This is a genomic window from Gordonia lacunae (genome assembly GCF_002149015.1).
Classification (GTDB): domain Bacteria; phylum Actinomycetota; class Actinomycetes; order Mycobacteriales; family Mycobacteriaceae; genus Gordonia; species Gordonia lacunae.
This window is the reverse complement of the sequence record NZ_NGFO01000006.1, coordinates 114,653-170,825: the sequence shown is the minus strand read 5'-3', so window position 1 is coordinate 170,825 and position 56,173 is coordinate 114,653. Positions and strand designations below refer to the sequence as shown.

General features: G+C 68.2%; 56 protein-coding genes (1 of these 56 only partly in view). 35 read left to right on the top strand and 21 right to left on the bottom strand.

All coding sequences use genetic code 11. From position 1 onward, the window contains the following. Together CA982_RS07245 and CA982_RS07240 are read right to left on the bottom strand one after the other, a co-directional pair. A protein-coding gene (locus tag CA982_RS07245; RefSeq protein ID WP_086534644.1) for a PHP domain-containing protein crosses the window boundary here: on the bottom strand, positions 1-293 show its beginning. It extends 754 nt beyond the left edge of the window; the window shows 293 of its 1,047 coding nt (coding positions 1-293); it begins with the start codon at positions 291-293; its stop codon lies beyond the left edge, outside the window. A 90-nt stretch (positions 294-383) separates the two neighbouring features. Continuing rightward, positions 384-728 (bottom strand): histone-like nucleoid-structuring protein Lsr2, encoded by a 345-nt coding sequence (locus CA982_RS07240; RefSeq protein ID WP_086534643.1) that lies wholly within the window; start codon positions 726-728, stop codon positions 384-386. Positions 729-1,817: 1,089 nt separating this feature from the next. Here CA982_RS07240 and trhO point away from each other — a divergent pair. The 6 genes from trhO (at position 1,818) to CA982_RS07205 (ending at position 7,377) form a co-directional block, all read left to right on the top strand. Next, positions 1,818-2,678, top strand: coding sequence for an oxygen-dependent tRNA uridine(34) hydroxylase TrhO (gene trhO / locus CA982_RS07230; RefSeq protein ID WP_086534641.1), 861 nt, complete (start codon positions 1,818-1,820; stop codon positions 2,676-2,678). Then, positions 2,675-3,736, top strand: coding sequence for a CobW family GTP-binding protein (locus tag CA982_RS07225; RefSeq protein WP_086534640.1), 1,062 nt, complete (start codon positions 2,675-2,677; stop codon positions 3,734-3,736). Before trhO ends, CA982_RS07225 begins: the two co-directional genes overlap by 4 nt. 210 nt (positions 3,737-3,946) lie before the next feature. Further along, positions 3,947-4,969 (top strand): N-acetylmuramoyl-L-alanine amidase, encoded by a 1,023-nt coding sequence (locus CA982_RS07220; protein ID WP_086534639.1) that lies wholly within the window; start codon positions 3,947-3,949, stop codon positions 4,967-4,969. An 89-nt stretch (positions 4,970-5,058) separates the two neighbouring features. After that, the gene (locus CA982_RS07215; RefSeq protein ID WP_086534638.1) at positions 5,059-5,982 is read left to right on the top strand and encodes an SDR family oxidoreductase; all 924 of its coding nucleotides are present in this window, start codon (positions 5,059-5,061) and stop codon (positions 5,980-5,982) included. Beyond that, positions 5,979-6,776, top strand: coding sequence for a fructosamine kinase family protein (locus CA982_RS07210; RefSeq protein ID WP_086534637.1), 798 nt, complete (start codon positions 5,979-5,981; stop codon positions 6,774-6,776). Before CA982_RS07215 ends, CA982_RS07210 begins: the two co-directional genes overlap by 4 nt. A 31-nt stretch (positions 6,777-6,807) precedes the next feature. Beyond that, positions 6,808-7,377 (top strand): nucleosidase, encoded by a 570-nt coding sequence (locus tag CA982_RS07205; protein ID WP_086534636.1) that lies wholly within the window; start codon positions 6,808-6,810, stop codon positions 7,375-7,377. Between the two features lie 4 nt (positions 7,378-7,381). Here CA982_RS07205 and CA982_RS07200 read toward each other — a convergent pair whose 3' ends face one another. The 4 genes from CA982_RS07200 to CA982_RS07185 all read right to left on the bottom strand — a co-directional run bounded on the left by CA982_RS07200 (position 7,382) and on the right by CA982_RS07185 (position 11,917). After that, positions 7,382-8,362 carry a DUF6542 domain-containing protein gene (locus CA982_RS07200; RefSeq protein WP_086534635.1) on the bottom strand — a complete coding sequence of 327 codons (981 nt, stop codon included), beginning with the start codon at positions 8,360-8,362 and terminating at the stop codon, positions 7,382-7,384. Between the two features lie 4 nt (positions 8,363-8,366). Beyond that, complete coding sequence (locus tag CA982_RS07195) at positions 8,367-9,611, bottom strand: DNA recombination protein RmuC (RefSeq protein ID WP_086534724.1); 1,245 nt, start codon at positions 9,609-9,611, stop codon at positions 8,367-8,369. A gap of 58 nt (positions 9,612-9,669) precedes the next feature. Continuing rightward, entirely contained in the window at positions 9,670-10,191 is a 522-nt protein-coding gene (locus tag CA982_RS07190) for a methylated-DNA--[protein]-cysteine S-methyltransferase (RefSeq protein ID WP_167383340.1), read from the bottom strand. A 169-nt stretch (positions 10,192-10,360) separates the two neighbouring features. Next, positions 10,361-11,917: a DNA-3-methyladenine glycosylase 2 family protein gene (locus CA982_RS07185; protein ID WP_086534633.1), complete on the bottom strand. Its 1,557-nt coding sequence runs from the start codon at positions 11,915-11,917 to the stop codon at positions 10,361-10,363. Positions 11,918-12,036: 119 nt separating this feature from the next. Between CA982_RS07185 and CA982_RS07180 the strand changes: the two genes are divergently transcribed. From CA982_RS07180 to CA982_RS07155, 6 genes are all read left to right on the top strand, one after another. Then, the gene (locus CA982_RS07180) at positions 12,037-12,381 is read left to right on the top strand and encodes a hypothetical protein (protein ID WP_208617905.1); all 345 of its coding nucleotides are present in this window, start codon (positions 12,037-12,039) and stop codon (positions 12,379-12,381) included. 111 nt (positions 12,382-12,492) lie between these two features. Then, positions 12,493-13,791, top strand: coding sequence for an AI-2E family transporter (locus tag CA982_RS07175; protein WP_086534632.1), 1,299 nt, complete (start codon positions 12,493-12,495; stop codon positions 13,789-13,791). A gap of 57 nt (positions 13,792-13,848) precedes the next feature. Beyond that, a complete protein-coding gene (ychF, locus tag CA982_RS07170) occupies positions 13,849-14,928 on the top strand; it encodes a redox-regulated ATPase YchF (protein WP_086534631.1) in 1,080 nt (359 codons plus the stop codon). Between the two features lie 16 nt (positions 14,929-14,944). After that, the gene (locus tag CA982_RS07165) at positions 14,945-15,772 is read left to right on the top strand and encodes a hypothetical protein (protein ID WP_086534630.1); all 828 of its coding nucleotides are present in this window, start codon (positions 14,945-14,947) and stop codon (positions 15,770-15,772) included. Between the two features lie 7 nt (positions 15,773-15,779). Then, positions 15,780-16,271, top strand: coding sequence for a peptide-methionine (S)-S-oxide reductase (locus tag CA982_RS07160; RefSeq protein WP_086534629.1), 492 nt, complete (start codon positions 15,780-15,782; stop codon positions 16,269-16,271). Between the two features lie 113 nt (positions 16,272-16,384). Continuing rightward, a complete protein-coding gene (locus tag CA982_RS07155; protein ID WP_086534722.1) occupies positions 16,385-16,822 on the top strand; it encodes a VOC family protein in 438 nt (145 codons plus the stop codon). A gap of 35 nt (positions 16,823-16,857) precedes the next feature. Here the strand turns inward: CA982_RS07155 and CA982_RS07150 are convergent, their stop codons facing one another. Beyond that, positions 16,858-18,210: a S1C family serine protease gene (locus CA982_RS07150; protein WP_086534628.1), complete on the bottom strand. Its 1,353-nt coding sequence runs from the start codon at positions 18,208-18,210 to the stop codon at positions 16,858-16,860. 334 nt (positions 18,211-18,544) lie between these two features. On the opposite strand from CA982_RS07150, the gene CA982_RS07145 reads away from it, so the two are divergent. The 4 genes from CA982_RS07145 (at position 18,545) to CA982_RS07130 (ending at position 21,986) form a co-directional block, all read left to right on the top strand. Continuing rightward, positions 18,545-18,997 (top strand): GNAT family N-acetyltransferase, encoded by a 453-nt coding sequence (locus CA982_RS07145; RefSeq protein ID WP_086534627.1) that lies wholly within the window; start codon positions 18,545-18,547, stop codon positions 18,995-18,997. 22 nt (positions 18,998-19,019) lie between these two features. Further along, positions 19,020-19,568, top strand: a complete 549-nt coding sequence (locus CA982_RS07140) for a putative immunity protein (RefSeq protein ID WP_086534626.1) — start codon at positions 19,020-19,022, stop codon at positions 19,566-19,568. A 394-nt stretch (positions 19,569-19,962) separates the two neighbouring features. Next, positions 19,963-20,949, top strand: coding sequence for a glycoside hydrolase family protein (locus tag CA982_RS07135; protein WP_208617904.1), 987 nt, complete (start codon positions 19,963-19,965; stop codon positions 20,947-20,949). 155 nt (positions 20,950-21,104) lie between these two features. Further along, positions 21,105-21,986: a sulfurtransferase gene (locus tag CA982_RS07130; RefSeq protein WP_086534624.1), complete on the top strand. Its 882-nt coding sequence runs from the start codon at positions 21,105-21,107 to the stop codon at positions 21,984-21,986. Positions 21,987-22,268: 282 nt separating this feature from the next. Here the strand turns inward: CA982_RS07130 and CA982_RS07125 are convergent, their stop codons facing one another. Then, a complete protein-coding gene (locus CA982_RS07125; RefSeq protein WP_086534623.1) occupies positions 22,269-23,240 on the bottom strand; it encodes an isopenicillin N synthase family dioxygenase in 972 nt (323 codons plus the stop codon). Next, complete coding sequence (locus CA982_RS07120; RefSeq protein ID WP_086534720.1) at positions 23,237-23,737, bottom strand: nucleoside deaminase; 501 nt, start codon at positions 23,735-23,737, stop codon at positions 23,237-23,239. The genes CA982_RS07125 and CA982_RS07120 overlap by 4 nt, the downstream gene beginning before the upstream one ends. 89 nt (positions 23,738-23,826) lie before the next feature. Between CA982_RS07120 and CA982_RS07115 the strand changes: the two genes are divergently transcribed. Further along, positions 23,827-25,407, top strand: coding sequence for a PucR family transcriptional regulator (locus CA982_RS07115; RefSeq protein WP_086534721.1), 1,581 nt, complete (start codon positions 23,827-23,829; stop codon positions 25,405-25,407). On the opposite strand, the gene cynS is transcribed toward CA982_RS07115, so the two are convergent. After that, the gene (gene cynS / locus CA982_RS07110; protein WP_086534719.1) at positions 25,395-25,847 is read right to left on the bottom strand and encodes a cyanase; all 453 of its coding nucleotides are present in this window, start codon (positions 25,845-25,847) and stop codon (positions 25,395-25,397) included. The genes CA982_RS07115 and cynS overlap by 13 nt on opposite strands. A gap of 244 nt (positions 25,848-26,091) precedes the next feature. On the opposite strand from cynS, the gene CA982_RS07105 reads away from it, so the two are divergent. After that, positions 26,092-26,958, top strand: a complete 867-nt coding sequence (locus CA982_RS07105; RefSeq protein WP_086534718.1) for a formate/nitrite transporter family protein — start codon at positions 26,092-26,094, stop codon at positions 26,956-26,958. Between the two features lie 66 nt (positions 26,959-27,024). Here CA982_RS07105 and CA982_RS07100 read toward each other — a convergent pair whose 3' ends face one another. Next, positions 27,025-29,124, bottom strand: coding sequence for a DUF2339 domain-containing protein (locus tag CA982_RS07100; RefSeq protein ID WP_167383338.1), 2,100 nt, complete (start codon positions 29,122-29,124; stop codon positions 27,025-27,027). Positions 29,125-29,260: 136 nt separating this feature from the next. Here CA982_RS07100 and CA982_RS07095 point away from each other — a divergent pair, with 136 nt between their 5' ends. From CA982_RS07095 to CA982_RS07085, 3 genes are all read left to right on the top strand, one after another. After that, positions 29,261-29,599 (top strand): hypothetical protein, encoded by a 339-nt coding sequence (locus tag CA982_RS07095; protein ID WP_086534622.1) that lies wholly within the window; start codon positions 29,261-29,263, stop codon positions 29,597-29,599. 26 nt (positions 29,600-29,625) lie between these two features. Further along, the gene (locus tag CA982_RS07090; protein WP_086534621.1) at positions 29,626-30,135 is read left to right on the top strand and encodes a carboxymuconolactone decarboxylase family protein; all 510 of its coding nucleotides are present in this window, start codon (positions 29,626-29,628) and stop codon (positions 30,133-30,135) included. Between the two features lie 80 nt (positions 30,136-30,215). Then, positions 30,216-31,466: an MFS transporter gene (locus tag CA982_RS07085; RefSeq protein WP_086534620.1), complete on the top strand. Its 1,251-nt coding sequence runs from the start codon at positions 30,216-30,218 to the stop codon at positions 31,464-31,466. 31 nt (positions 31,467-31,497) lie between these two features. On the opposite strand, the gene CA982_RS07080 is transcribed toward CA982_RS07085, so the two are convergent. Then, on the bottom strand, positions 31,498-32,103 hold the full coding sequence (locus CA982_RS07080) for a TetR/AcrR family transcriptional regulator (protein WP_086534619.1): 606 nt from the start codon (positions 32,101-32,103) through the stop codon (positions 31,498-31,500). Between the two features lie 115 nt (positions 32,104-32,218). Between CA982_RS07080 and CA982_RS07075 the strand changes: the two genes are divergently transcribed. The 6 genes from CA982_RS07075 to urtE all read left to right on the top strand — a co-directional run bounded on the left by CA982_RS07075 (position 32,219) and on the right by urtE (position 38,528). Beyond that, on the top strand, positions 32,219-33,265 hold the full coding sequence (locus CA982_RS07075) for an oxygenase MpaB family protein (protein WP_086534716.1): 1,047 nt from the start codon (positions 32,219-32,221) through the stop codon (positions 33,263-33,265). A 278-nt stretch (positions 33,266-33,543) separates the two neighbouring features. Continuing rightward, entirely contained in the window at positions 33,544-34,857 is a 1,314-nt protein-coding gene (urtA, locus tag CA982_RS07070; protein WP_086534618.1) for an urea ABC transporter substrate-binding protein, read from the top strand. Between the two features lie 100 nt (positions 34,858-34,957). Then, a complete protein-coding gene (gene urtB, locus CA982_RS07065) occupies positions 34,958-35,845 on the top strand; it encodes an urea ABC transporter permease subunit UrtB (protein WP_086534617.1) in 888 nt (295 codons plus the stop codon). Continuing rightward, positions 35,842-36,954 carry an urea ABC transporter permease subunit UrtC gene (urtC, locus tag CA982_RS07060; RefSeq protein WP_086534616.1) on the top strand — a complete coding sequence of 371 codons (1,113 nt, stop codon included), beginning with the start codon at positions 35,842-35,844 and terminating at the stop codon, positions 36,952-36,954. Before urtB ends, urtC begins: the two co-directional genes overlap by 4 nt. Continuing rightward, entirely contained in the window at positions 36,951-37,832 is an 882-nt protein-coding gene (gene urtD / locus CA982_RS07055; protein ID WP_086534615.1) for an urea ABC transporter ATP-binding protein UrtD, read from the top strand. The genes urtC and urtD overlap by 4 nt, the downstream gene beginning before the upstream one ends. Before the next feature lie 3 nt (positions 37,833-37,835). Next, positions 37,836-38,528 (top strand): urea ABC transporter ATP-binding subunit UrtE, encoded by a 693-nt coding sequence (gene urtE, locus CA982_RS07050; protein ID WP_086534614.1) that lies wholly within the window; start codon positions 37,836-37,838, stop codon positions 38,526-38,528. A gap of 22 nt (positions 38,529-38,550) precedes the next feature. Here urtE and CA982_RS07045 read toward each other — a convergent pair whose 3' ends face one another. Next, on the bottom strand, positions 38,551-39,372 hold the full coding sequence (locus CA982_RS07045) for an SDR family NAD(P)-dependent oxidoreductase (RefSeq protein WP_086534613.1): 822 nt from the start codon (positions 39,370-39,372) through the stop codon (positions 38,551-38,553). A 107-nt stretch (positions 39,373-39,479) separates the two neighbouring features. On the opposite strand from CA982_RS07045, the gene CA982_RS07040 reads away from it, so the two are divergent. Then, the gene (locus CA982_RS07040) at positions 39,480-40,082 is read left to right on the top strand and encodes a TetR/AcrR family transcriptional regulator (RefSeq protein ID WP_086534612.1); all 603 of its coding nucleotides are present in this window, start codon (positions 39,480-39,482) and stop codon (positions 40,080-40,082) included. A 21-nt stretch (positions 40,083-40,103) separates the two neighbouring features. On the opposite strand, the gene CA982_RS07035 is transcribed toward CA982_RS07040, so the two are convergent. After that, on the bottom strand, positions 40,104-40,844 hold the full coding sequence (locus tag CA982_RS07035; RefSeq protein ID WP_086534611.1) for a guanylate cyclase: 741 nt from the start codon (positions 40,842-40,844) through the stop codon (positions 40,104-40,106). Positions 40,845-40,891: 47 nt separating this feature from the next. Between CA982_RS07035 and CA982_RS07030 the strand changes: the two genes are divergently transcribed. Both CA982_RS07030 and CA982_RS07025 read left to right on the top strand, forming a co-directional pair. After that, positions 40,892-41,071 carry a hypothetical protein gene (locus CA982_RS07030; RefSeq protein ID WP_086534610.1) on the top strand — a complete coding sequence of 60 codons (180 nt, stop codon included), beginning with the start codon at positions 40,892-40,894 and terminating at the stop codon, positions 41,069-41,071. Between the two features lie 55 nt (positions 41,072-41,126). Next, a complete protein-coding gene (locus CA982_RS07025) occupies positions 41,127-41,549 on the top strand; it encodes a hypothetical protein (protein ID WP_086534609.1) in 423 nt (140 codons plus the stop codon). Between the two features lie 104 nt (positions 41,550-41,653). On the opposite strand, the gene CA982_RS07020 is transcribed toward CA982_RS07025, so the two are convergent. Both CA982_RS07020 and CA982_RS07015 read right to left on the bottom strand, forming a co-directional pair. Then, entirely contained in the window at positions 41,654-41,989 is a 336-nt protein-coding gene (locus CA982_RS07020) for a transglycosylase family protein (RefSeq protein ID WP_086534608.1), read from the bottom strand. A 336-nt stretch (positions 41,990-42,325) separates the two neighbouring features. Beyond that, positions 42,326-43,633, bottom strand: a complete 1,308-nt coding sequence (locus CA982_RS07015) for a cytochrome P450 (protein WP_086534607.1) — start codon at positions 43,631-43,633, stop codon at positions 42,326-42,328. A gap of 190 nt (positions 43,634-43,823) precedes the next feature. On the opposite strand from CA982_RS07015, the gene CA982_RS07010 reads away from it, so the two are divergent. After that, on the top strand, positions 43,824-44,363 hold the full coding sequence (locus tag CA982_RS07010; protein WP_086534606.1) for a TetR/AcrR family transcriptional regulator: 540 nt from the start codon (positions 43,824-43,826) through the stop codon (positions 44,361-44,363). A gap of 23 nt (positions 44,364-44,386) precedes the next feature. Here the strand turns inward: CA982_RS07010 and CA982_RS07005 are convergent, their stop codons facing one another. After that, positions 44,387-45,472, bottom strand: coding sequence for an NADH:flavin oxidoreductase/NADH oxidase (locus CA982_RS07005; RefSeq protein ID WP_086534605.1), 1,086 nt, complete (start codon positions 45,470-45,472; stop codon positions 44,387-44,389). Positions 45,473-45,532: 60 nt separating this feature from the next. Between CA982_RS07005 and CA982_RS07000 the strand changes: the two genes are divergently transcribed. Beyond that, complete coding sequence (locus tag CA982_RS07000) at positions 45,533-46,057, top strand: hypothetical protein (protein ID WP_086534604.1); 525 nt, start codon at positions 45,533-45,535, stop codon at positions 46,055-46,057. 36 nt (positions 46,058-46,093) lie between these two features. Continuing rightward, a complete protein-coding gene (locus CA982_RS06995; protein ID WP_086534603.1) occupies positions 46,094-46,882 on the top strand; it encodes an enoyl-CoA hydratase in 789 nt (262 codons plus the stop codon). Positions 46,883-46,944: 62 nt separating this feature from the next. Here CA982_RS06995 and CA982_RS06990 read toward each other — a convergent pair whose 3' ends face one another. From CA982_RS06990 to CA982_RS06975, 4 genes are all read right to left on the bottom strand, one after another. Beyond that, positions 46,945-48,096, bottom strand: a complete 1,152-nt coding sequence (locus CA982_RS06990) for an acyl-CoA dehydrogenase family protein (RefSeq protein WP_086534602.1) — start codon at positions 48,094-48,096, stop codon at positions 46,945-46,947. 20 nt (positions 48,097-48,116) lie between these two features. After that, on the bottom strand, positions 48,117-49,349 hold the full coding sequence (locus CA982_RS06985; RefSeq protein WP_086534601.1) for an acyl-CoA dehydrogenase family protein: 1,233 nt from the start codon (positions 49,347-49,349) through the stop codon (positions 48,117-48,119). Positions 49,350-49,439: 90 nt separating this feature from the next. Next, positions 49,440-50,714, bottom strand: a complete 1,275-nt coding sequence (locus tag CA982_RS06980) for an AI-2E family transporter (RefSeq protein WP_244176155.1) — start codon at positions 50,712-50,714, stop codon at positions 49,440-49,442. A 156-nt stretch (positions 50,715-50,870) separates the two neighbouring features. Then, on the bottom strand, positions 50,871-53,267 hold the full coding sequence (locus CA982_RS06975) for an acetyl-CoA acetyltransferase (RefSeq protein ID WP_086534600.1): 2,397 nt from the start codon (positions 53,265-53,267) through the stop codon (positions 50,871-50,873). Between the two features lie 186 nt (positions 53,268-53,453). Between CA982_RS06975 and CA982_RS06970 the strand changes: the two genes are divergently transcribed. Both CA982_RS06970 and CA982_RS06965 read left to right on the top strand, forming a co-directional pair. Continuing rightward, entirely contained in the window at positions 53,454-54,695 is a 1,242-nt protein-coding gene (locus CA982_RS06970; protein WP_086534599.1) for an acyl-CoA dehydrogenase family protein, read from the top strand. 28 nt (positions 54,696-54,723) lie between these two features. Next, on the top strand, positions 54,724-56,019 hold the full coding sequence (locus CA982_RS06965; protein ID WP_086534598.1) for a wax ester/triacylglycerol synthase domain-containing protein: 1,296 nt from the start codon (positions 54,724-54,726) through the stop codon (positions 56,017-56,019). Positions 56,020-56,173: the final 154 nt, after the last annotated feature.

Genomic DNA, 56,173 nt, shown 5'->3' with positions numbered 1-56,173 from the left:
CCGGTGGGCGGGTCCTCGCTCTGCAGCCGCGCGAGGTATCCCGGTAGCTCGCCGTCGGCAGCCTCGCCGATGACGGCCGCTGTGGTCTTGCCGATACCCTTGATCGCGGTCAGAGTGCCGGCGGCCGCTCGCGCCCGCAACTCGGACGGGTCCAGCCCGGCCGCCGCCTGTCCGGCGCGGCGAAAGGCCTCGACGCGGTAGGTGCTCTCGCGGCGACGCTCGAGCAGCCACGAGATGCGTTCGAGTGCCCGCACCGGGTCGACCGGGGCCGACAGTGGGGTGAAGGACCTCATGGTGAACAGTCCTCTCAACGCCCACTGCCCGGCGCGCGAAGAGCGGCCGGGCAGTGGGTCTCGTGTTCGGTGACGGTCAGGTCTGACCGGTCAGTGTGCGGCCTCGAAGGCCTCGATGATGCTCTGCGGGATACGTCCGCGATCGCTGAGTTCGTAGCCTTCTTTGATGGCCCACTCGCGGATCGCCTTGGTGGTCTCCTTGTTGCGGCCGCCCCCGGTCGCCGTCGAAGCCGTGGTCGCGCGCTTGGTCACACGGCCGGTCTGACGGGAGATGTCGAGGTACTTCGACAGCGAATCGCGGAATTGCTGCGCATGCTTCGACGAGGTGTCGAACTCATAGTTCTTTCCGTCGAGCGACCACCGGACGGTTTCGTACTGATCCAGTACCTTGCCGTCGAGATCGTCGATGACCTGAACGATTTCCTTTTTCGCCATGAAATGCTTGTCCCCTCGAATTGTGTCATCCGACCAAGACGGACGCGCGAGGCATCGAAACCTGCGTCCCCCCGTTTTGATCTATTCCAACTGTGCACAGCTTAGACTCAAACCATGAGTACTTGCTGAGAACCCCCGCCTAGACCATAAATCATTGAATAGCATTAGGGAAGTCGAGACACGGCCGATTGTTAACGAGTTGGCTCGGTGCTGGTACTCGGCGTCGGGTTACGCGGAGTGGCGGTCCGGTTCGATGACGCTGTGGTCGCGGTCGTGGCGTCTGCCCCCGCAGTCCGGCGCGACGATTCGTCCGATTCCTCGGGGGACACGCTCACCAGCGATTCGGGAGCTCGATCTGCCGCATAGATCGTTTGGTAACCGTTCGGTGTGATTGCGAATCCTGATTTGGATCTCGATTCGAGACAAAACATCCCCACGGTCTCAACGAGGCAAGAAAAGCGCGATATCGAAATAGTCCGGCCGAAGTCCACAATCGAACTCCGATAGAGAACCGGATATCGATTGGCGCATGCACCGCGCTGCGGCCCGTCCGGTCCCAGGAGGGCGAGATCCCGCTCCCAGTCGCAGGCCGCCGGGACGGACGAGGGAGGTCGCGCCGGAGAGTCGTCGCCCTGCTCGTCGTCGATGCGGCAGGCGAGTGTCGAGGAGCCGTTGGTGCCGGTGGAACAATTCACCGCGCGGTCCGGTGTGGAGAAATGGAAGCCGGATGAGTCCTGCAGCGGAGAGTCCTCGGTCACCGAGCCCTGATGGAAACGCGAATTGTCGACGCGTGGGGCCATCGCGACCACTCGCCCGATCGTCCATTCGGGCAGATTCTGTGCCGAGTCCTCACCGGTTGTCGACGTCGTCGACGAGGACTCTGTCTCGGTCACCGTCGACAACTCGTCGGTGGGCGGAATGACGATTCGAGAGGGACCCGACTCGGACGGCAATGAGCACCCGGCGAGCGCGACCGAAACGGACAGCGTCCCGATTGCCGCGGTTGCGCAGATCACGCGCAGGAATCGGCGGTCGCGGGACCCCGATGTGGATTCGGGGCGGGGTCGCCGATTTCCGTACCCTTGCACTGTGCCGACCCCCAAGATCGTTCTGTTCTACGTCTTCGTCCCACTGCCCGATCCCGAGGCCATCCGGTTGTGGCAGCTGGCGGTGTGCGAGTCGCTCGGGGTCCGGGGCAGGATCATCGTGTCACGCCACGGGATCAACAGCACCGTCGGTGGCGACATCGCCGCGGTCAAACGCTACGTCAGGACGACCCGCGCGTACCCCGGGTTCGCCGGAGCGGACATCAAGTGGTCCGACGGCACCGGCCGGGACTTCCCGCGGCTCAGCGTGCGCGTCCGCCCGGAGATCGTGACCTTCGGGGTCCCCGACGAGATCGAGGTCGACGAGAACGGCGTGGTCGGCACGGGGACACGATTGACTCCGGAGCAGGTGCACGAGCTCGTGGACGCCCGCGGTGACGACGTGGTCTTCTTCGACGGGCGCAACGAGATCGAGGCACAGGTCGGACGATTTGCCGGCGCGGTCACGACCAAGGCGCGCACCACCCGGGACTTCGTGCCACTGATCGAGAGCGGCGCCTTCGATCACCTCAAGGACCGGCCGATCGTCACCTACTGCACGGGCGGGGTCCGCTGCGAGGTCCTCTCCACGGTCATGCGGCACCGGGGCTTCGCCGAGGTCTACCAGCTCGACGGTGGAATCGTGCGGTACGGCGAGCGCTACGGCGACGACGGGCTGTGGCAGGGATCGCTGTACGTCTTCGACGACCGGATGGGCGTGGAGTTCTCCGATCACGCGCAGGTACTCGGCCGGTGCGTCGACTGCGGCCACCCGACGAGCAACGTCGCCAACCATCCCGATCGGGACGGACGCGACCTCGCCGTCATCTGTCCGGACTGCCTGGGACCCGAAAGCCGCGAATGAGCACCGCGAGGACATCCGACCGTCGCGGTCCGGTCCCGGTCGTCGTGGTGGCCGGATACCTCGGCTCGGGCAAGACGACGTTGCTCAACCATCTGCTGCGGTCCGCCGGGGCTGCCGGCACGCGCCTCGGCGTACTGGTCAACGACTTCGGCAAGGTCAACATCGACGCGCTGCTGGTCTCGGCGCAGGCCGACGGCACGGTCAGCCTCGGCAACGGGTGCATGTGCTGCACCGTCGACGCGGATGGCCTCGCCGACGCGTTGACCTCACTGGTCCGGCCGAGCGTGGGCCTCGACGCCATCGTCATCGAGGCCAGCGGGATCGCCGAACCCAAGTCGCTCATCCGCATGGTGACGTCGGTGGCCGACGCACGACTCCGCTACGGCGGACTCGTGTACGTCGTCGACGCGGCTCACCTCGAGCAGGTGCGCCGCTCGCACCCGGAACTGGACGCGCACGTCGCGATCGCCGATCTCGTCCTCGTCAACAAGGTCGACCTGATCCCGGATGAATCCCGACGCGCCGTCGAAGCGCTTGTCGCACAGCTCAATGCGACGGCGCCGCGAGTGGTGACCCGGAATGCCGCGATCGATCCGGAGCTGCTGTTCGACGTCGCGCAGCGCGAGGTCGACCAGGCTCGTCCCGGTCAGATGACCCTCGACGAGCTGTTACTGGAGGAGGACGCCGGTCACGACCACCACGAGCATCTGCACGCGGCGTATGAGTCGGTGTCGTTCTCGAGTGACCGGCCGATGGACCCGCGTCGCCTTGCCCGATTCCTCGAACGGCCGCCGGATGGTTGTTTCCGGATCAAGGGGATCGTCCATTTCGATGTGCCGCGGCACCGTCAGCGGTTCGTCGTACACGGTGTGGGCGGGTTCGTCCGTGTGCTGCGGGAGCCGTGGGGAGACCGTCGCCCGGCCACCGAAGTGGTCGCGATCGGGCGCGGCCTCGACGTGGCGGCTGTCCATGCCGAACTCGAGGCCGCGGTCGCCCGCCCGACGGATGCCGTCGACGAGAACGGCATCCTCGGCGTCTTGCGCCACCTCGCGGAGTGACCGGGCCGACTGGCCGCCACTCGACGGACACGCCGGTCCGGATGTCACATCTCCCTAACGAAATCCCGTCGTGCCAGGACGACCATTTCGGATTCCGCGGTTCGTTTGTTTCACTGTTAAGTCTGTGACCAGTGTGACCAGTGGTACTCAACGGGAGGGAGTGAGGCAAGTGACGAGCGCACCCTGCGTGCGTCGCGGCCTCGACAGAACATGTTCCGAAAGACGACAACACAACGCCTGACCTCGATCGCGTTCGCGGTGGTCGCGGCCACCTCGACGGTGGTGGCGTCGAACCTGTTCGCGCCGACCGCTGACGCGGCCCCTGCCCGTGGCACCGCCCTCGCGGGAAAGACGGTCTTCCTCGACCCGGGCCATCAGGCCTCGGCGGCCGGCCACGACCTGAGAGCGCAGGTGCCCGACGGCCGTGGGGGCAAGAAGGACTGTCAGACCAGCGGCGCCACCGGGGTCAACGGCGCCCAGGAGCACACCGTCAACTGGCAGATCGGACAGCTCGTCAAAGCAGGTCTCGAGAGCCAAGGGGCACGCGTGGTCCTCAGCCGTCCGGACGACACCGGGTGGGGCGGCTGCGTGGACGAACGTGCCGCCGCGGCCAGTCGCTCCGGTGCCGCGGTCGCGGTCAGCCTGCACGCCGATTCGACAGCGCGCGGAGCCGACGAGTCCAAGAAGGGCTTCCACATGATCGTGCCGTCGCTCCCGGTACCGGACGCCACCGTCGATCGCGTGCAGTCCGGCGAGGGACGCAAGGCCTCCACGACGATGCGGGACGCCTTCGTCAAGGCCGGGTTCCCGTCGGCGAACTATGCCGGCGTCCGCGACGGCATCCAGACCCGTTCCGACATCGCGGCGGTGAACCTGACCAAGGTGCCCGCGGTGTTCATCGAGATGGGCAACCTCGCCAACCCGGGAGAGGCGAAGGCACTCGCCGGGCGCGACGGTCAGGTCAAGTACGCCATGGCCATCACCGACGGCATCCTGAACTACGTCAACGGGAACGCGGCCACGGGAGCCGGGCCGGCGCCGTCCGCGCCGACCGACGACGCGAGCGGGCTGTCCTCGATCATCCCGTTCGTCGAGCAACTCCTCGCCACCGAAGACCCCGAAGCCGTGGCGCGGCTCCTGATGACGCAGGGCCAAGACGTGTCCGCTCAGGTACTCAAGGCGATGCTGACCATCGTCTACGGACTGTTCGACGGGAAGCTCCCGATCGGCTGAGTGTCCGCGGCCGGGCCGAGCGGCCGAGACCGACCTGCTGATCCGCCGATCGGCTGAGGTCCGCCGCGGCGGACGGCTAACCTCGCGTCATGGGTCTCAGAGAGCTGCTGTTCATGGACACCCCGGTGCCGTCGCTGCGCGGCCGCAAGGTGCTCATCACCGGTGCCGCGAGCGGAATCGGCAGGGCCACCGCCCAGGCCGCCGCCGCCCGGGGCGCCGAACTGGTGCTCACCGACCTCCACGCCGACCCGCTCGACGACGTCGTCGCGGCCATCACCGCGGCCGACGGAACGGTTCTCTACCACGTCGCGGGCGACGTCTCGGACTTCGACTGGGTGGCCGGGTTCGCGCGGCAGGTCGACGCCGAGGTCGGGGTGATGGATGTGGTGATGAACATCGCCGGCATCTCGGCGTGGGGGACGGTCGAGAATCTCGAACACCGCCACTGGCGAAAGCTGGTCGACGTCAATCTGATGGGCCCGATTCACATCATCGAAAGCTTTGTGCCGCAGATGATCCGGCGGGGCCGCGGCGGGCACATCGTCAACGTGTCGTCGGCCGCCGGACTCCTGGCCCTGCCGTGGCACGCTGCCTACAGTGCCAGCAAGTTCGGTCTGCGCGGGGTGTCCGAGGTGCTGCGATTCGATCTGCGGCGCCACGGTATCGGGGTCTCGCTGGTGTGCCCGGGCGGTGTCGACACGCCACTGGTGGACTCCGTCGAGATCGTCGGCGTCGACCGCGAGAACCCGCGGATCAAGGCCGCCATCAACGGCTTTCACAAGGTCGCGGTGTCGCCGGATGTCGCGGCGGCGGCGATCCTGAAGGGCGTCCGCAAGAACCGCTTCCTGGTCTACACCTCGTTCGACATCCGCTTCGGATACTGGTGGGCGCGAAAGTTCGCGCTGCCCTACGAGATCGCGATGCGTGTGGCCAACGATCGTTTCGACCGGCTCGCCCGGGTCAGCGCGCGGAGCCTCGAGGCGAGGGCGGCCGACGAGCACTCGCCCCGGTGAGCCCCACCTTCGTCAAGACGCTGCGCGACAGCGGCCCGCCGGGCGGTCATCCCGACTTCTTCGCGGCCGAGGCCGCCGGCCTACGCTGGCTCGACGACGCGGGCGCCCCTGTCGTACAGGTGATCTCGGTGGTCGAAGACGCCATCGAGCTGGAACGGCTCGAGTACGGCCGCCCGACGCCCGGGGCCGCACGGGACTTCGGGGCCGCGCTCGCTCGGATGCACGACGCCGGCGCCCCGCACTTCGGTTCTCCGCCTGCCGATCCGGACGGCACGCCGTTCCCCGGTCAGCTCTTCATCGGACGACGACCGCTGAGTTCGGTCGAGCACCGGTCATGGGGCGAGTTCTACGCGAACGAGCGGGTGGAACCGTATCTCGTCCCTGCCCGCGAGGCCGGCAATCTCACCTCCGCCGACGAGGATGCGGTCCGTGCCGCGTGTGCCCTCATCGCGGAGGGCGTGTTCGACGACGCCGAGGCACCGGCGCGGATTCACGGCGACCTCTGGAACGGCAACGTGATGTGGACTCCCGCGGGTGTCGTGATGATCGACCCGGCCGCGCACGGCGGTCACCGGGAGACCGACCTCGCGATGCTCGCGCTCTTCGGCTGTCCGCACCTCGATGCGATCGTCGACGGTTATGAGGACGTCCACCCGCTCGACTCCGGTCGGCAGGACCGCGTCGACGTCCATCAACTGCACCCGCTCGCGGTGCACGCCGCCGGCCACGGTCCCGGATACGGGTCATCGCTGGGCCAGGCGGCGCGGGCGGCCGCGGCGCTCGCTCGTGGGTGACGCGATAATCGTCGGCGTGACTCGCAACGGAATGCCCCGACACGGTGTCCTGGTCGTCTCCGCGACGCGCGCCGAGGCCAGACATGTGCCGCCCGGGACACGGGTGCTCGTGACCGGTATCGGCAAGGTGCGGGCGACGCTGGCACTGAGCCGGGAACTCGCCGGCGGCGCGCCGGTCACCGCGGTCGTCAACATCGGCACGGCCGGTGCCCTGCGCGACGGTGTCACCGGCGACGCCGAACTCGGCCTCTTCCTGCCCTCGACGGTGCTCGAGCACGACATCAGCAGCACCGAGCTACGGGCGATGGGCTACGAGATGACCGACCGCTGGGACCTCCCCGGCGGCGACGGCACCGTGCTCGCCTCCGGCGACACCTTCGTCGCCGATCCGATTCGTCGCCGGGAACTGGCGGAGCACGCGCATCTCGTCGACATGGAGGGCTGCGCGGTCGCGCATGTGAGCGCTGAGTTCGGGGTGCCCTGCCGACTGGTCAAAGCGGTCACCGACAACGCCGACGAGGGTGCGATGGAGTGGCCCGCACTCGTCGACGCCGCGGCGCAGCGTCTGGGTCGGTGGCTGGAACTGAACCTCGAGAGCTGAGGTCTCAGGACCGGGTGTCGGCGACTCCGGCCGGTGGGATGTCGGTCGCCGACTCGTAGGTCGGGATGTCCGAGCGGCGCGGGGTGGCCGGCGCGGCGTCCGACGGTGTGAGGTCGGGGGCCCCCAGATCCGCGACCGTCGGACGCTGGGCACCCGAGGCGGAACGGGACGCACCCGCCGAGCGCGAGGTCGGTGACGGCCGGTCCGGAGCGCCGCTGGTCCGCGGCTTCGGTCGGCTCCCCGGCGCGGCCTGCGACTTCGGGGCCGGTCTCGACCCGGGGGACTTCGCCGAGGGGGTGKGCGGCTGAGCCGGGTCGGCCGCTCGGGTCTTGTCAGCAGGCCGGGGCTTGTCGGTGGCTCGGGACCTGTCGGGGCGCGACGCCGACGGGGCATCTGCGGTCGATCCGGAAGTCCCGGCGCCCTTGGCCCGGCGATGCGACGTCGCCCGACCGCGTTGCCGGTCTGTGCCGCTGCCGGTCGCGGCCCCGCTCGCCGGGTTGCGGCTCGACGTGTCGCGGTTGGGGGTCCCGCGCTTGCCGGACTCGCCCGCGTCGCGGGTGAGGAACCACCGGGCGAGCACGAGGGCCAACGTCGTCAGGAATGTCGTCAACATCCACGGGAAGTCTGCGGCGATGGGAAGCAGCACGTTGAAGATCAGGCTCTTCAGACCCGAGGACGCCTGCTCGGAATTGATGCCGTAGAGGGTGACGATACTGACGAAGAAAGCGATGAGCGGCGGCTGCGCGGCAGCGGTGAACAGTGCACGGCGGCGGACGGCCAGCGCTGCGATCACACAGCCGACGAGGTAACAGAACTTGTAGATCGACCCGAGCGAATCGTTGCTGCCGGCGTCGATCGCCGCACCGAGGCCCGTGATCCCGGTACCCAGGAGAACGGCGCCCCACCACGGCACACCGCGGACCGCGGGCAGTACCGACTGCTGGTCCAGTGGTACCGCGGTTTGGAGACGTTGCGGGGAAGGCACACGGTCACGGTACCGGTTCGTCGATGGATTTCGTTCCACCCCCGGCCCGTGGCGTCGGTGCCGGCTCCGGCGTCGTCCCAGGTGTGACGGTCGATCCTGCGGCCCGGCAGGTGTCGTGGATCACGGGAGGTCGCGGTGCCTCGGGGACGTCGCCGAGAGCATCGAGTTCGGCCAGTCGGCGCGCGGTGACCCCCAGGCGGCTGTCCACCGAACCGATCGTCGCGTTGTAGGCGTCGACCGTGCGCTGCAGCGATGTGCCGAGCGAGCCGAGATGACCGAGGACACCGGCGAGCCGCTGGTGCAGTTGCAGACCGAGGTCGTGGATGACCGCGGCGTCGCGCGCCATCGCATCGTGCCGCCAGCCGAGCGCGACCGTACGCAGCAGGGCGATGAGTGTGGTCGGGGTGGCGATGACCACGTTCCGGGCGAAGCCGAACTCGAGCAGATCCGGATCCGTGCGCGCCGCGGCTTCGAGGACGACGTCACCGGGCAGGAACAGAACCACCATCTCGGGCGTGTTGTCGAAAGCCGACCAATAGGACTTCGCCGACAGGCGTGCGATGTGCGCACGCAATGCCCGGGCGTGCTCGCCGATGAGTCTGTCGCGTGCGGATGTGTCGGTGGCCTCGGCCGCTCGCAGGTATGCGTCGAGGGGCACCTTGGCGTCGACGATGATGTCGCGGCCGCCGGCGAGGTGGACGACGAGGTCCGGACGCAGTGTGGCGCCGTTGCGGCTCCCGTCGGCGGCGGACGTGTCGGTGACCGACACCTGCGTGCTGAAGTCACAGTGCTTGGTCATCCCGGCGAGCTCGACGACGCGCTCGAGCTGGACCTCACCCCAGCGGCCGCGGGCGTGCGGACTGTGCAACGCGTTGGCGAGCTGCCGGGTCTGATCGCTCAGCGCGATCGATGCCGAGTGGATTCCGCGGACCTGCTCGGTCAGGCCCGCGTAGGCGCCGATCCGGTTGTTCTCGACCCGGCGCAGTTCGTCGCCGAGCTGCGCCAGGTTGGCGCGCAGCGGCTCGACGATGTGGGCGACCGAACTGCTGATCGCCGACGACTGCCGCCGGGCCGCGTCCTCGGTGGCCCACGACAGCGAGGACGCGACGTCCTCGCGCCCGGCGCGCAGCATCTCCACCTCGGCGCGGGCGGCCGCCACGGTCGCGGCGCTGCGGGCGGCGTGCGCCCACCAGCCCAGCGCGATCCCCAGGACGAGTCCGACGACGAGGGCGAGCGCAGCAGCAGTCATGTCGTCGATGGTGTCGGACACCCCCGACAACGTCGGCCGGCCCGGCGCGTTCCGCGCGTCACCTGTCGGCCGAGGCGACCTCCACGCCGGCCTCGAAGTCGAGCAGCCACTGCTTCGTGGGCAGGCCGTACCGGAAGCCGCCGAGAGAGCCGTCGCTGCGCTTCACCCGGTGGCACGGCACGAAGAGCGCGGCCGCGTTGCGTGCGCAGGCCGCCGCCGCGGCCCGTACCGCAGCAGGCTGGCCGGCCAGTTCGGCGAAGCGGGTGTAGGTGACGGGGTGCCCGGCCTCGACCTTGCGCAGGGCGTCCCAGGCCGGGCCCAGGAAGACGCCGCCGGAGCGTTGCACGACGGGAATGCGCGCCGGCGCGGCGAGATCCCCGGCGTAGTAGGCCGACACCGCGTCGGTGATCGAGCCCAGCGCGGCCGAGGGCCGGAGCGATTCCGGTCGCAGAGCCCGGTGGACGAGTGCCGTCAGATAGGCGGGGTCGTCGGTCCAGCCCGACGCCAGGACGTTCAGGTCCGGGTCGGCGATGACGGTGAACGGACCGTTCGGCGTGGCGACGATGGCATGGCCGGCGATCGTGGTTGTGGGACGGTCTGTTCCGCGAACGGATGATTCGGTGCCGATGGATCCGGGGCCGGTGGTGTCGCGGGCGGTGGTCGGTGCGGACATGTCGCTCCTAGCAATTCGGTGGGGCGGTGATCGGTGCAGGGATCGAGAGGGGAGTCGGTCGTCGGATGTCTGCCCGTCACACGATCTGCCCGGCGGCGTCGAGTCGGTGTCGCCACAGGTGCATGGTCGCGTACGAGCGCCAGGGCGCCCAGTGCTCGGTCTTCCGCAGATCGATCCCGAGGTCGGCGGCTGCCCGGACGACCACGAGATCGTTCGTGAGCAGGACGTCGGGATCGCCGGTGACTCGCATCGTGACGATGTCGGCGGTCCAGGGTCCGATGCCGGGCAGTTCGAGGAGCTGGGCACGAAGATCAGACGCATCAACCCCCACATGCGGTTCCACTCGTCTGTCGGCGAGTGCTTCGGCGACGCCGATCACGGCGTCGACCCGCCGCCTCGGCCCCCGCAGGACCTCGCGTCCGCGGGCGGCGATGACGCTCGGCGTCGGGAAGGACTTCGACGGCGGCTCGCCATCTGCCGTCGACGCGTCGTCGGACGCAGGCGGGAACGTGTCGCCGACGGGCTCACCGAGGACGTCGACGAGCCGGTCGATCTGGTTGCGGGCGGCGGCGAGGCTGACCTGCTGGCCGAGCATCGTGCGGATGATCGTCTCGGCCGGGTCGAGACTTCCCGGCGCCCGGAGCCCGGGAGCGCGCTCGAGCAGTGGTCGCATCGTGTCGTCCGCGGCCAGCACGTCCTGCGCGGCGGTGATGTCGGCGTCGAGGTCGAGCAGACGACGGATCCGGTTGACCGCGACACCGAGATCGCGCATGTCGAGTCCGCGGAGCGCCACGACGGCGTGATCGTCCCGTGGTTCCACTTCTGCCGAGGCCATGCCGTGTGGCAGCGCGAGGACCCGACGATAGCGCCAGCCATGGGGGCTGTTCGGGTCGTCGACCACGGACTCGACGCCCGCGGCGGCGTGGGCGTGGAGGAACCACCGCATCCACGGCCAGCGGTACGGCGCGCGGAACGGCAGTCGCAGGGTGACGCTCCCGGGCGCGGAATCGGTGCCGTTCGGCGTGTTCTTGCGACGGGGAAGTCGGCGGAGTTCGGTGGGGGTGAGCCCGAAGACCGCGCGGACGGTGTCGTTGAACTGACGAACGCTGGCGAATCCGGCGGCGAAGGCGATGTCGGTCATCGGCATCGTCGTGCATTGGATGAGCACCCGCGCGTTGGTGGCCCGATGCGCCCGGGCGAGGGCGAGCGGCCCGGCGCCCAGATGCCGGGTCAGCACCCGGGTGAGATGCCGGGGCGAGTACCGCAGGCGCGTGGCGAGTCCGTCGACTCCCTCGCGTTCGACGACCCCGTCGGCGATGAGCCGCATCGCGCGAGCCGACATGTCGGCGTTGATGTTCCACAGTGGAGACCCGGGTACGGCATCGGGCGCGCACCGCCGGCAGGCACGGAAGCCCTGCTGCTGGGCCGCTGCGGCGGTGAGCACGAATCCGACGTTGGCGGGCCGGGGTGTCTGGGCCGGGCACGACGGACGGCAGTAGATACCGGTGGTGCGGACCGTGACGAAGAACTGTCCGTCGAAGCGGGCGTCGCGGGCCTGCACCGCGCGGTAACACCGGTCGAAGTCCGGCGCGGTTCCCGCGGTGTCGGCGTCGGTTGCGATGCGTGTGGTCACCGGTCCACTGTGTCACCCGGCGGCGGCGGGGTCTGGCGGGAATCGGACACGGCGACAGCCGTCCCACTGAGCGGGCGAAAAGTGTGATCTGGGTTACATGCGTGTGGCACCATGACGCCATGACCACCCGGTTCGATGGCCGCCGACGAAGCCGGCACGACGACCTTCCGCTCGCCGGACTCCCCGCCTGGGGTCTGGAGATGATGATGGGCCTGTATGGCCCGGAGACGATCAGGCGCGTCTGCGCCGAAGAAGCCGAGCTCGGCGTCGTGGCTCCGCCGATGAAGCCGCCTTCGCAGGTCGTCGAGCACGCACTCTCGTCGGTCGACGCCGCCCGGCCACGAGCCGGGGCCGGTTCCGACGGGCGCGGGGACGCCCCGGCCGTCTTCAACCAGGTCGACGCCGAGCTCGAGGCCATCAACTCCCTGATCCGGTACCTCGGGCGCAAACTCCGTCGCCACTGATCCGTCGCCGCAGATCCGTCGCCGCAGATCTCGTCGGCGGTCCGGTCGCGTTCGGCCGGCCGTCGCCGCGTCGATGTCGCTTTGTCACCGCGATGTGTGAGGATCCCTCAGGTGACCGACAGCTCGGACGATCAGCGCGCGGACGGCACGTCCGCCGACGCGACACAAGAGACCAGCAAGCTCGGTGCCGATGCCGTCCTCGGCGGCGACGCGGTGCTCGGCGGCGGCAAGAAGTCGTATCCGACGCGGGCGCAGGTGATGATGGCCGGCCTGCGCTCCTGCGCGACGGTGGGCCTGCAGATCGTGCTCGTGGCCGCCGCCCTCTGGGTGCTGTTCTGGTTGCTGGCGAAGTTCTGGGTGATCCTGCTGCCCATCTTGCTGGCGATCATCGCGTGCACCATCCTGTGGCCGCCGGTGCGGTGGATGCGCAACCACGGGATACCGGCCGCCGCCGCGTCGTTGCTGATGATGCTGATCGGGCTCGGCGTGCTCGGCGGCGTGATCGGCCTGATCGTGCCGTCGGTTGTCGACCAGGCCCCGGAACTGGCCAGTCGCGCGACCGACGGCGTCCGGCACCTCCAGGATTGGGTGCAGGGTCCGCCGCTCAACATCGACGACAGACAGCTCGACAACATGGTCGACACGATCACCGGCCGACTGCAGTCGAGCGCGTCGGTCATCGCGGCGGGGGTCTTCAGCGGCGTCGGGACGGCCACCTCGGTCCTCATCACGATGTTCACCTCGCTCGTGCTGGTGTTCTTCTTCCTCAAAGACGGCCCGAAGTTCGTGCCGTGGCTCGACCGCACCGTCGGCCGCCCGTCGGGCAACCACCTCGGCGAGGTCCTGACCCGCATGTGGAACAGCTTGGGCGGCTTCATCCGCACGCAGGCGATCGTCAGCTTCGTCGACGCCGCACTCATCGGCTTGGGCCTGTTCATCCTGGGTGTACCCCTCGCCGGCGTGCTGGTGGTGATCACCTTCCTCGGTGGCTTCATCCCCATCGTCGGCGCGTTCGTCGCCGGTGCCCTGGCGGTGCTGATCGCACTGGTGTCGAACGGTTTGACCACCGCGCTCATCGTGCTCGGCATCATCCTCGCGGTGCAGCAACTCGAGGGGAACGTGCTGCAGCCGTGGCTGCAGGCCAAGTCCATGGACCTGCACGCGGTGATCGTGCTCTTGTCGGTGACGCTCGGCGGCACGCTCTTCGGCATCACCGGCGCCTTCCTCGCGGTGCCCGCGGTGGCCTCCCTGGCCGTCGTCCTGCGGTACCTGAACGAGCTGATCGCCGAGCGCGCCGGTGAGTCGCTGCCACCGCCGAACACCCCGGTGACGACTCAGGTCGGCGTTCCCGACAAGGACCCGCCGGACGATCCGCCGAACCCGGTGAAGGGGTTGCTCGACCGCGACTGACCCGCTGGGCCGACGCCCCGCCGGACGCCGGGCCGCCTGCCGATAGACTGGGCGCCCGTGAGTCTCACCCTGGGAATCGTCGGTCTGCCCAACGTCGGTAAGTCGACCCTGTTCAATGCCCTGACCCGTAACGACGTCCTCGCCGCGAACTATCCGTTCGCGACCATCGAGCCCAACGTCGGCGTGGTCGAACTGCCGGATCGTCGGCTCGAACGTCTCGCGGAGATCTTCGGCAGCGAGCGGATCCTGCCTGCCACGGTGTCCTTCGTGGACATCGCCGGCATCGTGAAGGGTGCGTCGGAGGGTGAGGGCATGGGCAACCAGTTCCTGGCCAACATCAGGGAGGCCGACGCCATCTGTCAGGTGGTCCGGGTGTTCGACGATGGCGACGTCGTCCACGTCGACGGTCGTGTCGACCCGTTCGCCGACATCGAGGTCATCGAGACCGAGCTGATCCTGGCCGACATGCAGACCCTGGAGAAGGCGATCCCGCGCCTGGAGAAGGACGCACGCAAGAACAAGGACCTGGCCGAGACCCTGGCCGCCGCGAAGCAGGCGCAGGAGATTCTCGACACCGGCAAAACCCTGTTCTCGCAGCAGGATTCGTTCGATCTGTCGTCGGTACGCGAGCTGCACCTGATGACCGCGAAGCCGTTCCTCTACGTCTTCAACTCCGACGAGGGCGTGCTGACCGACGACGCGAAGAAGGCCGAGCTGCGCGCTGCCGTCGCACCCGCCGATGCGGTGTTCCTCGACGCCAAGGTGGAGAGCGAGCTCCTGGAGCTCGACGAGGAGGACGCCCAGGAACTGCTCGACTCCATCGGGCAGGAGGAGCCGGGCCTGACATCGTTGGCGCGCGCCGGTTTTCACACCCTGGGGCTGCAGACCTATCTCACCGCCGGCCCCAAGGAATCCCGCGCGTGGACCATCCACCAGGGCGACACCGCGCCCAAGGCTGCGGGTGTCATCCACACCGACTTCGAAAAGGGCTTCATCAAGGCCGAGATCGTGTCCTTCGACGACCTCGACGCCGCCGGATCGATGGCCGCGGCCAAGTCCGCGGGCAAGGTGCGCATGGAGGGCAAGGACTACGTCATGAAAGACGGCGACGTCGTCGAGTTCCGGTTCAACGTCTGATCGTCTAAGGGGTAGCGTGGTGCCGGAAGACGCCGACGAGCTTGCAGACACCCACACCGACGCTGCAGGCGCCTCCGGCGGGGCAGTCGTTACGGGGAGCGCCGAGGTTGAGGTGTATCTCCTCGGTTGGGACGCGGTGTCGTTCAATGGTGGAGGCGCCAAGGGCGCGTTCGCGCGTGTCTACATGGCCGTGCACTCGTTGTGGTCGGCCAAGAGGTCCGCGCAAATGTGCTCGGAGCGCGAGGATGCGCTGGTAGTGGAAGGCACGGCGCGACTAGACCCGGCGCACAGGGCTGACGCGATAAATGCTGTCGTGTCGGCTGTGATGTTCTTGGAGGGTTTCGTCAACGAGTTGTTCTCGGATGCCGCGGACAAGCCGCACGGTACGCCTCGGACTCGCGGCCTATCGCAAACCGCGCGCGAGCAAATGCGCGAGCTATGGAAGGGTGGCGCCGTTCCGAGTGACCGGATCTCAGTCATTCATAAGTATCAGCTGGCACTGCTGTGTGCGGGCAAGCGATCCTTCGATCCCGGTTGTTCGCCGCTTCAGGACGTTGCCGCATTGATTCAGTTGAGAAACTATCTGATTCACTACAACTCGGAGAGCCCGAATACTGTTGACCTTCAAAGGGTGTTCATCGGAGTGATGCAGCGGGCAGGCGAGAATCGGCAGTCTGTTGGTCCACCCTTGTTCCCGAATAAGGTGCTTGGAGCCGGATGCGCGAGCTGGGCCTGCGATACGGCGGCGCGCTTCGTTATCGAGTGGCAGGATCGTCTCGGACTTGAGCATGACTACCGCAGTGAGTTGGAGGCGTACCCAGTCGACTGCCGGTTCAACGTCTGATCGTGCGATGACGTCCGTCGCGCCGAACGAGGAGATCTACCTCGCCGGCGGCTGTTTGTGGGGTGTGCAGGCCTTCCTCGCGACGCTGCCCGGGGTGACGTCCACCGAGGCGGGCCGGGCCAACGGCGCGACCCGGTCCCTCGACGGCGAGTACGACGGATACGCCGAATGTGTCCGGACCCGGTTCGATCCGGCCGTCGTCAGCGTCGAGCAGCTCATCGCGTACCTCTTCGAGATCATCGACCCGTACAGCCAGAACAGGCAGGGGCCTGATGTCGGCGAGAAGTACCGCACCGGTGTGTACTCCGACGATCCGGAGCACCTCGTACGGGCACGACAATTCATCGGGGCGCGGGACGACGCGGATCGCATCGCCGTCGAGGTGCTCCCGCTGACGAACTATGTGCGCAGTGCCGATGAGCACCAGGATCGACTCGCACGGTTCCCGGACAGCGCGTGCCATCTCCCGCAGGAGCTGCTGACCAAGTACCGGGCCTGACGAAGCGACCGACGGACCTCAACTCGACTGCCAGACCTCGATCGAAGTCCATCGGTCGAGATGAGGTTCGCCGGTCGTCGTATTCGGCACGCGCGCCCACTAGCGTGACCGTCATGCCCATCTCACTCGAGAACGTCGCCATCGCAGTGCGCGACCTCGACGCCGCGATCGCCTTCTTCACCGACCTCGGTCTCGAGGTCATCGGCCGGGACACCGTCAGCGGGGAATGGACCGACACCGCTGTCGGACTCGACGGCAATCACGCGAAGATCGCCATGCTGCAGACCCCGGACGGGCACGGGCGCCTCGAACTCTTCGAGTACATCCACCCGGAGGCCGTCGAGACCCGACCCACCCAGCCCAACGACATCGGGATGCATCGCGTCGCGTTCTCGGTCGACGACATCGACGCGTCCCTCGAAGTGGCGGCGCGACACGGCTGTCATCCGTTGCGCGGCGTCGCCACCTACGAGGACCTGTACAAACTCACCTACGTGCGCGGCCCGAGCGACATCATCGTCATGCTCGCCCAGCAACTCTCACCGAGCTGACCTGACGAGGCCCCGGGTCGTGGGGTTCCGACGGGTCACGGGATCTGGCCGAAGGGGTTGCCGCCGAACGGCAACGGGGAACCGCCCGATCCGCTGCCGGACTCCGGGACTGTCGTCTCCTGCTCGTCGACGGCGCTGCCCAGCTTCACCTCGACGGTGCGGGCGCCGGAGCCCGAACCGATGGTCACCGGCACGGTTTCGCCGGGCTTGTGGGTGAGGATCTGCGCCATGAGGTCGGCGTAGTCGGCGACGGCGGTGTTCCCGATCTTCGTGATGACGTCGCCCTGCTGGATGCCTGCCGCCGCGGCCGGGCCGCCACGCTGCACCGACGAGACCGTCGCGCCCTCGGTCCGATCACCGGCCGACAGCGAACCGGACACTCCCAGTACCGGTTTGGTCGCCTTCCCGTCCTGCAACAGCTGATTGGCGATGCGTTTGGCGGTGTTGATCGGGATGGCGAAGCCCAGCCCGAAGGACTGCGGTCCGCCGCTCGCGGCCTGACCGGTGTCCACCGCCGAGTTCACCGCGATCACCTGCCCCTGCAGATTCACCAGCGGCCCACCGGAATTGCCCGGATTGATCGGGGTGTCGGTCTGCAGACCGTTGTACACGGTGAGCGACGAACCGTTCTGGTCTCCGGCGGTCACCGTGCGCGACAGTGCACTGACGATGCCGGACGTCACCGTGTTGGACAGGCTGTCGGGGCTGCCGACGGCCACCACCTGCTGGCCCACCTTCAGCGCGTCGGAGTCGCCGAGTGCCGCCGGGGTCAGTCCCGACGCGCCCTGCAGTTTGATCACGGCCAGGTCGTACGACGGGGAGGTCCCGGTCACCGTGGCGTTGTGCTGGTGTCCGTCTCCGGTGGTGACGACGATGGTGCTCCCGGAGCCGGCGCCCGCGACGACGTGATGATTGGTCAAGACGTATCCATCGGGGGAGAGGACGATCCCGCTGCCCACTGCCGTGCCGTTCGCGGTCTGCACCTTGATGTCCGCGGTCGACTTCGACGCCACGCTCGCGGCATAGGTCACCGAACCGGGTTGCGCGTCGGCGGCATTGGCCGCGGCGGCCGGTTGCGAGCTGAGGACCGGAACCGACGCGGAATCGTGCCCGAGCAGGGCGCTGCCCCCCATGCCCACGGCGCCGCCGAGCAGTCCGGCGAGGAGTGCGGTGACGATGATCGGCTTGGTGACCCCGGCGCGGGGCCGCGACACCGGTGGCATCGGCGGCAGCGGCGAGGTGGTCTGCTGGTTCATCATCCACGGCCCGGGCGGATGCGCCGGTCCGGGCGGTGGCACAAAGGGTTCGGTGATCGGATCGCGGTCGTCGGGGGTCTGCGGCATGGGGGTCTGGGGCGTGTTCACGGCACCACGATGCCCGGGCCTCATGTGAACAGGGCTACAGAAATCCTGCGGATTCCCTGACAAGCTCGGCGCGGACTCTCAGGTGTTTCTGACCTGCGCACAGCGGGTTTCCGGCGGGCCCAGGCGGGAAAACCGGTGTCGTCCGAATGCGGGTGCGCGGTAATGTGACCCGCCGACCACCGACCACCGACACCCGACACACACCATCGAGGGCAGTGACATTTCCATCGACCACGCGATCATCGCGGATCTCGACGATGCCGCCGGCACTCTCGCCGCCGCTTTCGACGCCTATCCCTGGACCCGATGGTCCATTCCCCAGGACGGTTATCGGGAACGGTTGCACCGTCTCCAACGGATGTATCTGGGGTATGCCTTCGACCACGGCGTCGTGCTGGTCACCACGGATCGGCTCGGCGTGATCGCCTTGCTGCCCCCGGACGTGCCGGAGCCGGACGACCGGTTCCAGGCAGAAGTGGCCGGCCTGCACGGCGACCGGTTGGCTGCGGTTGCGCGCGCGCAGACCCCCGCGCCGCCGGCGGGCGCATGGAACCTGGCGACACTCGGTGTCCACCCGGGCCGCCAGGGCAGGGGTCTGGGAAGCTCGCTGGTCCGCGCGGGGCTGGCCGTGGTCGACGGCAGGACCCCTCCGGGTGCGCGAGTCGCCCTGGAGACCTCCGACGACCGCAATGTGATGATCTACGAACGCATCGGGTTCGTCGTCACCGCAACGACTCCGGTCGACACGGGCCTCGTCGTGCATTCGATGCTCCGCGATCCGGGTATCGACGGGTCGTCCACGACCGGGTGAGGACGCTGCTAGCCTTCGCCCGATGGCAGACTTCGAGTTGACCGACGACGACCTGCGCGTCGTCGTCGGCTATGCCACGCAGTGGGCTGCAGAAGTGTTGCCGGTCTTCGAGCGAGCGCAGCCCGATGACGATCGGCCGCGCGCAGCCATCGAGGCGGCACGGGAATTCACCGGCGGTGCACGGAGATCCGCGCGGCAGCGGAGCTCGGCGTTTGCGGCGCACCGGGCTGCGAAGGACGCGCCGTCGGAGGTCGCCCGACTGGCCGCACAGGCCGCCGGCGACGCCGCGGCGGCCTGCTATCTGCATCCGATCGCCAGGGCGCATCAGGTCGGGCACATCTTGCGGGCGCCGACGAACCGGGCACTCATCGCCGAGCTCGAGAGCGGCGGCGACCCGGAGGTCGGGAACGAGATGCTCGAGGCCGTGTGCAGGCGGACGCCGTCCGAACTCGTCGACGTCTTGTGCCGCTATCCGGAACCGCGCGGCGGGGCGTCACGGTCCACGCGACTGATGGCCGATCTCGACAGGCGCCTGCGGGCGTCGCGGCGACGGACCGACTTGGACGCCTGACTGAGACGACCGGCCGTTCGGTTGCCCTCAAATACTCTGTGCGGGAACGGGTTTTGTCGCTCATTCGCCTGACATACGACACGCGGCATGTGATGGTGTTGCCTGGCCGGTGGGCGCAGTCGCATCCACCGGCCGCCCAGTTGGCACATGTCGAAAGGTAACTCAGTGTCCTCGTCTGAACTCGGTCTCACCGCCCTGCTCGCCTTCATCGGTCCGCTCCTGGCGCTGTACGCCAACGGCAGCTAGCGCGTGGGGGTCCAGCTGACCCCGTGATCTCCGCCGGCCGCACGGATGTCTTCTGTCGATCCGTGCGGCCGGCGGCGTCGGCGGACGCCTGTCGACCTTCCCGGTGAAAGTTGCACATCACGCGCCGGTCGTCGTCGATACTGCATCGGTGACTCTTTCCAGACGAACCGTCCTGTCGGCGGTCACCGTGGTGTTGCTCGCCGTGGCCGGGCTCCTCGTCCCGACGCCGGCGAGCGGCGATGCCGCCCCCTCGGGCTGGCGGTACACGATGGTGGCATTCAGCAATTCGAGTGCGCGCGACATGGATGTGTACGAGTCCACCGACGGTCTCGAGTACCGCATGGTGCGCAAGTCCGCGTATCGGCCGCCGACCGGGTACGTCCGGGACGCCAGCATCTTCCGGCACACCGACGGCTGGTACTACGTGACCTACACGACCGCCGACGGGGCGAACATCGGCTTCGCACGGAGCCGGGACCGCATGAACTGGAACTTCCTGTACAACTGGCCGGTTCCGCTGTGCTGCGCGTTCCTTCCGGGGACAGGTGACGGTAGGGGACTCGGCTCGTCGAGCGGGTCCGGTTCCGCCGGTTCGTCCGGGTCGGCGGGTTCGAGCGACGGTCCGTCGCTGTCGCCCTTCACCACCAAGGCCTGGGCCCCCGAATGGTTCGTCGAGGGCGGCCGGGTCAACGTGATCCTGTCGATGTCGACCGGTGGTGGGTTCATTCCGTATGTGATGACAGCCCTCGATCCCGGGCTGCGGATCTGGAGCCCGCCCGTCCCGATGCTCAGCATCGGCGCGGACCACATCGACACCACGGTCATCAAGGTCGGCCCGACCTATCACGCGTTCACCAAGAACGAGACGAAGAAGTTCATCCAGCACGCGGTCGCGACGTCGCTGCTGGGGCCCTACCGCTTCGTGCCGCCGGGCAACTGGGGTCTCCTCGTCGAGGGGCCGGCCGTCGTCCAGCTGCCGAACGGTGCCTGGCGCATGTACCTCGACGCGTATCGGAACGGGCGATATCTGTACTCGGACAGCACCGACGGGATGCGTACCTGGTCATCGGTGAAGCAGATCCCGGGCATCTCCGGGACCGTCCGCCACGTCGGGGTGATGCGCGAGCGGGCCTGACCGCGACACCGTGCTCACGGCCCGACACACGCTGCCCCGTGCGCGGTGGTCCGTCAACCGTCGCGCTCGGTGAGATTCGGCACCGTGCCGAGGTGTCGACGACCACTTACTCTCGGGGGCGTCGGGGTGTTTTGCCCGTTTCTCGAGAGGTCCTGATGAGTACACCTGTCCTGCCCGCTCTGGTCGATGTCGCCTGGTTGCGGGAACGTCTGGATGACCCGTCCGTGGTCATCGTCGACGCGACCACCCACCTCCCGATCCCTGAGGAGGGGCCCTACGTCCCGGAGTCGGGCGCGGAATCCTATCGTGCACAACATATCCCGGGTGCGGTGTTCGCCGACCTGCTGACCGATTTCGCCGACGCCGCCAGCGCCGAACCCTGGACGGTCCCGTCGTCGGAACAATTCGCCTCGGCCGCTTCCGCATTGGGTATCGGCGACGGGGCCACCGTCGTGGTCTACGACCAACTCGAGGGATTCTGGGCCACACGATTCTGGTGGCACCTGCGCCTGGAAGGGTTCGACGCCGTGACCGTGCTCGACGGCGGACTCCCGGCCTGGAAGGCGGCCGGCGCCCCGGTCACCGATGCCGAGTCGACCCTCACCCCACGCGTCTTCAGTGGAAAGCGTCGTCCCGAACTCCTGCGATCGACCGCCGATGTCGCAGCGGCGCTGGATGATCCGTCGACCCTCTTGGTCAACGTCCTCGACGAGGCGACCTATCGTGGCGAGACCACCACATACGCGCGGCAGGGTCACATCCCCGGGTCGGTGAACCTCCCGGTGTTCTCCATCCGCGACGCCGAGACCGGTGACCTCCGGCCCGTCGACGAGTTGCGTCGCGAGTTCGAGGCGGCCGGGTTGCTGGACGACGGCACCACGGTGGTGACCTACTGCGGCGGCGGCATCGCGGCCACCGGAATCGCGCACGCGCTTGCCCTCGTCGGCCGCGACGATGTCGCGGTCTACGACGGATCGATGACCGCGTGGGCGAATGACCCGTCACTCCCGCTGGTCACCGGAGCCGAACCCCGCTGACGAAGTCTTCTCCCGAGCCGGCCCCTCCGCTCCCTGATCCGGAAGAACCGCAAACCCCTGGTCCCCAGCTCGAGAGATCTGCTCATCCACTGCTCCCTGAGGTGCGCCCGGAGCGTGCGGAGGGCGCGTCACGAAGGGTTGGCGACGCATCTCGCCACGACCCTTCGTGACGGCCTCCGCAGGCTCCGGCCTCCTCAGGGGGCAGGGGTATACGGCCTCCGCAGGCTCCGGCCTACACCGGGAGCGGAGGGTCGTGCACCTCCACCTCGGGAAGGGGGGGGCTCAGCCGACGGTGATCGCGTCCAGACGCTGCCTGATGAAGTCCCCGGACACCACCGGTTCGAGTCCGGCACGGCGACCGATGGGCGGGGCGACGGGCGTGACGAGTGCGTCGTGGTCGAGTTCGTAGAAGAAGATCAACGAGACGAGATCTTCGGCGGGGGCGTCGGGTTGCGGCGGGAGGACCCGGTGCCGACCCGCGGGCCAGCGTCCGGCCGACCAGTATTCGAGGATGTCCCCGATGTTGACGGTCAGGGCGTCGGGGTTCCACGGCGCGTCGGCCCAGCCGGAATGCTCACTGTGGACCTGCAATCCACCGGCGCCCGGCTCGCGGTCGAGGATGGTGACGGTACCGAAGTCGGTGTGCGGTCCGATGCGGAACTGGCCGGGCTCGGGATCCCCGACGTCGTGCAGTGGCGGGTAGTGGTTGATGTTGGAGGACCAAGTCGGGTTCGACGCGAGATCCCGGAACGGATTGTCCGGACCGGCGAGGCCGAGTGCGGCGGCCATCAACCCGAGTACATCGTCGGACAGCCTCCTCATCTGCGACGTCCACGCAGTGAAGAGGTCCCGGAGTTCGGGCGTCTCCGCCGGCCATACGTCCGGGGCGAACCAATAGTCGTCGATCTCGGATGTGCCGACCGGTGTCTGCGCACCGGAGGTGAACGACTCCTTGAGATCCGGCGGGGTCTCGGTGCCCTCGGAGAAGCCGTTCGCCTCTTTGCCCGGCCCGATCCAACCGCGGCCGCCGACGCCCACCGAGTAGTTGCTCTTCACCTCGGCGGAGAGGGCGAAGAACCGTCGCGCCGCCGCGCGCAGCGACCTCGGTAACTCGGGATCCACCCCGTGCCCGGTGACGAGCAGGAATCCCGCTTGCTGTAGCGACTCGTCGACGGCGGCGCAGACACGTCGTGCGCCGGCCCCGCCGGATCGCCACTCGCGGAGGTCGACGGTGAGGACCGGGCTGTCGGTCATGCCTGCCGCTCCGTTGCGTTCGCGGGTGCGATCCCGATGTCCTCGTTCCACACTGCGGGATTCGCCGCGATGTACGACGACATCATCTCCGTGCATCGCTCGTCGTCGAGGACGATGACCTCGACCCCGTGGTCGCGCAACCAGTCCTCACCGCCGTAGAAGGAGGTGTGCTCGCCGATGACCACCGTGCCGATGCCGAACTGACGGATCAGGCCCGAGCAGTACCAGCACGGCGACAGTGTTGTCACCATGATCGTCGAGGCATAGTCCTGTTGCCGCCCGGCGGCGCGGAACGCGTCCGTCTCACCGTGCGCCGACGGGTCGTCGGCCTGCACCCGCCGATTGTGGCCCGCGCCGAGCACGGTGCCGTTCGCAGCGAAGAGCGCCGCGCCGATCGGGATACCGCCCTCATCAAGGCCGATACGTGCCTGCCGGTAGGCGACATCGAGCATCCCGGAGAGGTCGAGGTCGGCGCGGTCGGGGAGCGAGAGCGTCATGCCCTCGAGGGTGCCGCGCGTCGTCAGCGGCCGCAACTGACAGATCGTCGCCCTGCGTGCGGTTCCGCCAATGCATAGTGTCTCGGTCCATGACCACCGTTCGACCCTCGACGACCACCCGCACGCCGACGCTGCGGGAGATCCTCGACAACGACCTGGCCGCGGCCGAGCCACGAATTCTCAGCGGCCACGAGCGCCTCGACGCGCCGGTGCGGTGGGTGCATTCGAGCGAGATCTACGAGATCGGCCCGCTGCTGACCGGCGGCGAGCTCTTGCTGACGACCGGACTCGGTCTGCGCGGGCTCGACGCGGGAACCCGTAAGCACTATGTGCAGGACCTGGCGCAGCGTGGCGTCGCCGCCGTCGCGATCGAGGTGGGCCGTACGTTCGAGGCGGTGCCCGACGAGATGGTCCGAGCCGGTTCGGCGGCCCGCTTGCCGATCATCGAATTGCGCGCCGTGGTCCCCTTCATCGACGTGTGCCGCGCGGTCAACACCGCGATCGCCGCGCGCGAGGTCGACGGACTACGTGCGCGCTCCGAGCTCGTGGACGCACTCCACGACGACCTGTCGGCCGGCGCGGGCGTCGCATCCATGCTCGGTCATGTCGCCGAGATCCTCGGTGCGCCGGTCGTTCTCGTGTCCACCTCGGACGCGCTGCTGTCTGCTCATGGCGTCGACGACGATTCGGCGGCATGGCGGATCGTCGACCGGGCCGTGGCCGAGGCGACGGTCCACAGCAAGGGGCGTCCGATGGCCCGGATGGTCGTGGGCGAGCGGCACGACGCACGTCCCCACCCGTTCGCCGAAAGCCTGCTGCGCGCGGCCGCCGGACCCGTGGCGGTCGGGCTGACCCGCACCGGTGTCCGGGGATCGGCCCTGGCCGCGCGGCTCGTCGAAGACCTCGTCGACGGACGGCCGATGCGGCCTGCGGACCTGCGGACACGCCTGGCCGGCGCGGGGGTGCCGGTGGTGGGGCCCACCGTGGTGGTGCCACTGGCCGCCGAGGCTCCCGACCCGCGGATGGCCGACGCGGCGGTCGCCGGTGCCGCCTTGGATTCGGTGGCGCGCAGCATCGTCGACGCAACTGTCTATGCGCTCGCGGCGGTGTCGGCCGGGGGAGGCCACGGCGGCGGGGATCCGGTCGACCGAGTCGTGTCGTCTCTGGTGACACAGGGCAACCGGCTCGGACGTATGACGATCGTGGTCGGAAATCCCTGTGTCATGGATGATCTCGGAGGCACGACGGATCCCGCGGCCATCCTCTCCGAGTCGTTGCGGCGCTGCGGGCGGCAACTCGGGCTCGCGGCGCCCGCCTCGGCGCGCCTCGGGGCGGATCGCCGGGTGTTCACTTCCCGGGAACTGCTCGCCGACGATGCCGTTCGCGTGCTCGACCCCGCAATCCGCGCGGAACTCCGGTCCCTGGTGCTGCCGCTGCTGGACAACGACGGACGCTCGTCGTCCGATCTCGTCCGGACACTGTCGGTACACCTGTCGAACGGGTGCAGTGCGACGCGGTCGGCCGCGGCGCTGCACATCGGCCGACAGAGTCTCTACCAGCGCATCGAACGAATCCGGACCCTCCTCGGTTTCGATCCCACCGAACCGGCCGTCTACGCATCGGTGATGCTTGCGCTGCGGTCGGTGACCGGCGGGACTCACCAGTTGTAGTCGAGAAACTTGCCGTCGAAGGTCACGACCACCCGGTCGCCACTGGGATCCGGCCGTCGTTCGAAACCGATCTTGAAGTTGATGGCGCTCATGATGCCGTCGCCGAATTCCTCGTGGATGAGTTCCTTGAGCGCGGGCCCGTAGACGTCGATCGCCTCGTGGAAGCGGTAGATGGTGGGATCGCTCGCCGCCGCATCGTCGGGTGTCCGCGTGGGCTGCTGCCGCAGACTCTCCGCCACACCTTCGCCCAGACCCAGCAGTTCCACCACGGCGGTGGCTTTCGCGGCCGGAACGGGGTGTTTGCCCAGCAGCGCCGCGACCGTCCAGACCAGCGGGGCGTCGATCTTGTCGGCAATCGTCGCCCACGTGAGTCCCTGGCGGATCCGCGCGGCGTTGATCAGTTCTGCGGCATCGGTTTTCGGCATGATCGGGGTGGTCATCATCAGCTCCATCGATAGTGTTGGACCACATCCACATTGCCCACCCGCGGGCACGGTGCCAAGTCGACGCAGCGACATCCGGCAGTGTTCACACGAACGACATGTGGTCCGGCGGCCCGGCACATCACACGACGGTGTCACGCGAGTGAGGGCGGCGTAACAGGGCGACTCGTCGATGACACCGGACGGACATGTGACCTCGGTTCGATGGGGCCCGACAACCGAGGAGTTCGAGGAGAACCACATGTCCTACGTGAAACCGTCCGACTTCGCGGTGAAGATGGTCGACGCCGGCGAGTCGAAGGCGTTCATGTCCACCCGCGACACGCTGATCAGAGCGTTCATGGCCGGCGCGATCCTGGCTCTGGCCGCGGCGTTCGCGGTGACGGTCACCGTCCGAACCGGTGAGCCGCTGCTCGGCGCACTGTTGTTCCCGGTCGGCTTCATCCTGCTCTACCTGATGGGATTCGACCTGCTCACCGGCGTGTTCACGCTGGTGCCACTCGCGCTGCTCGACAAGCGCCGAGGCGTGACCGTCCGATCGATGCTGCGCAACTGGGGTCTGGTGTTCCTCGGGAACTTCCTCGGCGCCATCCTGGTGGCGGTCATGATGGCGGTCATCTTGACCTACGGGTTCAGTGTGGCGCCCGACGACGTGGGTCAGCAGCTCGGCGAGATCGGCCACAGCCGGACCGTCGGCTATGCCGAGCACGGGGCGGCCGGGATGTTGACACTGTTCATCCGCGGTGTGCTGTGCAACTGGATGGTGTCCACCGGCGTGGTCGCCGCCCTGATGTCGACGTCGTTGCCCGGCAAGGTGATCGGTATGTGGATGCCCATCATGCTGTTCTTCTACATGGGCTTCGAGCACTCGATCGTCAACATGTTCCTCTTCCCGTCGGGTCTCATGCTCGGCGGCGACTTCTCGATCGCCGACTATCTCGTCTGGAACGAGATCCCCACGGTGATCGGCAATCTCGTCGGCGGACTCACCTTCGTCGGGCTGACGCTGTATCTGACGCATGTCCGGACCGCCCCGGATCGTCGGCCGCCCGCCCACGATGCGACGACCGAGGTCGACGTGGCCGCACCGGTCCGCGCGACCACCTAGTCCACCCCTCGATCCGGATGACCTCGTGCCCGGGAACCGAGCGCGAGGTCATCCGGATCCGTGAGATCAGACGGTCGTCGCGGAACGCGATTTCGCCGGATCGTCCTGCAGGGCGCGTGCGTACCAGGCGCCCAGCCCGAGGAGGATGAGTCCGGTCACGATGAACACGATGACGCGGAAGATGCCGTCGAGGGTGGCCAGGTCGAAGAGGAACAGCTTGGCGATCGCCGCGGCGACGAGGACCAGACCGCCGGTGACGGCGGCGGTGCGCGCCGCGCCGCCACGTCGTCGGGCATAGGCGAGTGCCGCACCGGCGAGGGCCATCCAGCAGGTGGTGGCCAGCACGTGTCCGGCCAGGAATCCGTCGGGCCCACCGACCAGGACACCGGCGGTCACGCTGATCGCGGTGAGCGCGTAGACGACGACCACCCCCGCCGCGATGTGGGCTGCCCGAGACACTCTCTCGTCGGTCAGGCGCGCCCAACCCGCGGCCAGGATGAGTGCTCCCGAGGCACCGAACAGGCTCGCGACGACGACTTCCAGGTTCGCGGCACGTCCGATCAGGTCGGCGTCGGCGAGCACGTACGGCGGCGCTGCGTCGAGGAGGGCCGCGAAACCGATCGCCCAGATGACCGAGCTACCGGCGAGGAGGACACGCGAGGTCGTCGACCATGTCCGGGCGACGAGGCCGGTCACCGTGGCCAACCCCAGCAGTACGGCCACCGCCACGGTGCCGTCGAAGGTCACGAGGACCGCGACGAACAGGAGGAGAAGTGCGGTGGCGGACCAGATCTGGGCGACGGAGTCGGGGATGACACGAGTGGCGGCGCCCGAACCGATGAATCCCGAACCGATCAGCACGGTTCCGATGAGGACGAGGGCGATGGAGGTCTGCAGGATGACCGCGCCCGGTAGGTGCATGGCCGAACCGGCGAAGAGCGCCGGGATGGTGGTCGCACTCGCGAGGCCCGCCACGACCTCCCGGTGCCGCGTGGTGGACATCGACAACAGTGCTCCGCCTACGCCCAGGACGACGACCACGGCGACCGCGGCCGCGAAGACCGGGTCGGAACTCCCGGGCGCATTCCACCCGGCGAGGCCGACGAGCCCGACCAGGGTGAGCGGGATCGTGGGCGCCGCCAGACGGACCGTATGCAGCCAGATCCAGTCGCGGCCCACCTGGACCCACGCCGACGCGGCGCACAGCACCACCATGAAGGCGATCAGGGTGGTGTCCAGCCCGCCCGCGAGGACCGGGGCCAGCACGATCAGCGGTACCACGACGAGCAGACCGAGATGTTCGCTGCGCCATCGATGGGCCAGTACGAGACCACCTGCCGCGACGAGTCCGGCGACCCCGAGACCCGGCACGATCGGCAGCCACTCGTAGATCCTGGTCGCGGCCAGGACGTCGAGGTAACCGGCCGCGATGCCGGTGGCGGTCAGTGCGATGGCGCCGATCCGACCGTCGGTCCGGCCGCGCAGCCACATCCCACCGGCGACGAGTGCCGCCGCGAGGATCGCCCCGCCGGCGACGCGGAATTCCGGGCGGAGGATTCCGGCCTGTGCGGCCAGGACGAGGAGCAGTGCGACGCCGATGAGCGTCACACCGACGCCCGCGGTGGCGAGGATCTTGCCGATGAGTCCGCGTTCGGCGGCGGCGCCGATCCGCTCGGACATCGACGGCCCGGCCGGCCGGGCAGCCGCGGCGACCCGGGGCGTCGGCCCGGCCGGCGGGAACGTCGGCGTGGTCGGCGGGAACGTCGGCGTGGTCGGCGGCGGCATGATCGGCGGACGTGGCATCGGCGTCGGTACGGCGGCCCCCGGCGGTGGCGGGGGAGCAGTCGTGGCCTGCCGGGGCGGGAAGAACGGCGGCCTGCTCGGCGTCCACGGCTGAGGTGGCGTACCCGGTGGGCGTCCGGGCGCCCGCGGAGGAGTCGCCACCATCGGCGGGGTGAGGCCGGGAGTCGGGGTGTGTGGCGCCGGCTGCGACACGGGAGCTGTGTCGCGACCGGGGTCGTCCGGGTGGGCGACGATGCGCCGAAGCTCCGCGAACTCGGCTGACACGGTCGACATCTGACGTGCGATGGCGTCGAACTCGGTCGAGATCCGGGCAAGCGTGGCAGTACCCGGATCGCCGCCGAACATGCTGCTGGGAGTGGTCATGAACCGACGATGACCCACCGCGTCCCGGCATGGATGAGTAGTCCTACCCAGACGACGTGGGGGCTTCGTGTGTCCGGGTGGCGGTTCGGCTGCGAGCCGGTGATTACCGGGCCGCCCGGACGGGTATCGCCGACCCATGACCGATTCGCATTCGCAGGACACCTCCGACCGTGGACGCGCCGACGTCGAGAAGCGCTGGCAGGACTCCGGGAGCTACCGGTCGGCGGCGCTCTATGTCGTGGCCGTCGTCGTGCTGGGTGCGATCGCCTGTGCGATCTTCCTGTCCGTCGACCGCGGCAACATGATCCTCGCGTCGCTCGTTCCCGGCGTGTTCCTCCTCGGTGGCATCGGTGCGCTGATCACCGCGTACCGCACCTACCGCCGAGGAGGTACGTGGCCGATGTGGCAGGGCGCCGCGTGGTTCCTGTTCGCCCTGATGCTCGTCAGCTTGTCGTTTCCGGCGATGGCGGGCTGACCCGACCCGACGGCTACTGTTGGGCCATGCCTGCGCAACGGGTGCGAATCGACAAGACCACACCGCAGGTCTACCGAAAGCTGATCGCGGTGTCGGCCGAGGTCGCGGCGGCCGCCGAAGCGATCGGATTGAGTCGGTCCCTCGTCGAACTGGTGAATCTGCGGTGCTCGCAGATCAACGGCTGCGCCTTCTGCATGGATCTCCATGGGCAGCTGGGCCGTTCCGCTGGTCTGTCGACGCAGCAGATCGATGTCATCGCCGGGTGGCGCGATGCACCAGACCTCTTCGACGATGTCGAACAGGCCGCTCTCGAGATCGCCGAACTGGTCACCGAGCTGCCCGCCCATGACGCTGCCGACCTGGCCTACGACCGGGCGACGGACATCCTCGACACCGAACAGACCGCGGTCCTGATCTGGGCGGCGGTCACCATCAATGCATTCAACCGGATGTCCATCGTCAGCGGGTACCGCCCACGGCCCGGGACCTCGCCGCGAAAGGCGACGGCGCCGTTCGCGAAGCCCGCGAACGGCTGATCGACGCCCGCGAACAGATCTGAGCCGACCGGCCGGCACCCGCGTGCGGCATGATGTCACCCATGTCGACTCCGCGGTCCATGTCGACTCCGCGCTCCGGTCGGCTCGCCGTCGGCACCCTGGTCCTGCTCACGGTGCTCTACTTCGCGCAGGGTCTGCCCTACGGGTTCTTCAGTCAGGCGATACCCGTCATCCTCCGCGAGGAGGGTTACTCGCTCACCCAGATCAGCGTCTACGGACTGCTGTTCGCACCGTGGGGCCTGAAGTTCCTGTGGGCGCCGTACGTCGACGCCTACGGCACCCGACGCCGATGGCTGCTCACGCTGCAGTTGTCGTCGGCGGTCGTCGCGCTCGTGCTGGCGTCCCTCGACCTGTCCGGAACGCTGGTCTGGTTGCTGGTGGGTATCGCCGTCATCAACCTGCTCTCGGCGACGCAGGACATCGCGACCGACGGTCTCGCCGTGTCGATGCTCGAGCCGCGGCAGCGTGGTCTGGGCAACGGAATCCAGGTGGGCGCCTACCGGATCGGCATGATCGCCGGCGGTGGCGGGCTTCTCTGGTTGTTCTCGCTCGCCGGTTGGCGTGCCTTCTTCGTCGTGATGTCGGTGCTGCTGTTCGCGGTCACCGTCGGGGTGTGGTTCCTCGCGCGCGACCCCGGAGCGCGCCGCGGCGACGCGGCGCCCGGACCGCCGACGCCGGTGTCGCCGGGCTTGTTGCTGACGGGGTGGGCGTCGCGGCTCCGACGCCCCGGCGTGATCGCCTTCATCCTCGTCGTCGGCGCCTTCAAGTTCGGCAACTCGATGGCGTCGGCGCTCGTGGGTCCGTTCATGTCCGACATCGGCCTCACGCTGGGCCAGATCGCACTCGTCGAAGGTGCGCTGTCGTCGGCCGGTGCTCTCGGTGGAGCGGCGCTCGGCGGGTGGCTCGCCTACACCTACGGTCGGCGGCACGCGCTCCGTGTCGGCGGTGTCACCCAAACGCTCAGTCTCGCGCTGTATCTGGTCGCGTCGCTGGGCGTCGGCGGCTTCTGGCTCGTGGTCACGGCCAGCCTCGCCGAGCACATTCTGGGCGGGGCGGCCACCGTCGCGGTGTTCACCCTGATGATGGACGCATGTCAGAAAGGTTACGAGGGCAGCGATTACACGTTGTTCGCGTGCGCCGTGGTCGGAGTGCAGGGCGCCGCTGGATTCGCCGCGGGCATCGTGGGCGACCTGTTCGGGTTCCCGGCGATCTTCGCGACCGGGCTGATCCTCTCCGGCCTCGGGTGCCTCGTCATGATCCGTGCTCTCGACCGGGGTCTGATGACACGCCTCGGAGCTGCGGTCCCGTAGCGGCAGTGCGCCTTCACGACGCACTCTCTAACTACGGAGTCCGGGCGGGCAGCAGGGTGGCCATCGCCTCGTCGACGACGCGGTCCAGATCGTCGCCCAGGCTGCCGGCCAAGAACTGCTGCACCAGCTCGGTCATGGCGCCGGTGAAGACGGCGGCTCGCACCCGGCTGGTGAGCTGGTCGGTGTCCCGCGCGTCTGCCTCGGCGAAGGCCATGTCGCGGAGCATCGCCTGGGTGACGGCACGGCGTTGGGCGAGAACGGGATCGGTCACCCCCGCGGTGAACAACACGCGACCGCGGCGTGGGTCGGAGGATGCGTGTCCGAGTACCGCCCGGATGCCCGCACGAGTGCGCGACCGGACCGAGGGGTCCGCCTCGGTCATCGCCGCCGCGACCACCGTGCCGAGCTCCGCGGCGGTGGCGTCGTAGACCGCGCCGAGCAACTCGTCGGTGTCGGCGAAGCTCTCGTAAAAGTACCGGGTGTTGAAGCCGCAGTACCGGCAGACGGACCGAACCGACAGTTCGGACTCGGCACCTACGCCCCCGAAGATGTCGAAGGCGGCCGCGATCAGATCGGCTCTGCGCTCTGCGCGCCGGTCCGCGAGCGGGACGCCCGCCCAGCGGGTCGGTGAGGACATCGTCTCACCATAGTCGGCGTCGACCCGACCGAGACAGATCTGGTCACATGTGTATCCACAGGGATAGTCTGGGCACGACCGTGACCAATGATCGCCCCGAGTGGAAGGTCTCTCGATGACTGTGTCCCTGGCTCCCCGCCGGCTGCCCTCCACCGACCGGGTCCCCGTTCCGCTCCCACACGAGTTCGTCGGCTCCTGGCTCAACGGCAAGTTCGACGCCAATGTCCGTGCGAAGTTCTTCCGTGGGATGGACTTCGAGAACCCCGCCGGGGACCCGGGCTGGTTCGGCCCGGACAGTGCGACCTGGTACGTCCACTCACACACCCCGGCACTGATCTTCGGCCTGCAGTGCGCGTCGTACCTCGAGCGTCTGGACCCGAGCATCTTCTGGATGGGGGTACAGCACTCGCGCCTGGTCCGGCGACGCGAGGACGGTACCCCGACCCTGTCCATCGATCCCGACGGCGCCATGACTAGGCTCGGGCACTCGCTGGCGTTCTTCATGGGAACCGCCTACGGCTCGACCGAGTCGGCCGAGCGGCTGGCGCGAACGGTCCGCGCGATGCACCACACCATCAAAGGCGTCCGCCCGGACGGTGCCGTCTACGACGCCGACGATCCGGCCTGGTTGCGATGGAACTACGCGACGGTGGTCTGGGGTATCGCGACCGCGCACGAGATCTATCACCCCCGGCCGCTTCGCGGCGACGAACTCGACGGCTACTACCGGGAGTTCGTCCGGGTGGGTCATGCGCTCGGTGGTACCGACCTGCCCACAACCAAGGCCGACACCCTCACCTGCCTCGCGGAGTATGTGCCGAGACTCGCTCTGACGCATGGGAATGCACTGGCGACGGGGCTGAATGTGCGCAACCCGGTGCACGGGGCGGTGGACTGGGCGATCCGTGACACGATGCCGCGCTGGGCGAAACAGCTGATCATGTACCGGGCGCCCAAGCCGATCGAGCGGCGCGCGCGCCGGAGTGCGGTGTGGGGCATCATCAACTCCGCCCATCTGACGATGGGCGAGGCGCCGGAATTCACGGCCGCTCGACGCCGCGTGGCGCAGGGGACCGCTGTGTCGCACACTCTTCCGCGATATGAGCTCGGATCTGACCCCGAGCGTACCCGCGCCGACATCGAGGCCTCGTTCGCCCACTAGCGCCTACAGGTGTCCGTGTCAAACTGGGGCTTTCTGAAACGTCAATGAAGGCAACGGAATTCAGTGACACTCGGCGCCCGTGACGCGTCCGGAAGCGGAAACACCGAATTCATCTCACGTCACGCCGGCGTAACAAAGTCAAAATACGTTTACCCCCCATACGCCAGATCGCAAGCTGTGTTGCGGCGTATCTCATCGGGGGTCACGCGGCGACATGCCGCGTGTTCGTCGTGCCCCCACCTGAGTGGACCTGAGACGTAGTGAGAAAGGCTTCGCCGATGCCGTCTGTTCCGTTGCCGTCCGGCTCCCTGCCGGCCGACACCCCGCCGCCCGCCACCACCCGGTCACGCCGTCGGCGGTACGGCATCCTCGTCCCCGCAGCTCTCTCCGCGGTGGCGCTGGTCCTCAGTGCCTGCGGGAGTTCGGCCAGCGAGGAGTCGGCGTCGAATGCACAATCGTGCGTCGACACCTCCGGCGACACCATCAAGGTCGGGTCACTGAACTCGCTGTCGGGAACGATGGCGATCTCCGAGGTCACCGTTCGTGACTCAATCAAGCTCGCCGTCGACCAGATCAACGAGAACGGCGGAGTGCTGGGCAAACAGGTGCAGCTCATTGGCGAAGACGGCGCCTCCGAGCCGACGATCTTCGCGGAGAAGGCCGAGAAGCTGATCTCCAGCGACTGCGTCGCCGCGGTGTTCGGCGGTTGGACGTCATCGAGCCGCAAGGCCATGCTGCCCGTCTTCGAGGACAACAACTCGCTGCTGTACTACCCGGTGCAGTACGAGGGGCTCGAATCGTCGCCGAACATCTTCTACACCGGCGCGACGACGAATCAGCAGATCGTGCCGGCGCTGGAGTATCTGAAAGAGAAGGGCGTGAAGTCGCTCTACCTGGTCGGTAGCGACTACGTGTTCCCGCAGACCGCCAACCGGGTGATCAAGGCGTACGCCGAAGCCAACGGTATCGAGATCAAGGGGGAGGACTACACCCCGCTCGGCTCGACCGACTTCTCGACCATCGTCAACAAGGTCCGCACCGCTGATGCCGACGCCGTGTTCAACACTCTCAACGGCGATTCCAATGTGGCGTTCTTCCGCGAGTACAAGAATGTCGGGCTGACCCCGCAGGCCATGCCCGTCGTCTCGGTGTCGATCGCCGAGGAAGAGGTCGGCGGCATCGGTGTGGACAACATCGAGGGCCAGCTGGTCGCGTGGGACTACTACCAGACCGTCGACAACCCGGCGAACGTGTCGTTCGTCCGTGACTACAAGGCCGCCTACGGCGCCAACAAGCCGACCTCCGATCCGATGGAGGCCGCCTACGTCTCGGTGCACTTGTGGAAGAACACCGTCGAGAAGGCGCAGTCCTTCGCGGTCGCGGATGTCCAGAAGGCTGCCGGCGGAGTCGCTTTCGATGCTCCCGAAGGTCTCGTCACCATCGACGGCGAGAACAACCACATCACCAAGACCGCGCGAATCGGTGAGATCCGCGGCGACGGACTGATCTACACCGTCTGGGATTCGGGCCAGCCGATCGAGCCGGACCCCTACCTGAAGTCCTACCCGTGGGCCGAGGGCCTGAGCAACTGACACCGTCGACGGCCCGTCCCGCGTGCTCCTGACGCGGGACGGGCCGCGCACGGTCCCTCCTGGCGAACGCGGCACCCGCCGCCGACGAACGGATAGACACGTGGAAACCGTTATCGGACAGCTCTTCACCGGGCTCAGCCTCGGTTCGATTCTGCTCCTCGCAGCTCTCGGCCTGTCCCTGACCTTCGGGCAGATGGGCGTGATCAACATGGCCCACGGGTCGTTCATCATGGCCGGGTCCTACACCGCGTACACGGTGCAGGAGTACTTGATCTCCGACGCCGGGGTGTCCCTGCTGGTCTCACTCGTCATCGGGTTCGGTGTCGGCGGCCTGATGGGGGTCCTGCTCGAGGTCACCCTGATCAAGCGTATGTACGACCGGCCGCTGGACACCTTGCTCGTGACGTTCGGCGTGGGACTCATTCTCCAGCAACTCGCCCGGGACATCTTCGGCGCACCGGCGGTCGACGTGGTCGCGCCGTCGTGGTTGTCCGGCGGAGTCGACATCCTCGGCGCGGTCGTCCCCAAGACACGCCTGTTCATCATGCTGCTGGCCGTCGTGGCGGTGACCGCCATCGCGGTCACCATGAAGTACACGCCGATGGGCCGGCGCATCCGCGCCGTCGTCCAGCATCGGGACCTCGCCGAGACCAGCGGAATCTCCAGCCGCCGTACCGACATCACGACGTTCTTCATCGGCTCGGGCCTGGCCGGCGTCGCGGGCGTGGCGCTCACCCTGATCGGCTCGACCAGCTCGAACACCGGGATGACCTATCTCATCGACGCATTCCTGGTGGTCGTCATCGGCGGGCTGGGCCAGATCAAGGGCGCGGTCATCGCGGCCATCGCCCTCGGCGTCCTGAACTCGTTCATCGAATACAACACGACGGCATCGGTGGCGAAGGTCGCCGTGTTCGTCATCATCGTGATCTTCCTGCAGATCCGGCCGCAGGGGTTGTTCACGGTCCAGTCGAGGAGTCTTGTGTGAAGGACTATTTCAGCGGTTCCTGGAAGGTCTGGGCCGGCTTCGGGTTCGCCGCGATCCTGCTGTTCGCGGTCGCGCCCGCCGTACTGTCGGACTTCCGTCTCAACCTGCTCGGCAAGTTCCTGTGCTTCGGCATCGTCGCGGTGGGCATCGGCCTGGCGTGGGGACGCGGTGGCATGCTGACCCTCGGGCAGGGCGTGTACTTCGGTCTGGGTGCGTACATCATGGCGATGCACCTGAAGATCTCCGACGCCGAACTGCGGGGCGACGACGTGCCCGACTTCATGCAGATCGCCGGCATCAGCGACCTGCCCGGGTACTGGAAGCCGTTCGCCTCACCGGTGGTGACGATCCTGGGCATCCTGCTGGTGCCCACGTTCGTCGCGATCCTGCTGGGTCTGGGTGTCTTCAAACGGCGGGTCAAGGGTGCCTACTTCGCGATCCTGTCGCAGGCGCTGGCCGCGGCCTTCGCGATCCTGCTCATCGGTCAGCAGACCACGGGCGGAAGCAACGGGCTCAACCGTTTTCGCAGCTTTTTCGGCCTCGCCCTGAACGACCCGGTGAACCGGCAGCTGCTGTTCTTCATCACCGCGGCCATCCTGCTCGCCGTCGTGGCCATCACGCGGCAGCTGATGTACAGCCGGTACGGTGAACTGCTGGTCGCCGTCCGTGACCAGGAGGAGCGGGTCCGGTTCCTCGGCTATGACCCGGCCAACACCAAGGTCGTCGCCTACGCGATCGCGGCGCTGTTCGCGAGCATCGCGGGCGCCATGTTCGTTCCCATCGTCGGTATCATCTCGCCCGCGGACGTCGGGATCGTGCCGTCCATCGCGTTCCTGATCGGCGTCGCCATCGGCGGGCGCACAACGCTTCTCGGTCCGGTCCTCGGCGCCATCGCGGTGGCCTGGGCGCAGACCAGTCTGTCGGAGAGCTTCCCGTCCGGATGGACCTACGCGCAGGGCATCCTGTTCATCGTGGTGGTGGGCTTCTTCCCGGCGGGCCTGGCCGGACTCGGCGCGCTGATCAAGTGGCGGCGGAGAAGGGCCCCGGACTCGTCCCCGACCGGCGACATCGATGAACACACCGTCACCAAGGTAGGAGTGTCGTCATGACCGAAGCAGAATCGACGGTCGTCGAGCACCTGCCCGTCGCCGGTGGCAACGCCGGGATGGACAGCGACTACCTGCAGGTGCGTGGTCTCAGTGTGGAGTTCGACGGTTTCAAGGCGGTCTCCGACGTCGATCTCACTCTGCTGCAGGGTGATCTGCGATTCCTGATCGGGCCGAACGGGGCGGGCAAGACCACGATCATCGACGCGATCACCGGGCTGGTGAAGCCGACCGGGTCGATTCAGAAGTCCGGTGTCGAACTCGTCGGCAAGAAGGTTCATCAGATCGCGCGTCTGGGTGTGGGCCGGACATTCCAGACCGCCAGCGTCTTCGAGGAGCTGAGCGTGCTGCAGAACCTCGACATCGCCGCGGGCGCGGGGCGTTCGGTGTGGACGATGTTGCGGCGTCGACCCGCCCGGGTCCCCGACTCGATCGCCGAGGCGCTCGAGACCATCGGTCTGCAGCACCTGGCCGATACGCCGGCCGGGGTGTTGGCACACGGCCAGAAGCAGTGGCTCGAGATCGGGATGCTGCTGGTGCAGAACGCCTCCGTGCTGTTGCTGGACGAGCCGGTCGCCGGCATGAGTCACGAGGAGCGGGAGGAGACCGGGAACCTGTTGCGCCGCATCGGTGGTGAACGCACGGTGGTGGTCGTCGAACACGACATGGACTTCATGCGGTCCTTCGCGACCTCGGTCACGGTGCTCGCCCGGGGTCGGGTGCTCGCCGAGGGCACGGTCGCCGAGGTCCAGGCCAACCCCAAGGTGCAGGAGGTGTACCTCGGAACCGCCGCGGGTGGTGAGGAACTCGAGGAGATCGCCGCCGAGACCGACACCGCCGAGACCGGCACCGCCACGCCATCGACTCCGGACAGGGGCTGAATCATGCTGAAACTCTCCGGGGTCCATGCGGGCTACGGTCGCACCGAGGTGATCCACGGGGTGGACATCGAGGTACCCACCGACGGCGTCGTCGCGGTGATGGGACACAACGGTGCGGGGAAGACCACGCTGCTGCGCGCAGCTGTCGGGCTGGTCAAGACCACCAAGGGGACGATCACGTTCGACGGCGTCGACATCACCAGGGCGCGGCCCAGCGCCCGGGTGGGACACGGCATCGCGTATGTGCCGCAGGGGCAGCAGAGTTTCGGTCACCTCACCACTGCCGAGAATCTGCAGGTGGTCGCCGACGGCCGTAGACGCGGCAAGGAACTGGTGGCCGAGATGCTGGACATGTTCCCGGCACTGAAGGAATTGCTGGGACGGCGCGCCGGCCTTCTGTCCGGGGGCCAGCGTCAGCAGCTGGCGATCGCTCGCGCCCTCATCACCGAACCGCGCATGCTCATCCTCGACGAGCCGACCGAGGGTATCCAGCCCTCGGTCGTCGCCGAGATCGAGCAGACCATCACCACGCTCACCGAGCGCGGCGGACTGGGAGTGCTCCTCGTCGAACAGCACATCGGTTTCGCACTCGCCGCGGCGCAGCGGTACTACGTGCTGGAGAGCGGTCGGGTCACGTCGTCGGGTGACGGCGGTTCGACCGCGGAAACCGCTGTGCGCGAGGCGATGACGATCTAGGTTCGACGAACACCCGAGCACCTCAGCCCGACGCTTGCCGGCTGAGGTGCTCCCATTCCCGGTAGGTCTGGGCGCGCGCCCGGTCCATCTCCAGCACGTGATCGAACGACTGGCTTCCGAGGATCAGGCGTCGAGGAGGGTCGGGGAGTGATGCGAGTTCCAGGAGGACCGGCGCGGCCGACTGCGGCGGGGGACCGGCCGCGTCACCCCAGGACATCTCCATCTCGGTCCGCAGGTCGTGATACTCGGGCATCGGTGCGGTGTTCGTCGTTCCGGCGGTGAACAGCCCGGTGTCGTAGCCGCCCATCTGCACGATGGTGACCCTGACGCCGAACCGCTCGACTTCCATCGCGAGCGCCTCGCTGACCGAGTCGAGCGCCGATTTGCCCGCTCCGTAGTAGCCGACGGTCGCCATTCCGCCGCCGGCGCCCATCGACGTGATCTGCAACAGGCGTCCGCCGCCTCGAGCGCGCAGGTGGGGGAGCACCGCTTGGGCGACCCAGACCGCACCGAAGAAGTTCAGGTCCAGATGTGCGCGGATCTGGGCCTCGGTGGCTTCCTCGACCATCCCGTAGAGCATTCCGCCCGCATTGTTGACGACGATGTCCAGATGGCCGAAAGCGCTCACCGCTTTCTCGACGCCGTCGAACACGGCTTCCCGGTCCGTGACGTCCAGCGCAAGCAAGTGCAGGTGCTGCGGATACCGCTCGATCAGCGATGCCAGGGGATCCACATTGCGAGCGACGGCCACGACGCGGTCGCCGGTGGCGAGGGCCGCCTCGGCGAACGCTCTCCCGAGTCCGCGGGATGCACCCGTGATGAACCAGACGCGTGGGGTTGTCATCGTCGCCTCCTAAAGTGAACGGAACGTTCCGTCTCGATAGGAAGGTAGCGGTCCGCCAGGCCGAGTGTCAATACGGATCGTCTCGTTTCATGTACTACTCTGGCGGCATGCCGCACGATGCCGGACCGGACCACTCACGCCGAAAGGAGCGGTCGCGCCAGGCGATCCTCGAGGCGACCCGGGCCCTCGTCGTCGAGCAGCCGTACGACAAGGTCACCGTCGAGGCGATTGCGTCCCGGGCCGGCGTCGGCAAGCAGACGATCTATCGGCGATGGCCGTCGAAGAGTGCGGTCGTCTTCGCGGCCGTGCTCGCCCTGAGCGAGGGCGCCGACGGACAGTCGGTCGTCCTGCCCGACACCGGGGATCTCGAGGCCGACCTGAAGCAGGTCATGCGGGCGACGGTGGCGGAGTTCGACGATCCGTCCTTCGACCGCCTGATCCGGGCGGTCAACACCGAGATCGCGAACGACCCCGATCTCGCTGCGGAGTACCGGGAGAAGCTGTCCCGACCGCTGGACGATGCCAAGAAGGCTCGACTCCGTACCGCCGAGCGCGACGGTCAGCTGCTGCCCGGGACCGATTTCGACCTGCTCCTGGAGATGCTCTACGCCCCGCTGTTCCAGCGATGGCTGCACCGCAGCGGGCCGCTGACCCCGACCTACGCCGACGCGCTGGTCGAGGCGACGCTCCGGGCGTTCGGTGGGAGATGACCGGCAGGTCCCACGCCGGCGTCAGTCCAGCCGGACGCCGACCTCCGGGGTGAGGTCGTGCGGCGCGTGGAGGGGAAGATCGTCGCCGCTCCAGAATCGCCCGGGGTCGAACCAGTTGGAATCCTTCGACGTGTCGAGGATGCCCATCTCGCGATAGGTGATAGCCACCACCTCGGCGCAGTAGGCGGCTTCGAGGCCGGCGCCGTCGGTCGTGCGGTTGCGGCGCTGCTGCCGTTCGTCGCGTCGTTGACGGACCTTGCGGTCGAGGTAGGGGATGCCCCGGACGAGATCGGTCGAGTTGGGCACCCGGCCGCGAAACCACCGTCCGGCCAGGCGTGCGGTCGTCGGGAACGGTGTCCCGTCGAGCTCGGCGATCACCTTGAGCAGAGCGTTCTCCTGATCCGGGGTGACCTCCGGCGTGAGCTGGCGGAACCAACACGCCTGCTTGTAGCGGATCATCCACTGCTCGACGGCTTCTCGCGCGTCGTGTAACTGAACGCCGCGATGATTCGAGCCGGTCCACACATCGGTCAGGCGATCGCCGAGCTCGGCGTGCCAGAGCAGAGGCGGCAGATCGTCGATGCACACCGCCATCGCCACGTGGTTCACCGGCGCGTTGGTCAGCGTGCGGATGGCCCGGTCCGGTCCGGAATGGCCACGGAAGAGCCAGATGTCGCCGGTGCGGGTGGCGTCGAGTGCGTCGGTCAACGAGATGCCGGAGTCGGCGCGGTCTCGGCCGAAGAGAATTCTGCTGGTGGGCACGAGAGAAGGCTAATGCGTCGGCGCCCCGCGCGACCTATCCTGCCCGCATGAGGAACCTCTGGAAATGGCTGGGATTGGCGGGCGCGGTCGGGGTGGCCACCGGCGGGGTGATGGTCGCGCGGGATCAGCGGCAGCGGAAGTCCTATTCGGCCGATGATGTTCGCGCCCGTCTACATCAGCGGCTCGACGAGACCGAGAACGCGGGTGGCGAAGCCACTGATTTGTGAGGAGACTGGGCTGAGTTGGCCGACGGCTCGTCAGGGCGTCGGAGGAAGGAGCATCATGACCGACAACAGCGGCTTCGGCGGCGGATCGTTCAATTTCGGCCCCGAGGACTTCGACCGGTTCGCGCGGGAGGCCGGGGACGGACTGCGTGACGTGTTCGGCAAGCTCTTCGAGGGGCAGGCCGGGCCGGCAGCCTTTTCGATGTTCTTCGACGAGGCAGCCCGGGGCCGTACGCGCACCAAGCCGCGCGAGGAGACCACCGGCGAGGCCGGCTCCGGTGTCTGGGCGGTCTTCGTCGTCGACGACGACGGCGGTGCCCGGGTCGAGCAGGTCTACGCCACCGAACTCGACGCACTGCGCGCCAACAAGAGCAACACCGATCCGCGCCGCAACGTGCGATTCCTGCCGTACGGGATCGCGGTGAGCGCGCTGGATACGACGGTCGGCGACAGCGACAGCGGCGACGCGTCCGCACCGTAGACAGCGACAGACACAACGAGGCCGGCGAGTCCTGAGTGGACCCGCCGGCCTCGTCGTGTCAATGGCTGCACGGGCTCACGGCAGGTGCTGCGCCGGTGCGTGCGTCAGAGGTTGGCGCCGCACGTCGGCCAGGCTCCGGCGCCCTGCGAGGCGAGCACGTTCTCCGCGACGCGGATCTGCTCCTCGCGGGAGGCGTCGGCCGGGTTGCCGGTTCCGCCGTTGGCCTGCCAGGTGCTCATCGAGAACTGGAGGCCGCCGTAGTACCCGTTGCCGGTGTTGGTGGCCCAGTTGCCGCCGCTCTCGCACTGAGCGACCGCGTCCCAGTTGCCGCCTGCCGCGTGTGCGGTGGACGTCAGCATCCCGAAGGGTGCGGCAGTCAGTGCGCCGACGATCGCGGCGCGGGCGACGAGCTTGGTCATGTGGGTCTTGGTCATACGCATGGTCTTCGTTCCTCCTCACCGCCCCGGGGTTGGCAGGGCAGTTGATCTCGGACCGTGGGCGACCATACGGGTTCGGTAACGGCTGGGTCACGTCGACGCCGTGACCTGCAGGGTTCGGATAACGTCCGGATAACGCTGTTAGCTTTCCGGTGAATTCCCAGCGCATGGCGCAATTCCGTGGGGGCGTTCGTGCGGGCGTGTTCGGACGCGTTCGATGACGAAGGTCACACGTCGGAAGTGGGGCCCGTCACGTTCGGGGCGGTGTCGGACGGGGGTCGGCGTGGTAGGGCCGACGCATCGGGATCTCCTGGGGGCGTGCCGAGGCGATCGAGTGGGTCAGCGGGGGAGGACCGCGATCCGCCCGCCGCGGGACGGGGCGTAGGCCACCCCGCGCGAGAACCAGCGTTCGGGCTTGTCGTCGGTCGGCAGCAGCTGGAAGTCCGCCAACAGTGTCCGCAGGGTCACGTCCATCTCCATGGTCGCGAACGCAGCCCCGATGCACCGCCGGGTCCCGCCGCCGAAGGGAAGCCAGGCCGGCGAGGGCTTGGTGCCCAGAAAGCGGGTCGGGTCGAAGAGCTCGGGCCGAGCGAATTCGCTGCTGTCGTCGTGGAGAAGGGCGATCGAGACGAGGACGTTGTATCCCTTCGGGATGCGCCATTCGCCGAGGTCGAGATGGTCGGCGACGACATGCCGGCCGGCGAAGTCGATGACGGGCCGGCTGCGCTGGACCTCCAGGATCGTGGCGTGGCGGTAGTCGTGTCCGCCGGCGTCCACCTCGGCCACGAGTTCACGCACCACGTCGGGGTGCCGCCGCAGCCGCTCGAGGGCCCACGCGAGGGTTGTCGCCGTGGTCTCGTGCCCGGCGGCGAGCATGGTGGCCAGTTCCTCGGCGATCTCGTCGTCGGTCATCGGACTGCCGTCGTCGTAGGTGCTGCGAAGCATGATGGCAAGGATGTCGGTGCGCTCGTCCAGTTGAGAATCCCTGCGCGCCTTGTTGATCAGTCCGCCGACATAGTCCCGGTATTCGGCATTGCGTCGTGCGTACCGGTGATTGGGGTCGATCCGACGGAGAGGGCGTGGGAGTGGGGGTACCGTTGCGGCGCGCGAACCGACGGTCACCATCGGCGGGATCATGTCGCGGAGTCGGTCGAGCTCGCTGCCCTCGGCGCCGAAGACCGCGCGGAGGATGACGTTCAGGGTGATGCGCATCATCGGTTCGATGGAGGCGAACTCGACGCCGGAGGGCCAGGACGCAGACTCGGCGCGGACCTCGTCGACCACCAACTGTTCGTACGATCGGATCGGCTTGCCGTGCAACGGCGGGGTGAGCAGTTTGCGTCGGGCGCGGTGCCGGGCGCCCTCCAGGGCGAACATCGATCCGGTACCGAGGATGCGACCGAGGTTGGGCTGGACGTTCTCGACCTGGTCGCCCGCGGTGAACAACTCGCGCGCCATCGCGGCATCGGAGATGACGACGGACGGACCGAAGACGGGCAGGTTCACGGTGAACGCCGAGCCGTGCCGGTCGTGGAGGTGGCGGAAGAAGTGCCGGCGCGACACGACCGCGCCGAGCCCCTGGATGGCAGACGGGATCGACGTGGTGGGCGGGAGAACCGCCTCACCGCTTCGGGTCGGTGTGTTCACGAGCGTGGGGTCCTCTCGCCGCAGCTGGCTGGTACGTCTACGTACCAGCCGACGGTACGCTCGCGTACCGGCCAAGACAAGGGCCTATGCTCGAAGGGTGACTGCTGGACCCGGCCCGCTCGCTCCGCTCCCGGCGCCCTGGCCGAGTTCGTCAGCCAGTGCGTCGACCCGCGATCGGCTCCTCGCCGCGATGCTCGAGTGCATCGTCGAGGCGGGTTACCGCGACACCACGGTCGCCGACATCGTGCGGGTCGCGCGGACCTCGAGGCGGTCGTTCTATCAGGAGTTCGCCGACAAGCAGTCGTGTTTCTTCGCGCTGCTGACGGTGACCAACGAGTTCATGATCGCTGAGATCGCGCGGCGCGTCGACCCGGAAGCATCCATCGAAGATCAAGTGCGACAGGCGGTGTCGTCATACGTCGAAGCGAGTGAGCGGTATCCGGGTCTCACGTTGAGCTGGATTCGCGAGTTGCCCGCGCTCGGCAGCGCCGCCCAGGCGGTCAAGGACGAGACGATGGAAGCGTGGATCGAACTCTTCGTCGGCCTCACCTCGACCCCGACGATGGCCGCGGCGGGGGTGGTGCCGATGGACCGCCAGCGCGCGATCTTCCTCTGGGGTGGCTTCCGGGAACTGACTGCCGGCGCGGTCGAATCCGGGACTCCGCTAACATCGATCATCGAGCCCGCGACCGCGGCGTCCCTCGCACTGGTGACGCCACCGCGCCGATAGGTTCATCAGGCGCCGTGTGGATCTCAGTGCCACGAACCGCGTTGATATTGCGGGGGATACGGTGCCTGCCGACGGTCGATGCCCAGCTCGTGGGCGGCGCGTAACGGCCACGACGGCTCCCGCAGCGCGACGCGTCCGAAGAAGACGGCGGTGATGTCGTCGTCGCCGGCGACCTTCTCGGCCTGGTCGGGCTCGGTGATGAGGCCGACCGCCGCGGTCGGGACGCCCGACTGCCGGTGGATCGAGCGGGCGAGATCGACCTGGTAGCCGGGACCGACGGGGATGTCGGCGAGGACGTTGCCGCCCGACGAGACGTCCACGAGGTCGACGCCGCGGGCGGCGAGGAGAGAGGCGAGTCGTGCCGATTCCTCGACGTCCCATCCACCCTCGGTCCACTCGGTGCCGGATACGCGGATGAACAGCGGCTTCGAGGACGGCCACACCGCGCGGACCGCGTCCACGACCTCGAGGGTCAGCCGGGTGCGTCCGTCGAAGTCGCCGCCGTAGGCGTCGGTGCGCCGGTTCGAGAACGGGGAGAGGAACTGATGGAGTAGGTAGCCGTGCGCCGCGTGGATCTCGACCACGTCGAAACCGGCGTCATCGGCTCGACGAGCGGCCTGTGCGAACGCGTCCACCACCGCGGCGATCTGCTCGGTCGTCATCGCGGTGGGGGCGGGCAGTCCCTCGAAGGCGACGTCAGAGGGGCCGAATGTCGTCCAACCGCCGTCGTCGAGCGGGATCGCCCCGGAGCGATCGTCGAACGGTGCATAGGTGGAGGCCTTGCGCCCCGCGTGGGCGAGCTGGGTGCCGATGACCGAGCCCTGCGAATGGACGAAGTCGACGATGCGCCGCCACGCCGCGGCCTGGTCGTCGTTCCACAGGCCGGCGTCGTGGGCGCTGATCCGACCTTCGGGAACCACGGCTGCCGCCTCGGTGAGGATGAGTCCGAAGCCGCCGGCGGCTCGGGCGCCGAGGTGTGTCAGGTGCCAGTCGGTGGGCACCCCGTCGCCGGCGAAGCAGCTGTACTGGCACATCGGGGCGAGCCAGATACGGTTCGGGACGGCGACGTCGCGGAGGGTGATCGGTTCGAAAAGCGCGGTACTGGTCACGAGGAGACACAACGACCGACGGAGCGTCGTATTCCCGCCCCGCTGCCATATCGTCGAGGCATGACCGATTCGTCGTGGAGCGCGCAGCGATGGTCGTTCGTGCTCGCCGCAGCCGTGTTCGCGTCGGTGTGGGTCGCGGTCGCCGTGGCCGGCCCGGCCCGGATCGCGGGGCACATCGACGCCGCCGGCGAGGTCACCAGGTGGGATTCGAAGTGGGTCGTGCTGGCGGGACTCGGCGCGGTCGGCCTGCTGTTCGTGGTGATATTCGGCTTCTCCGGTCCGCTGCTCGCACGGTTGCCGGCGCGAGCGGTCAACCTGCCCGGCCGGCGCCGCAAGGAATACTGGATGCGCGCTGCGCACCGCGCCGAGTTCAACCGGCTGATGGCCGAGGACCTGGAGCTGATCGGGGCGGCCACGATGCTGCTGCTGGCCTGGCTGCTCGCGGCGACGACGCTCTTCTCGGCGTCGGGGGAGGCGTCGATGAACGGCTGGGCGTTCGCGGTACCGCTCGTCGTCTACGTCCTGGCCCTGATCGGCTACACCGTCTATATCGCGGTCGGCGCCCGATACCGCGTCAATGAGTAGAGACCAGACCCGACGAACGGAAGTGAGGCTGCTGAGATGAACGATCAGGCCCTGCACGAGGCGGTGTCGACGGAGATCGCCGGACCCCTCGGGGTGATCACACTGGGGGATGCGCGGCGCCGTAACCCGTTGTCCACGAGCACGATGCGGGCCATCACCGGCGCTCTGCGGAAGTTCGACGACGACCCGCACGTACGCGTCATCGTGATCCGGGCACTCGGACCCGCGTTCTCCGCCGGGCACGACCTCGGCGAACTCGTCGACCGAACCCTCGACGACGAACGGGCTGTCTTTGCAACGTGCACGGAATTGATGCGGACGGTCCACGAGGTGCGTCAGCCCGTCATCGCCGAAGTCGCCGGCATGGCCTTCGCGGCGGGATGTCAACTGGTCGCTACGTGTGATCTGGCCGTCGCCGGGCGCAGCGCGAAGTTTTCGACCCCCGGCGTACGGATCGGCCTGTTCTGCTCGACGCCGATGGTCGCACTGACACGCGCCGTCGGCCGCAAACGTGCCATGCACATGCTGCTGACCGGGGAGGCGATCGACGCCGAGACCGCCGCGGACTGGGGACTCCTCAGCGGTGTCGTCGACGACGAGGCGCTGGAAGGCGCGGTGCGTGAACTGGCTCTGCACATCGCCGGGTCGAGTGCCCGGACGGTGTCGATCGGCAAGCAGGCCTTCTACAAGCAGATCGAGCGCGACGAGGCGTCGGCCTATGTGGAGATGTCGGAGACGATGGCGACCAATGCGATGACCTGCGATGCGCAGGAGGGGATGTCGGCGTTCCTGCAGAAGCGGAAGCCGGTCTGGACCGACAGCTGAGTCACTGGTGAACGCAGAATCGCCACCTCCGGAAACCGGGAGGTGGCGATTCTGCGATGCAGTCAGGCGTCGATGTGCGCGGTGGCGGTCGCGAACCGTGCGAGATGGGCGTCGGCGGTGCCGAATTCGTACTCGATCGCGGTCAGGCGCTTGAAGTAGTGGCCGATCGCCAGCTCCTCGGTCATCCCCATGCCGCCGTGCAGTTGCACCGCGTTCTGGCCGATGAACCGGGCGGCACGACTGACCGTGGCCTTCGCGGCCGAGATCGCCGCCGCCCGCTCGGCCGGGGAGCCCTCGAGCGACAGGATCGCGAAATACTGTGCGGCGACCGACTGTTCGAGTTCGAGGTGCATGTCGACCATGCGGTGCTGCAACACCTGAAAGCTGCCGATCGGCACACCGAACTGCTCACGCTGCTTGGAGTATTCGACGGTGTCGGTGAACACCTTGCGCATCAGGCCGACGGCCTCGGAGACGACCGCCGCGGTCGCGGTGTCCCAGGCCTTCTCGAGGATCTCGATGGCGTTCTCGTCGGCGATGAGCGCGTCGGCGGGCAGGCGCACGTCGGTGAACGTGATGTCGGCGGCCTGACGGTCGTCGATGGTGCGCAGCCGGTGCAGTTCGAGACCCTTCGGGCCACCGTCGGCCAGGTCGATCAGAAACAGCGAGACGCCGGCAGGATCGTGCGGTTCGCCCACTGTGCGGGCGCTGACGATGAGGTAGTCGGCGAGCGGCGCCGTCGTGACGACGGCCTTGGTGCCGTTGAGCACCCACTCGTCGCCGTCGCGGTCGGCGCTGGTCTCGATGCGCGAGAGCACGCCGCCCGAACCGTCTTCGAGCGCGGCGAGCGCGCTCAGGGCCTCGCCCTCGGCGATGCGGCCGGCGGCTGCGAGGGCGACCGGGTTGCCGGTTGCGTGCAGCAGACCCGCGCCGAGGACCACCGAGTCGACGAACGGCTCGACCACGAGAGCGTGTCCGAGCGCCTCGGTGACGACCATCAGTTCTTCCGGGCCGCCGCCGAATCCGCCGATGTCCTCGGGCAGGCAGGCGCCGACGACGCCGAGGTCCTCGACGAAGGCCTTCCAGATCTTCGGTTGCCAGCCCTCGCCGACCTTCGCCGCGTCGCGGCTGACCTGCAGGTCGTACCGTGCGTCGAGGAACTTGCCGAGACCGTCGGACAACAGTTGCTGTTCGGGTGTGAGTGTGAAGTCCATCAGTTATCTCCTGTGACCCGTCAGAGACCGAGAGTCGCTTTGGCGAGGATGTTTCGTTGAATTTCGTTGCTACCGGCGTAGATAGAGCCCGCACGGTCGTTGAAGTAGTGCAGCGGTGCGACGGCCTGCCACGGTTCTCCGCTGACGTAGCCGTCGGTGGGCGGGGTGTACTGGAAGATGGGCCCGCCAGGTTTGGTGGCGTGTGGCTGGAAGACGCGGCCGTGGGGGCCGGCGGCCTCCAGGCTCAGGGTGGTGATCTCCTGGCTCAGCTCGGTACCGAGGATCTTCAGCATCGACGCGATGGAACCGGGGTCCTTGCCCGAGCTCATCGCGGCGAGCGCCCGGTACTCGAGGACCTCGAGGATCTTGGCGCGGACCTGCAGATCGGTGAGCTTGGCCGCGAACGCCGGATCCTCCGACAGCGGACCGCCGTTCGGAGCGGTCACTGACGCTGCGTCCCGGCCGAGTTGCTCGGCCATGACCTGCAGCGCCGGTGCTGCCGCGCCGCCCCCACGCTCGAACACGAGCAGGTACTTGGCGACGGTCCAACCGTCGTCGATCGTGCCGAGGACGTTCTTCTTGGGCACTCGCACGCCGTCGAAGAAGACCTGTGCCTGCACCTGCTCGCCGGATGCGAACACGAGGTTCTGTACCTCGATACCCGGCGAGTTCATGTCGATGAGGACGAACGTGATGCCCTGCTGCTTGCGTTCCTGACGCGACGTCCGCACGAGGCAGAAGATCCAATTCGCCTCTGAGGCGTGCGTGGTCCAGATCTTCGACCCGGTGACGACGAGATCGTCGCCGTCGTCGACCGCGGCCATCGACAGCGACGCGAGGTCGGAGCCGGACTCGGGTTCGGAGTAGCCCTGGCAGAAGAAGACGCTGCCGTCGAGGATGCCCGGCAGGAAGAAGTTCTTCTGCTCGTCGGTACCGAACGCCATGATCGCGTGCGACACCATGCGGATGCCCATCGGCGACAGCGAGGGTGCGCCGGCGAGGATCGATTCACGGCTGAAGATGTAGTGCTGGGACTGGGACCAGTCGCAACCGCCGTACTGCACCGGCCACGCGGGAGCGGCCCAGCCGCGCTCGTGCAGGATCGCCTGCCACTCCATCGAGGCCTCGTGGTCGGAGTAGACGCTGGTACGCAGCGTGCCCGCCGCGCGGAGTTCGGGGGTCAGTTTCTCGTCGAGGAACGCGCGGACCTCGTCGCGAAACGCAGCGTCGTCCGGAGACCAGTTCATGTCCATGAGTGGTGCGCAACCTATCTGTAAACGGTTGTGGTCAGATTGGGGTCGTCAGCGAATCTACCCAATGATCGGCGCGGTGCGTAGCCCGCCTCACTTTTCCGGGTCCGGTGTGACGCCCGGGGCCGACCCGGGGGTGGGATCGTCGCCTTCCGCCGCCGGGGTCGCGGGTGGTGCTGTCGTCAGCGGGCCCACGCCGTCCGCGTCGACGAATCTGCCGTCGCCGGGTGATTCCGCATCGGTCGGTTCCGGTTTCTTGGGTCGTGCGCCCGACGACAGCAGCACGTCCGCCCAGCGGGTCGCGGGGTCGATGTCGATGAGCAGGGCCTTGGCGAGCAGTGTCAGCGGAACCGCCAGGATCGCGCCCAGGGGGCCGATCGCCCAGGCCCAGAAGAGCAGGGACAGGAACGTCAGAGTGGTCGACAAGCCGACCGCGTCGCCGACGAACTTGGGCTGGATGACCGACTGGATGATCACGTTGATCGCGCTGTAGACGACGATGACGACGAGCATCTTGGTCGGTCCGCCGACGAGGAGGCCGAGCAGCGCCGGCGGGACGAGGCCGATGATGAAGCCGACATTCGGGATGTAGTTGGTGATGAACGACAACAGGCCCCAGAGGATGGGGAGCGGGATGGACAGCAACGCGAGGGCCACGCTGTCGAGCACGGCGACGATCAGGCCGAAGACCGTCGACACCCACAGATAGCTACGCGTCCCCTGGGAGAACGAACGGAACGCCGACGCGATGTCGGGCCGCATCCGGTCCAGGATGGTCATCCGGTCGTCGAAGCCGACCGAGTCAGCTGCCATGAACAGCAGCAGCGCGAGGACGAGCACGAGTGCCGAGGCGACACTGAACGTGCTGGCCAGCACGTCGGTCACCGCACTCACGACCTTGCTGGTGTCGACGTGGGAGATCATGTCCTGCACCTTGTCGTGACTCACGCCGTGACTGGTGAGGAAGTTCTGGAAGCCGGTGACGAGCTCGTCGAACTTGTCGTCGTACTGCGGGAGGATCGACGCAAGGCGTGCGACGGAGAACACCAGCGCCGCGAAGAGTCCGATCAGGATGCCGTAGACGAGCAGCACCGTCGTCACGAAGGCGGCCCACCGCGGGAAGCCCCTCCTGCGCAACCAGGTCGGGACCGGCTGGACGGCGACCGTCAGCATCAGCGCGAGGAAGACCGGTCCGACCAGCGACGCCACCGACTTGATGCCGCCGATCGCGACGACGAGGCCGGCGATCGTGAGGAGCACGATGGTCCCGCGCGGCAGTGTCCAATCGGGCGGATCGACCCGGTACGACGGTTGTGGCGGAGTGCGTTTGGATGACTTGGTCCCGCTTGCCTCACTGCGACCGGACATGGTGTGCCGCCTTTCTGGACACGACTGATGTGTCGGAACAGCGGCCACCCACACGCGGACACGCGCGTCAGTGGCCGCCGTCAAGTGTTCAGCATCCGGCGACCATCCGCGCGTTTTCGGCGTGCTTTCGCCCTCGTTCGGGTGCTCGGTGAGTTCTCAGTGGCCCTTCCAGTTCGGCGTCCGCTTCATCACGAACGCCATGATCCCTTCGAGGGTGTCGCCGCTGATCACCAGCGAGTCGAGCACCGAGGTGCTGGCGTGGACGGCGTCGACGGTGTCGGTGATGGCGTCGGACTGCTCCATGGTGGCGATCGACGCGCGTACCGACGTCGGGGAGGCGGCGAGGATCTCCTCGGCCACCCCGCGTGCGGTCTCGAGAACCTTTCCGGCCGGGGCGATCCGGCTCACGAGTCCGGCGGCGGCGGCCTCGGCGGCCGAGATCCGACGGCCGGTCAGGATCATGTCGCGCGCGAGCGCGGGTGGGATCATCCGGGGCAGGCGGACCAGCCCGCCGGCGGCCGCCGCGAGTCCTACCTTTACCTCGGGCAGGCCGAAGGAGGCATCCTCGTCGGCCACGACGATGTGGCAGGCCATCGCGATCTCGCAGCCACCGCCGAGCGCGAACCCGTTGACCGCCGCGATCACCGGTTTGGGCAGGCTGCGCCGTGAGGTCAGTCCTGCGAACCCGTTCTTCGGGACCGACAGGGCGGCCGGGCCGGCGGTCGCGGCGAGGTCGTTGCCGGCCGAGAAGGCCTTGTCGCCCTTGCCCGTCAGGATCGCCACCCACAGGTCGGGGTCGGCGAAGTAGGCCTCGAAGATCGAGTCGAGTTCGGCGTTGGCCGCGGGGTTCAGGGCGTTGCGCGCGTCGGGGCGGTTGATGGTCACCTCGAGCAACCGGCCGTCGCGACGGATCTCGACATGCTCATAGGACTCGCGGAACGCCGGTGCGACAACCGGATGCCGGGAGTTCATGGCCGCGGCGGTCAGGGCGACCCGGTTGCCCTTGTCGAACGAGCGCACGACGATCGGGGTGCCGACGGGGTCGTCGGAGGTCAGGAGCAGGTCGAAGAACTCGTCATCGTCGGAGTCGAGATTGGCGACGAATCGTGCGCCGAGCCCGCCCGGCGTCGTCGGGTCGACCAGCCGGCCGATGACCACACCGGTGCGGCGGCCGCTCTTCTGCGGGATGACCGTGTAGGTCTCGATGACTGCGGCGCCGTCGGCGTCGGCAATCGTGGGAACGGTTGCCACCGCGTCGAGTTCGGCCTGGAGCGGGCCGCTGGTGTCCGGACGCCATGGTGCCGGTGTCGTCGAATACACCCCGGCGGCATGCTTGCTCAGCACGCCGCCGTTGGCGACGACCAGACCGAACTCGCCCGGTGCTTGCCGGACCCGGGTGACGACCTCGGCGATCGCGTGCAGGGAGTAGTTGTTGCCCGGGCCGCCGAAGAACGGCAACCCGCCGGTCAGGGTCAGCCCGCGTGGATCGTCGGGCGCCATCCCGATCCCGTCGAGGACGTTGAACACCGCGATCGGGAAGCAGCTGTAGATGTCGACGACCGAGATCTCGTCGAGTCCGACTCCGGCGACGCGCAGCGCGTGCTGCACCGCAGCGGGAGCCGCAGGGGCAGAGCCGAGTTCGGGACGGGCCAGGACCGGACGTTCGACGGTCGACGAGTGGCCGTGCACGAACACCCATTTCGTCGGGTCGATCCCGGCGGCCTGCGCCGCCCGTACCGACATCACGACCACCGCCGCAGCCTGGTTCACCTGATCGCGCGCCACGATGTACCGGGTGAACGGATCCGCCACGACCCGGTTCTCGGGGGTGACGGCGACGAGTTCGGCGGCGGTGCGCGCCGTCGGTGCCGCCGAGTGCGGGTTGGCGGCGGCCACCTCGGTGAAGGGGGCGAACAACTCGCCCATCGTGGCGATGTAGGCGTCCCGGCCCAGTCCTGAGGCGTGCCGGCGGGCGTTCTCCAGCAGGGCGTACTGCGGCAGCACCGACGCGAGGCCGTGGCGCATCTCGGCGACCGTGATAATCCCCTTCAACCCGAAGCCGCGGTCGTCGAGCTGACCCCCGACCTCCTCGGCGAAGTCCGGCCGCTGATCCTCCGGCTGGGACATCAGGTGGCGGACGGTCGACATCACCTCGGCGCCGAAGATGACGGCGCCGTCGGAGTCGCCGGCGGCGATCGTCCCGGCGAGTTCGGTGAGGATCGTCTGCGGGGTCTGACCACCGGTCACCGCCTGGACCGCGCGGCGGGGGTCCACCCCGATCCGGTTGCCGACCGCGCGCGGCATGTTGTCCGGACGGCCCAGCGGTGACGACGACAGCGGGCTCGAGATCTCGAACGACCGGATCGCGGCGATGGTGTCGATCGACGCGGCGACATCGCCCCCGGAGTCGGCGAACGCGGCGGCGACCGCTCGGGCGGCGAGGTCGGCCTCACCGAGAGCCTCGTAGCCGGGATCGGTCAGGCGTTCCGACGCCTGGCCCACGCCGACGACGACGGGGGTGTTCGGATCGATATCAACGAGCGTTGTTGGCATAACCACTACATGTACACACTCGCGTGATCGTCGTCTCATCGGAGGTCGCCGACGAGCGTCGGGCGCCAGTGTGCGGCCGACGCGCCGGGAACGTCAGTGTTGCGGTCAGTGCGGTTCCAACCGTGGTCGGCCACTGCGGAGCGGACCAGACTGTCGCCGACCTGTCTGCGATCGAAAGGACCACCGATGACGTCCACCGTGTCTTCCACCGAACCCTCTACCAGTGCGTCCCCGGGGACGACCGATGAGCGGCTCGACGAGGTGTTCGCGCCGATCTTCGCGCGGATCGCCGAGGGCGCGGTGCAGCGCGAGGACGACCGGAGGCTCGCGCACGACGAGGTCTCGTGGCTGCGGGAGGCGAAGTTCGGCTCGCTGCGCGTGCCGGTCGAACTCGGCGGATACGGTGCGTCGATCCGGCAGCTGTTCCGGTTGCTCATCGATCTGGCTGCCGCAGAGTCCAATCTGCCGCAGGCCCTGCGCGTGCACTGGTCATTCGTCGAGGACCAGCTCGCCGCTCTCCCGGACGAGGCTGCGCAGCAGTGGTTGCGCAAGGTGGGTGAGGGGACGCTGGTCGGCAACGCCATCACCGAGCCCGGCGTCGGTGCCATCGACCGCTATCAGACGCGCCTCACCCCGGACCCGGCGAGTGCGGACGGCACCGGGTTCCGGCTCGACGGCACCAAGTACTACAGCACCGGCAGTCTCTACTCCGATCACATCCTCGTCGCCGCCGACTCAGACGGGGAGCGGGTCTCGGTCCTCGTCGACGCCGACGCCGACGGGGTGACCCAGCACGACGACTGGGATGGCTTCGGCCAGCGCCTGACCGCGAGCGGCACCACCGAGTTCGCGGGCGTCCGGGTCCCGGCCGAGCGTGTTCTCGGTCCGGGCTACGGCGGGGAGGGACGCACGTACGCGACCTCGTACCTCCAGCTGGTTCAGCTCGCGGTGCTGGCGGGTATCGCGGCGCGCGCCACCGACGACGTCGTGGAGTGGGTGCGCAACCGCACACGCACCTTCACCCACTCGACGGCCGACCTGCCACGCCACGATCCGCTCGTGCAGCAGGTGATCGGACGGCTGTCGGCCGCGGCCTACACGGCGCGCACGCTGGTCCTCGACATCGCCGCCGAGCTCGACGAGCTCGCACTCGCCGGCTGGGAGGACGCCGAACTGCTCGACCGCGTCGAGTTCGACGTCGCCCGTGCCCAGGCCGCGGTCATCCCCGCCGTCCTCGATGCCACCACCCAGCTGTTCGAGGTCGGTGGCGCGTCGATCACCTCCGAGCGCCTGCGCTTCGACCGGCACTGGCGCAACGCCCGGGTGATCTCGGTGCACAACCCGCTGATCTTCAAGCTGCAGGCGGTCGGCGACCACGTGCTCAACGGCACCGACCTGCCGTACGCCTGGAGCGCCGGACAGAAGTAGGGCGCGCCGCGCCGCTACGCTGGCGGCCATGCACCGGATGGCCGCGGCGGACGCGGCGTCGTACTGGATGTCGCGTCGCATCCCGAACGACGAGTTCCTGGTGTATTGCTTTGCCGCGCCGCGTAGTCCGATCGAGGACTGCGCGGCGCGACTCCGGCTCCGGGCCGCACACGTCGACGATCTGTGCCTCCGGATACGAGAGGTCCCGGGTACGGCCGACCGTCCGTACTGGGAATCCGTCCGGCCCACCGACGACCAGGTCCGGGTGGACCCGTCGAGCCGGACGTGGTCGTCGTGCCTGGAGCAGATCGCCGGACTCATCTCCCACCCGCTCGATCCGACCCGGAAGGCGTGGCGGGCGCACCTGTTCGGTCCCGTCGTCGACGCCCCGGGCGCCGCGGGCGCGGCCTACGTCGTCGTCCTGCAGATCTGCCATGCGTTGGGCGACGGACGTCGCGCGTCCCGGATCGCGCGGGAATTGTTCACTGCGCCCGCCACACAACGAGATCCGGGGCACGCGACCCATTCGCCCGGTCGCGAGCTGCTGGTCGACGCCGGGACGATCCTCGGTGGTGTCCTGCGGTTTCCCGGCGAGTTCGTCACGACGGCCCGGCGCGGGGTCCGCGCGGCGCGTCTCGCCTCGGCATCCGTGCCGGGAACGGCGGGATATGCGCCGACTCGATTGAACACCTCGCCCGGACCGCGTCGGACCCTTCGCATGTTGGTCGTCGAGCGTGATCACCTCACCGGCCACGATCGACCGGTGACGGTCGCGGTACTCACCGCGATCTCGGTGGCGTTGCCGAAGTATCTGGGTGACGCCGGGCGGCCGCTGGGCGTCGAGCTGACGATCGGACGAGCAGGGGAACCTCAGGCCCGCAACCACTTTCGCAATTCCGGAGTGGGCCTGCACGTCGACGTCGACGATCTGGGCGAGCGCGCGCGACTCATCGGCGCCGGCATCGCCGCAGCCCGAGCGGCCGAGGCGGACCCGCTGCGGGCCGCGCGACGTCGGGCGTCCGAGTCGACCCCCGCGCTTCTGACCCGCTGGGGGATCGACGCATTCGACCTCGACACCCCGCCCGACACCGTCACCGGCGTCACGGTGGTGTCGTCGGTGAACCGTGGCGCCGCCGATCTCGACCTCGACGGAGGTGAGATCCTCTTCACCACAGGATTTCCCGCACTCTCGCCGGCTCAGGGACTGACGCACGGCGTACACGGGATCGGTGACCGGATCGCCATCTCGGTGACGACGAGTCCGGATGTCGCGGCCGATGTGGACTGGTACATGGAGCTGCTCGCGCGGGTGTTGGGTGGCTGAGGGGTCTGCCGCGGCCCGCCGCCCGGGGTTGGCTGTCTGAGCCGGAAGCGCCGCGGCTCCTCCGCTCCCTAATCCGAAAGAAGTGGACCCCATCGCTCCCTGAGGGTGCGAGGAGCGCAAGCGACGAGCCTCGAAGGGTCTGGTGCCCCAGACA

What these genes read in the sequence shown, in the direction of transcription:
- CA982_RS06980 (WP_244176155.1), bottom strand. Translation starts at nt 50,714, where the DNA reads ATGTCCGGTCGCAGTGAGGCAAGCGGGACCAAGTCATCCAAACGCACT.
- CA982_RS06975 (WP_086534600.1), bottom strand. Translation starts at nt 53,267, where the DNA reads ATGCCAACAACGCTCGTTGATATCGATCCGAACACCCCCGTCGTCGTC.
- CA982_RS07180 (WP_208617905.1), top strand. Translation starts at nt 12,037, where the DNA reads ATGACCACCCGGTTCGATGGCCGCCGACGAAGCCGGCACGACGACCTT.
- CA982_RS06965 (WP_086534598.1), top strand. Translation starts at nt 54,724, where the DNA reads ATGCACCGGATGGCCGCGGCGGACGCGGCGTCGTACTGGATGTCGCGT.
- urtE (WP_086534614.1), top strand. Translation starts at nt 37,836, where the DNA reads ATGCTGAAACTCTCCGGGGTCCATGCGGGCTACGGTCGCACCGAGGTG.
- CA982_RS06970 (WP_086534599.1), top strand. Translation starts at nt 53,454, where the DNA reads ATGACGTCCACCGTGTCTTCCACCGAACCCTCTACCAGTGCGTCCCCG.
- CA982_RS06995 (WP_086534603.1), top strand. Translation starts at nt 46,094, where the DNA reads ATGAACGATCAGGCCCTGCACGAGGCGGTGTCGACGGAGATCGCCGGA.
- cynS (WP_086534719.1), bottom strand. Translation starts at nt 25,847, where the DNA reads ATGACCACCCCGATCATGCCGAAAACCGATGCCGCAGAACTGATCAAC.
- urtD (WP_086534615.1), top strand. Translation starts at nt 36,951, where the DNA reads ATGACCGAAGCAGAATCGACGGTCGTCGAGCACCTGCCCGTCGCCGGT.
- CA982_RS07115 (WP_086534721.1), top strand. Translation starts at nt 23,827, where the DNA reads ATGACCACCGTTCGACCCTCGACGACCACCCGCACGCCGACGCTGCGG.
- CA982_RS07140 (WP_086534626.1), top strand. Translation starts at nt 19,020, where the DNA reads ATGGCAGACTTCGAGTTGACCGACGACGACCTGCGCGTCGTCGTCGGC.
- CA982_RS07145 (WP_086534627.1), top strand. Translation starts at nt 18,545, where the DNA reads ATGTATCTGGGGTATGCCTTCGACCACGGCGTCGTGCTGGTCACCACG.
- CA982_RS07220 (WP_086534639.1), top strand. Translation starts at nt 3,947, where the DNA reads ATGTTCCGAAAGACGACAACACAACGCCTGACCTCGATCGCGTTCGCG.
- CA982_RS07225 (WP_086534640.1), top strand. Translation starts at nt 2,675, where the DNA reads ATGAGCACCGCGAGGACATCCGACCGTCGCGGTCCGGTCCCGGTCGTC.
- CA982_RS07125 (WP_086534623.1), bottom strand. Translation starts at nt 23,240, where the DNA reads ATGACCGACAGCCCGGTCCTCACCGTCGACCTCCGCGAGTGGCGATCC.
- CA982_RS07215 (WP_086534638.1), top strand. Translation starts at nt 5,059, where the DNA reads ATGGGTCTCAGAGAGCTGCTGTTCATGGACACCCCGGTGCCGTCGCTG.
- CA982_RS07045 (WP_086534613.1), bottom strand. Translation starts at nt 39,372, where the DNA reads ATGACAACCCCACGCGTCTGGTTCATCACGGGTGCATCCCGCGGACTC.
- CA982_RS07080 (WP_086534619.1), bottom strand. Translation starts at nt 32,103, where the DNA reads ATGTCCTCACCGACCCGCTGGGCGGGCGTCCCGCTCGCGGACCGGCGC.
- CA982_RS07085 (WP_086534620.1), top strand. Translation starts at nt 30,216, where the DNA reads ATGTCGACTCCGCGCTCCGGTCGGCTCGCCGTCGGCACCCTGGTCCTG.
- CA982_RS07120 (WP_086534720.1), bottom strand. Translation starts at nt 23,737, where the DNA reads ATGACGCTCTCGCTCCCCGACCGCGCCGACCTCGACCTCTCCGGGATG.
- CA982_RS07150 (WP_086534628.1), bottom strand. Translation starts at nt 18,210, where the DNA reads ATGAGGCCCGGGCATCGTGGTGCCGTGAACACGCCCCAGACCCCCATG.
- CA982_RS07040 (WP_086534612.1), top strand. Translation starts at nt 39,480, where the DNA reads ATGCCGCACGATGCCGGACCGGACCACTCACGCCGAAAGGAGCGGTCG.
- CA982_RS07025 (WP_086534609.1), top strand. Translation starts at nt 41,127, where the DNA reads ATGACCGACAACAGCGGCTTCGGCGGCGGATCGTTCAATTTCGGCCCC.
- CA982_RS07090 (WP_086534621.1), top strand. Translation starts at nt 29,626, where the DNA reads ATGCCTGCGCAACGGGTGCGAATCGACAAGACCACACCGCAGGTCTAC.
- CA982_RS07105 (WP_086534718.1), top strand. Translation starts at nt 26,092, where the DNA reads ATGTCCTACGTGAAACCGTCCGACTTCGCGGTGAAGATGGTCGACGCC.
- CA982_RS07205 (WP_086534636.1), top strand. Translation starts at nt 6,808, where the DNA reads ATGCCCCGACACGGTGTCCTGGTCGTCTCCGCGACGCGCGCCGAGGCC.
- CA982_RS07100 (WP_167383338.1), bottom strand. Translation starts at nt 29,124, where the DNA reads ATGACCACTCCCAGCAGCATGTTCGGCGGCGATCCGGGTACTGCCACG.
- CA982_RS06990 (WP_086534602.1), bottom strand. Translation starts at nt 48,096, where the DNA reads ATGGACTTCACACTCACACCCGAACAGCAACTGTTGTCCGACGGTCTC.
- CA982_RS06985 (WP_086534601.1), bottom strand. Translation starts at nt 49,349, where the DNA reads ATGGACATGAACTGGTCTCCGGACGACGCTGCGTTTCGCGACGAGGTC.
- CA982_RS07240 (WP_086534643.1), bottom strand. Translation starts at nt 728, where the DNA reads ATGGCGAAAAAGGAAATCGTTCAGGTCATCGACGATCTCGACGGCAAG.
- CA982_RS07010 (WP_086534606.1), top strand. Translation starts at nt 43,824, where the DNA reads ATGCTCGAGTGCATCGTCGAGGCGGGTTACCGCGACACCACGGTCGCC.
- urtA (WP_086534618.1), top strand. Translation starts at nt 33,544, where the DNA reads ATGCCGTCTGTTCCGTTGCCGTCCGGCTCCCTGCCGGCCGACACCCCG.
- CA982_RS07155 (WP_086534722.1), top strand. Translation starts at nt 16,385, where the DNA reads ATGCCCATCTCACTCGAGAACGTCGCCATCGCAGTGCGCGACCTCGAC.
- CA982_RS07095 (WP_086534622.1), top strand. Translation starts at nt 29,261, where the DNA reads ATGACCGATTCGCATTCGCAGGACACCTCCGACCGTGGACGCGCCGAC.
- CA982_RS07000 (WP_086534604.1), top strand. Translation starts at nt 45,533, where the DNA reads ATGACCGATTCGTCGTGGAGCGCGCAGCGATGGTCGTTCGTGCTCGCC.
- CA982_RS07020 (WP_086534608.1), bottom strand. Translation starts at nt 41,989, where the DNA reads ATGCGTATGACCAAGACCCACATGACCAAGCTCGTCGCCCGCGCCGCG.
- CA982_RS07030 (WP_086534610.1), top strand. Translation starts at nt 40,892, where the DNA reads ATGAGGAACCTCTGGAAATGGCTGGGATTGGCGGGCGCGGTCGGGGTG.
- CA982_RS07075 (WP_086534716.1), top strand. Translation starts at nt 32,219, where the DNA reads ATGACTGTGTCCCTGGCTCCCCGCCGGCTGCCCTCCACCGACCGGGTC.
- CA982_RS07195 (WP_086534724.1), bottom strand. Translation starts at nt 9,611, where the DNA reads ATGACTGCTGCTGCGCTCGCCCTCGTCGTCGGACTCGTCCTGGGGATC.
- CA982_RS07160 (WP_086534629.1), top strand. Translation starts at nt 15,780, where the DNA reads ATGACGTCCGTCGCGCCGAACGAGGAGATCTACCTCGCCGGCGGCTGT.
- CA982_RS07130 (WP_086534624.1), top strand. Translation starts at nt 21,105, where the DNA reads ATGAGTACACCTGTCCTGCCCGCTCTGGTCGATGTCGCCTGGTTGCGG.